This window comes from Cellulophaga algicola DSM 14237 (genome assembly GCF_000186265.1).
Classification (GTDB): Bacteria; Bacteroidota; Bacteroidia; order Flavobacteriales; family Flavobacteriaceae; genus Cellulophaga; species Cellulophaga algicola.
Window position 1 is genome coordinate 288,358 of record NC_014934.1, and the last position, 57,671, is coordinate 346,028.

The 57,671-nt window shown below is 32.8% G+C and carries 48 protein-coding genes and 1 tRNA gene; 32 read left to right on the forward strand and 17 right to left on the reverse strand.

Going from position 1 to position 57,671, the window contains the following annotated elements; all coding sequences use genetic code 11:
• Positions 1–71: 71 nt before the first annotated feature.
• The 6 genes from CELAL_RS01335 (at position 72) to CELAL_RS01360 (ending at position 4,428) form a co-directional block, all read left to right on the forward strand.
• Complete coding sequence (locus CELAL_RS01335) at positions 72–497, forward strand: hypothetical protein (RefSeq protein WP_013549108.1); 426 nt, start codon at positions 72–74, stop codon at positions 495–497.
• 75 nt (positions 498–572) lie between these two features.
• Complete coding sequence (locus tag CELAL_RS01340; protein ID WP_013549109.1) at positions 573–1,370, forward strand: BatD family protein; 798 nt, start codon at positions 573–575, stop codon at positions 1,368–1,370.
• 162 nt (positions 1,371–1,532) lie between these two features.
• Positions 1,533–2,087, forward strand: coding sequence for a hypothetical protein (locus tag CELAL_RS01345; RefSeq protein ID WP_013549110.1), 555 nt, complete (start codon positions 1,533–1,535; stop codon positions 2,085–2,087).
• Between the two features lie 105 nt (positions 2,088–2,192).
• A complete protein-coding gene (locus CELAL_RS01350; RefSeq protein ID WP_013549111.1) occupies positions 2,193–2,747 on the forward strand; it encodes an RBBP9/YdeN family alpha/beta hydrolase in 555 nt (184 codons plus the stop codon).
• Between the two features lie 650 nt (positions 2,748–3,397).
• On the forward strand, positions 3,398–3,958 hold the full coding sequence (locus tag CELAL_RS01355) for a hypothetical protein (protein WP_013549112.1): 561 nt from the start codon (positions 3,398–3,400) through the stop codon (positions 3,956–3,958).
• On the forward strand, positions 3,955–4,428 hold the full coding sequence (locus CELAL_RS01360) for a hypothetical protein (protein ID WP_013549113.1): 474 nt from the start codon (positions 3,955–3,957) through the stop codon (positions 4,426–4,428). Before CELAL_RS01355 ends, CELAL_RS01360 begins: the two co-directional genes overlap by 4 nt.
• A 669-nt stretch (positions 4,429–5,097) precedes the next feature.
• On the opposite strand, the gene CELAL_RS22260 is transcribed toward CELAL_RS01360, so the two are convergent.
• A complete protein-coding gene (locus CELAL_RS22260) occupies positions 5,098–5,268 on the reverse strand; it encodes a hypothetical protein (protein WP_013549115.1) in 171 nt (56 codons plus the stop codon).
• Between the two features lie 274 nt (positions 5,269–5,542).
• On the opposite strand from CELAL_RS22260, the gene CELAL_RS22265 reads away from it, so the two are divergent.
• The 17 genes from CELAL_RS22265 (at position 5,543) to CELAL_RS01440 (ending at position 28,708) form a co-directional block, all read left to right on the forward strand.
• A complete protein-coding gene (locus tag CELAL_RS22265) occupies positions 5,543–5,704 on the forward strand; it encodes a hypothetical protein (RefSeq protein WP_013549116.1) in 162 nt (53 codons plus the stop codon).
• A 560-nt stretch (positions 5,705–6,264) separates the two neighbouring features.
• The gene (locus CELAL_RS01365; protein WP_013549117.1) at positions 6,265–8,157 is read left to right on the forward strand and encodes a hypothetical protein; all 1,893 of its coding nucleotides are present in this window, start codon (positions 6,265–6,267) and stop codon (positions 8,155–8,157) included.
• Positions 8,158–8,548: 391 nt separating this feature from the next.
• Positions 8,549–10,009 carry a potassium/proton antiporter gene (locus tag CELAL_RS01370; protein WP_013549118.1) on the forward strand — a complete coding sequence of 487 codons (1,461 nt, stop codon included), beginning with the start codon at positions 8,549–8,551 and terminating at the stop codon, positions 10,007–10,009.
• A 1,570-nt stretch (positions 10,010–11,579) separates the two neighbouring features.
• Positions 11,580–11,972, forward strand: coding sequence for a PAS domain-containing protein (locus CELAL_RS01375; RefSeq protein ID WP_041557407.1), 393 nt, complete (start codon positions 11,580–11,582; stop codon positions 11,970–11,972).
• A 56-nt stretch (positions 11,973–12,028) separates the two neighbouring features.
• The gene (locus tag CELAL_RS21315) at positions 12,029–13,453 is read left to right on the forward strand and encodes a sensor histidine kinase (RefSeq protein WP_262481881.1); all 1,425 of its coding nucleotides are present in this window, start codon (positions 12,029–12,031) and stop codon (positions 13,451–13,453) included.
• A complete protein-coding gene (locus tag CELAL_RS01385; RefSeq protein WP_013549119.1) occupies positions 13,446–13,859 on the forward strand; it encodes a response regulator in 414 nt (137 codons plus the stop codon). The genes CELAL_RS21315 and CELAL_RS01385 overlap by 8 nt, the downstream gene beginning before the upstream one ends.
• A 606-nt stretch (positions 13,860–14,465) precedes the next feature.
• Positions 14,466–16,595 (forward strand): right-handed parallel beta-helix repeat-containing protein, encoded by a 2,130-nt coding sequence (locus CELAL_RS01390; RefSeq protein ID WP_013549120.1) that lies wholly within the window; start codon positions 14,466–14,468, stop codon positions 16,593–16,595.
• A 29-nt stretch (positions 16,596–16,624) separates the two neighbouring features.
• Complete coding sequence (locus CELAL_RS21320) at positions 16,625–17,416, forward strand: hypothetical protein (RefSeq protein ID WP_148229644.1); 792 nt, start codon at positions 16,625–16,627, stop codon at positions 17,414–17,416.
• 74 nt (positions 17,417–17,490) lie between these two features.
• Positions 17,491–18,012 (forward strand): hypothetical protein, encoded by a 522-nt coding sequence (locus CELAL_RS01400; protein WP_013549122.1) that lies wholly within the window; start codon positions 17,491–17,493, stop codon positions 18,010–18,012.
• A 147-nt stretch (positions 18,013–18,159) separates the two neighbouring features.
• Positions 18,160–19,443, forward strand: a complete 1,284-nt coding sequence (locus tag CELAL_RS01405; RefSeq protein ID WP_013549123.1) for an APC family permease — start codon at positions 18,160–18,162, stop codon at positions 19,441–19,443.
• 347 nt (positions 19,444–19,790) lie between these two features.
• Complete coding sequence (locus tag CELAL_RS01410; protein WP_013549124.1) at positions 19,791–20,303, forward strand: GNAT family N-acetyltransferase; 513 nt, start codon at positions 19,791–19,793, stop codon at positions 20,301–20,303.
• A gap of 257 nt (positions 20,304–20,560) precedes the next feature.
• Positions 20,561–21,586, forward strand: a complete 1,026-nt coding sequence (locus CELAL_RS01415) for an adenosine deaminase (protein ID WP_013549125.1) — start codon at positions 20,561–20,563, stop codon at positions 21,584–21,586.
• Between the two features lie 270 nt (positions 21,587–21,856).
• Positions 21,857–23,071 carry a bifunctional alpha/beta hydrolase/OsmC family protein gene (locus CELAL_RS01420; RefSeq protein ID WP_013549126.1) on the forward strand — a complete coding sequence of 405 codons (1,215 nt, stop codon included), beginning with the start codon at positions 21,857–21,859 and terminating at the stop codon, positions 23,069–23,071.
• Between the two features lie 102 nt (positions 23,072–23,173).
• Entirely contained in the window at positions 23,174–24,724 is a 1,551-nt protein-coding gene (locus tag CELAL_RS01425) for a phospholipase D family protein (RefSeq protein ID WP_013549127.1), read from the forward strand.
• Between the two features lie 673 nt (positions 24,725–25,397).
• Positions 25,398–25,760, forward strand: a complete 363-nt coding sequence (locus CELAL_RS01430) for a hypothetical protein (protein ID WP_013549128.1) — start codon at positions 25,398–25,400, stop codon at positions 25,758–25,760.
• Between the two features lie 139 nt (positions 25,761–25,899).
• Complete coding sequence (locus CELAL_RS01435; protein ID WP_013549129.1) at positions 25,900–26,541, forward strand: MCP four helix bundle domain-containing protein; 642 nt, start codon at positions 25,900–25,902, stop codon at positions 26,539–26,541.
• Between the two features lie 265 nt (positions 26,542–26,806).
• Positions 26,807–28,708 (forward strand): SulP family inorganic anion transporter, encoded by a 1,902-nt coding sequence (locus CELAL_RS01440; RefSeq protein ID WP_013549130.1) that lies wholly within the window; start codon positions 26,807–26,809, stop codon positions 28,706–28,708.
• Between the two features lie 116 nt (positions 28,709–28,824).
• On the opposite strand, the gene CELAL_RS01445 is transcribed toward CELAL_RS01440, so the two are convergent.
• The 10 genes from CELAL_RS01445 to CELAL_RS01490 form a co-directional block, all read right to left on the reverse strand.
• Positions 28,825–30,021 carry an endo-1,4-beta-xylanase gene (locus CELAL_RS01445; protein ID WP_013549131.1) on the reverse strand — a complete coding sequence of 399 codons (1,197 nt, stop codon included), beginning with the start codon at positions 30,019–30,021 and terminating at the stop codon, positions 28,825–28,827.
• Positions 30,022–30,107: 86 nt separating this feature from the next.
• Complete coding sequence (locus CELAL_RS01450) at positions 30,108–31,064, reverse strand: SMP-30/gluconolactonase/LRE family protein (protein ID WP_013549132.1); 957 nt, start codon at positions 31,062–31,064, stop codon at positions 30,108–30,110.
• Positions 31,051–32,220, reverse strand: a complete 1,170-nt coding sequence (locus tag CELAL_RS01455) for a hypothetical protein (RefSeq protein WP_013549133.1) — start codon at positions 32,218–32,220, stop codon at positions 31,051–31,053. The genes CELAL_RS01450 and CELAL_RS01455 overlap by 14 nt, the downstream gene beginning before the upstream one ends.
• A 418-nt stretch (positions 32,221–32,638) precedes the next feature.
• A complete protein-coding gene (locus CELAL_RS01460) occupies positions 32,639–35,053 on the reverse strand; it encodes a carbohydrate binding family 9 domain-containing protein (protein ID WP_013549135.1) in 2,415 nt (804 codons plus the stop codon).
• On the reverse strand, positions 35,022–35,723 hold the full coding sequence (locus tag CELAL_RS01465) for a ThuA domain-containing protein (protein ID WP_052303966.1): 702 nt from the start codon (positions 35,721–35,723) through the stop codon (positions 35,022–35,024). Before CELAL_RS01465 ends, CELAL_RS01460 begins: the two co-directional genes overlap by 32 nt.
• 483 nt (positions 35,724–36,206) lie before the next feature.
• Positions 36,207–37,337: an alkaline phosphatase gene (locus CELAL_RS01470; protein ID WP_013549137.1), complete on the reverse strand. Its 1,131-nt coding sequence runs from the start codon at positions 37,335–37,337 to the stop codon at positions 36,207–36,209.
• 313 nt (positions 37,338–37,650) lie between these two features.
• On the reverse strand, positions 37,651–38,640 hold the full coding sequence (locus CELAL_RS01475; protein ID WP_013549138.1) for a glycoside hydrolase family 26 protein: 990 nt from the start codon (positions 38,638–38,640) through the stop codon (positions 37,651–37,653).
• A gap of 107 nt (positions 38,641–38,747) precedes the next feature.
• Positions 38,748–40,427, reverse strand: a complete 1,680-nt coding sequence (locus tag CELAL_RS01480) for a glycoside hydrolase family 43 protein (RefSeq protein ID WP_013549139.1) — start codon at positions 40,425–40,427, stop codon at positions 38,748–38,750.
• Positions 40,428–40,429: 2 nt separating this feature from the next.
• The gene (locus tag CELAL_RS01485; RefSeq protein ID WP_205692182.1) at positions 40,430–41,476 is read right to left on the reverse strand and encodes an endo-1,4-beta-xylanase; all 1,047 of its coding nucleotides are present in this window, start codon (positions 41,474–41,476) and stop codon (positions 40,430–40,432) included.
• A gap of 1,900 nt (positions 41,477–43,376) precedes the next feature.
• Positions 43,377–43,453, reverse strand: a tRNA-Pro gene (locus CELAL_RS01490).
• A 157-nt stretch (positions 43,454–43,610) separates the two neighbouring features.
• Here CELAL_RS01490 and CELAL_RS01495 point away from each other — a divergent pair.
• Genes CELAL_RS01495 through CELAL_RS01505 form a run of 3 tightly spaced genes read left to right on the forward strand, consistent with a single transcriptional unit; the run spans position 43,611 to position 47,043 of the window.
• Positions 43,611–44,249: a GDSL-type esterase/lipase family protein gene (locus CELAL_RS01495; RefSeq protein ID WP_013549141.1), complete on the forward strand. Its 639-nt coding sequence runs from the start codon at positions 43,611–43,613 to the stop codon at positions 44,247–44,249.
• 19 nt (positions 44,250–44,268) lie between these two features.
• Positions 44,269–45,885, forward strand: a complete 1,617-nt coding sequence (locus tag CELAL_RS01500) for a family 20 glycosylhydrolase (protein WP_013549142.1) — start codon at positions 44,269–44,271, stop codon at positions 45,883–45,885.
• Between the two features lie 27 nt (positions 45,886–45,912).
• Complete coding sequence (locus CELAL_RS01505; RefSeq protein ID WP_013549143.1) at positions 45,913–47,043, forward strand: lactonase family protein; 1,131 nt, start codon at positions 45,913–45,915, stop codon at positions 47,041–47,043.
• Positions 47,044–47,062: 19 nt separating this feature from the next.
• Here the strand turns inward: CELAL_RS01505 and CELAL_RS01510 are convergent, their stop codons facing one another.
• From CELAL_RS01510 to ruvX, 5 genes are all read right to left on the reverse strand, one after another.
• The gene (locus CELAL_RS01510; RefSeq protein WP_013549144.1) at positions 47,063–47,455 is read right to left on the reverse strand and encodes a response regulator; all 393 of its coding nucleotides are present in this window, start codon (positions 47,453–47,455) and stop codon (positions 47,063–47,065) included.
• Positions 47,455–48,546, reverse strand: a complete 1,092-nt coding sequence (locus tag CELAL_RS01515; protein ID WP_013549145.1) for a PAS domain-containing sensor histidine kinase — start codon at positions 48,544–48,546, stop codon at positions 47,455–47,457. The genes CELAL_RS01510 and CELAL_RS01515 overlap by 1 nt, the downstream gene beginning before the upstream one ends.
• A 230-nt stretch (positions 48,547–48,776) precedes the next feature.
• Positions 48,777–49,223 carry a DUF5606 family protein gene (locus CELAL_RS01520; protein WP_013549146.1) on the reverse strand — a complete coding sequence of 149 codons (447 nt, stop codon included), beginning with the start codon at positions 49,221–49,223 and terminating at the stop codon, positions 48,777–48,779.
• 56 nt (positions 49,224–49,279) lie between these two features.
• Positions 49,280–49,870: a peptide deformylase gene (gene def / locus CELAL_RS01525; protein ID WP_013549147.1), complete on the reverse strand. Its 591-nt coding sequence runs from the start codon at positions 49,868–49,870 to the stop codon at positions 49,280–49,282.
• Between the two features lie 4 nt (positions 49,871–49,874).
• Positions 49,875–50,285 (reverse strand): Holliday junction resolvase RuvX, encoded by a 411-nt coding sequence (gene ruvX / locus CELAL_RS01530; RefSeq protein WP_013549148.1) that lies wholly within the window; start codon positions 50,283–50,285, stop codon positions 49,875–49,877.
• A gap of 103 nt (positions 50,286–50,388) precedes the next feature.
• On the opposite strand from ruvX, the gene CELAL_RS01535 reads away from it, so the two are divergent.
• From CELAL_RS01535 to CELAL_RS01550, 4 genes are all read left to right on the forward strand, one after another.
• Positions 50,389–51,204, forward strand: a complete 816-nt coding sequence (locus CELAL_RS01535) for a 2,3,4,5-tetrahydropyridine-2,6-dicarboxylate N-succinyltransferase (protein ID WP_013549149.1) — start codon at positions 50,389–50,391, stop codon at positions 51,202–51,204.
• A gap of 188 nt (positions 51,205–51,392) precedes the next feature.
• On the forward strand, positions 51,393–52,100 hold the full coding sequence (locus CELAL_RS01540; RefSeq protein ID WP_013549150.1) for a phosphocholine cytidylyltransferase family protein: 708 nt from the start codon (positions 51,393–51,395) through the stop codon (positions 52,098–52,100).
• Between the two features lie 285 nt (positions 52,101–52,385).
• A complete protein-coding gene (locus CELAL_RS01545; protein ID WP_013549151.1) occupies positions 52,386–53,471 on the forward strand; it encodes a CDP-glycerol glycerophosphotransferase family protein in 1,086 nt (361 codons plus the stop codon).
• Positions 53,472–53,475: 4 nt separating this feature from the next.
• Positions 53,476–54,240 carry a glycosyltransferase family 2 protein gene (locus tag CELAL_RS01550; protein WP_013549152.1) on the forward strand — a complete coding sequence of 255 codons (765 nt, stop codon included), beginning with the start codon at positions 53,476–53,478 and terminating at the stop codon, positions 54,238–54,240.
• A 7-nt stretch (positions 54,241–54,247) separates the two neighbouring features.
• Here the strand turns inward: CELAL_RS01550 and CELAL_RS01555 are convergent, their stop codons facing one another.
• Positions 54,248–55,018 carry a glycosyltransferase family 2 protein gene (locus CELAL_RS01555; protein WP_013549153.1) on the reverse strand — a complete coding sequence of 257 codons (771 nt, stop codon included), beginning with the start codon at positions 55,016–55,018 and terminating at the stop codon, positions 54,248–54,250.
• A 172-nt stretch (positions 55,019–55,190) separates the two neighbouring features.
• Between CELAL_RS01555 and CELAL_RS01560 the strand changes: the two genes are divergently transcribed.
• Positions 55,191–55,751, forward strand: coding sequence for an L-threonylcarbamoyladenylate synthase (locus CELAL_RS01560; RefSeq protein ID WP_041557889.1), 561 nt, complete (start codon positions 55,191–55,193; stop codon positions 55,749–55,751).
• Between the two features lies 1 nt (position 55,752).
• Positions 55,753–57,174 (forward strand): CCA tRNA nucleotidyltransferase, encoded by a 1,422-nt coding sequence (locus tag CELAL_RS01565; protein ID WP_013549155.1) that lies wholly within the window; start codon positions 55,753–55,755, stop codon positions 57,172–57,174.
• The last annotated feature ends 497 nt before the right edge of the window (positions 57,175–57,671 follow it).

Sequence of the window (57,671 nt, forward strand, 5' to 3'; positions counted from 1 at the left end):
ATTCTAGCATTTAGTTCTGATCCCAGAATATAATTTTATAAACATAAAACCCATAGTTTTAATCCATAAACATGATCAATTCTAAATGCATAGTACTCCTATTTAGTTTATTTCTCTTAACAAGTTGTGGGGTATCTAATAAATCCTCCGTAAAAAACAAAAAGTGGTTGGAAGGTAAATGGACTGGTATTGGGTATCAAACGGATCTACAAGAGGCTAGTCAATGGACTATTGCATTAGACATTGAAAAAGGAAATTACAACATCTCTTACCCTAGTTTATACTGTGCTGGAAAATGGAAACTAACCAAGTACTCAGAAGATCAAGCCACATTTACAGAGCTTATTGAAAATAATACGACTACATGCATAAAAAATGGCACCATAATCCTTACTAAAATTGACGAAACTAGAATTTTGTATAGTTATTTTTACAATGATGGAATTAATAATGACGGAAAAAAAGCTGCTGCATTCTCCACATTGGAAAAACAATGAACAGTACTTCTAAAACCATCTATAAACCCACAATAAAAGTGTGTTGTTTTTAAAATAAAAGTACCCAAAAAAAGCATGAAATATATTACCGTACTACTATTTATACTTGTTACTAGTATCGCTGGAGCACAAGTAAAATTTGTTACTAAAGTCAATAAAAAATCTTTAGGCATAGATCAGCATATACGTGTAGATTTTTTTATTAATACGGATATGGAATTAACTAGTTTTTGGCCTCCTGAGTTTAAAAATTTTAATATTGTTGCTGGACCTACCAAAAGGGCAGACGCTACTTATGTTGATGAGGGGCAGAGTTTGGAACTTATTTGCAGTTATATCATCAGCCCAAAATCTGTTGGCAATTTTGTCATAGATGCTGCACGTATGGAGCTTAAAGGTAAACGTTATAAGACCGTACCAATCCATATAGAAGTTAGTAAAGCGGTAAATAGCACTAGTGTACCAAGTGCTCCTAATGAAAATATTTATTTGGTAACAGAAGTTTCTAGAAATAGCATAACCCTAAAAGATTCACTTATTGTTTCGCACAGGATTTATGTGACCCCTGCTATAAAAGTTATCGATTGGAAGTTGGTAGACCAACCCGTTTATACAAATTGTTCTATTAGCGCTAATAAGATAAGGGATTTAAAGGTTGAAAATGTTATTTACAAAGAAAGTAAACATAGCTCTTTAATATGGCAAAAAGTAATATTAAAACCAAAAGGCAAAGGCGTTATAAGTATAGCTCCTGTAGAAATAGCATTTCAGATGAAATTTCTAAGTGGTAAAAGAGATGTTTATGGAGTACCTACTTACGAAACCAAATTAGTACAACTAAAGTCTAATGAGGTCATCATAGCGATACGATAAAAATTAAAACAAAGCATGCAAAAGGCTCGGTATCATTACTTAAATTACCCGTTTTAAATTGATCATTAAAAAAAAAGCTTTGGTTAAGTGTTAAACGGAATGAAAAGCATTGCTACACTACCCTATTTTTTTCTAAAAAAAACCTTTGTATGTTAACCGAAAATGAAACGATTAAAGAATAGTATAAAATATTTAGCCATTATAATTTTGCTCATCATTCCGTTTCGTGGATTTCTATTTAGAACTTCCGTGAACTATTCAGAAATTGATCACAGAAAAAATGTTGAGTTGACAGACAAAAAATTGATTGCAGAAATTAATAATCAAACAAAAGGAAAAGTATTAAACATTGAAGAAATCATTGAACTAAGTAATGAAATAACGAGCGATAACTTAGCTTTTTCTTTACATAGGGTTTCTAGCAATGCGAATGCAGTTTATACCTCCAAAAAGGCTAATTGTATAGGATATTCTTCGTTGTTTAACTCCATTGGCACTTATATGTTGCAGCAACAGCAACAGACAGATACATATGAATTTATTCACTTAGTTGGTGCTTTGGATGTTTTAGGGTTCAATATTCACAACTTATTTGATAACCCGTTTTTTAAAGACCATGATTACAATGAAATTATAAATAAAAAGACGCATACAAAGCTGTTTGTAGACCCGAGTTTAAGAGATTATTTAAGAATTGAATATGTATCGTCTCGATAACAACAGCTAAGATTAGCGCTAAAAAAGCAGGTATATAAGACCATACCTTAAATTTACACCTAGAACCTTAGTCTGCCAGATGCGCTCTATAAAAAAACATACTAAATGAAATATAAAGATACTCAGCTACTAATTATTCCAGGACTTGGAGGTTCTGGCGTAGACCATTGGCAATCGTTTTGGTTACAGAAATTTGACTCTTCAATTAGGGTAAATCAAGAAAACTGGAATAAGCCTCAACTAAAAGATTGGTTAACTAATTTAAACAAAGCTATTTTAAGAATAGATGGTCCCATTATTCTAGTTGCACATAGTCTTGCTGTATCATTAGTATTACACTGGGTTAACACCTATACCAATTCCAATATTAAAGGTGCTTTATTAGTCGCTCCTGCAGATGTTGACTCCCCAACACATACGCCTGAATCGGTAAGAGGTTTTGCTCCTATGCCACTAGCTAAACTTCCTTTTCCTTCAATAGTAGTCGCTAGTGAGAATGATGAATATATAAGCCTAGAGCGTGCGGAATATTTCGCAAAAAAATGGCAAAGTGAATTTATAAATATTGGTTTAAAAGGTCATATAAATTCCGATTCAACGTTGGCATTTTGGGAAGAAGGTCAAGCAATTTTAGCGCAATTAATAAACAAGATACCGTAAAAAAAAAGAATACAATAAGACACATTTCTATACGAGTTTCTGTGATTATAGTACTCCTAATTATTACCATCAATATTTTCTTAACTACATAAAAGCAAAAAAAAGATGTGCTAAGGGAGACGTTATCTTCCTTTTTCTTTGGCTTTGAGGAGGCTATACCTTTTGGTATTTTTACTGCTTTTTAAGTGTTATTTACAAAAAAGCAGCTTACAAAAAGGAACTGTAATTGGAGTATAGTCCTTTTACGTCCAAGTTCTCCATGTTACTTTCGATTTATTTTAAATTATTAAATTTTTGAAATATTCTCGACTACGAATAGATAGCATTCAAATCTCCAACATACTATAAAGGAGAATTACGCAACAAATACTACTGAGATTTTTTTAAAGAAAAAGTAAACTCATACTTACCGTAAAAGCATAAGCCTCAATACATTGTTTCAAATAGGATTACCCTGTGCTCCATCTGTACCTTTTAGTCTAATTTTAGCACCTACCAAATTTTTAATTTGACTCCAAATTTGTAAATTTGCCCAGACAAAAAAAGGAAAGAAGTGCCTCCCTCCTGCCCTTTATTTCTTTTATCACCTAGAAAAAAAATGTTTACAAAACCGAACGCAATACGATACAATTAATTACTAAAATTTGGTAATGAAGAAGCACAAAGCCATTCGGTTTTTTATGATCCTAAATGTTTTATGTATTCAAATTACATTTTTGACCATGATTATAAAGGAAAAATACGATTCTAACATTTATGTAGCCCTACTTTCCTTGTTATTGATTACGTTAACAATGTTTGGAAATAAATATTTGGATTTACACCATGATGAATATTCTTATGAAAAAATAGCTGTAGTCATTTGGGTTCCTATTGGAGCTATAGTTTGCTATATTTTAAATATTAATTTAGGCTTAGGCAGTGTATTATCCGCCAGTATCGTAGGGACTCTAGCCTCTTTTATTCCTAAATTAAAAAAACAATCTATTTACTTAAAAAATTTACCGCCTGCTATTTATTGTGGTGCATTTGTAGGGATGTCTAGTGTACAAATTACACCCTCCATTTATTTTGTAATAGCAGCAGGAATTATAGCTGGATTATTTTTTATGATCTCTAAAAGTCTATTTCTTGGTGTTGGTGGAAAACTTGGGACTATAGCTTTCACTGGCGTTATTATGGTATCCTTAATGTACTGGCTATCGTTATGAACACGTTGATCATTATTATAACAGGGATTGTAGGTACAATACTTACCTTTTACTTAAGTGAACATTTAAAACAAGGTCCTGTAAGAGCCTCAGCGCTACTAGCACTCATTGTTGCTTTATTTTTTCAGTTATTTCCTGAAGTATTCAATCCATACCTAACTAAACACATACCCATTGTATTTATAGGCGCATCATTTATTGGCATGATCTCTTCAGAGGCCAAAGGCAGTTACAGTATCTTGGTAATTGCTAGTATTCTATTCAGTGTTATATACATTAATAAGAGTCCATTTTTTAATGGCTACGGAGGTGCGTTAGGAGCATCAGCTTTTATAGCCCTATTAACCACTATGGGAATTTCCGTTATATTTTCTAAAAATAGGAAAATAGTAAAGCGTGTTATCCTACGTAGAAAAAAAGTTCAAATTCAGAAAAAACACAATAAAAATGATTTGAATACGCGAGTTTAGATTTTTCAAATCATCCATAATACTATACCTCAAACTGAAACAGGTCTCTTTTTGGACAAGCTTATTCCTCTTACTTAAAAAACACCTCTATAAAATCCTATTTAGAATCAACGGAAGATCTAATTCTATTTTTTTCTATAGGTATAAGGTCTAAATACTATTAACCCCTTAACATTAGTTGTTCTAATATCTAAAAACCAAAATAACCCTACTTGGCATAGCCACTGCACCTTTCATTTATGAAAAAATTAGTTCTCCTCATCTTTTTAGTACCCCCTTCTGCTTCTTTCGCAAAATGAAAATACCCAAATACAGCATGCTTTAAATCAAAACTTCAGTTTAATAGATCTGTTTTAGCAATTAGCACCCATGGCTATTAATCGATATATCACCACATTCTTGACCTCTTTGTGTTCAAAAATTGGTTTTCATAACGATTTTGTTCCTATAAATCCATTTTAAATAATTGGTTTGTTCTCATCCTTTTTGGAGTTTTATTTTTATCTACAGCGCTTGTTGGTACCGTTTTCAAAACTAATAAAGCAACTGCGCCCATTGGCTTAGCAGACAATTACCTATCTAATCATGCGGCATTAATTAGTAATGGTTTTGTCATGTTAGCACCAACATTTTTTTAGCAGATAGTCCTGACCAAAGTGAAATCGTATATCAAGCTAATTTCTTTTCTGTTAGTTTAAAAACATTTTTAATTTTAGCAGCCTCCATGTATTTTTTAGTCATTGTTATGACCTTTAGGTTTTTTATTGCTATTTTAATTTTCCTTTCACCAATTCCCTTCATTGATTCCGTTTTAGAAATTACTAAAATTATAGTATCCATCGTCTTTGTAATTATTAGTATTATAAGCCCTACCACCTCCGTAATATTTTCGGTAATTATGTTTTTAATTGTTCTCGTATTCTACCAAAAATCTTTACGGTTGCTCACTCGGATTAAATATCTACAGGTATATCTTAACTATTTTTAGAAAAAAAGAAACTATCCTATCTAATGGAAACTCATTATCCATTTTAGTTTTAATAATTAAGGAAACAAAAACATTTAAAAAAGGAAAAATAGTTAGGCTAGAAAAACGAGGAAATAAGGTTTTTTGATGAAAAAAACGATTCTTTTAGCGCATAAAGAAGAAGAAATAACGCTGGAGAATTGTTTTCTATCTCAGCCCCATTTAGACACGAATATTACGAATGATCTTGGAGATATGTCTTTAATTATTAACCAGTCTTACCATAAATTTATTGACAATTTATCTTAAGAATTAAGTAGTGAGATTAGAAAAAAAGCTAGTATTAAGGAGAATTTAAATACAAGTTTCTTATACCAGATTAAGAATATGTTTAACAAACGTGATATTAATGAATTAAAGTTTATATCTGAACCATAAAATTCCTACGCTACAATTAGAGTCTCTTTTACCTAAATCCCTAATGTTTATAATAATAATAATGCTAACACTCGCCTTTTACAGCTGCTTCTTAGGTTAAGTTAGAACGCAATTTAATATTAAAAAACTTTGCTGTTCGCTTTTTAGATAGTGTATTTACGCTTCCTAGTGCTATTTTTGGATTAAAATTTAAACGCCTAATCTATTTATAAAAGATAGCGGATAAGGGCCTCTAATTATTGGCCTATTTTAGACGTACTATCTTTTAGTTTATGAATTTCAAGGCAAACAACAGTATTTGTCTATTACACCAACAAAAGCAATGTATTAACAACAATTAAAATCTTGTTTTTACTAAAAATTCTAGTTTAGAGTAGTTTTAGAAAGTAATACCGCTTTTTAGAATCAAAATTCCCTAAATATAGCAGAGATTGAGGTACCTAACATCTATAAGATTATTACTAATTATTCCTATTACTTTCTTAATTACTTTATTAGAGCCTGATGCTGCTCACAATGCAACATTTTTTGAGAAGGAAAAACCCAAAGAGATAACAGACACAAACAAATACAAGCCTTTAGCAGAAATTGACACTGATGGCGATGGCCTTACTGATGATATTGATGAAGATGATGATAATGATGGTATTCCTGATTTATATGAGGATGGTTGTGAGGTGAATACTGCATTTGGCACGCCCCCTTCGAGTTTAACATCGACGAACTATGTCACTTCTATTTATACAAATTACAACAGTTTTTGGGCGTCATCTGTAGGATCTCTCAATCCAACCGGTTATGACAATGTTTCTGAACTTTTAGCATTTAAAGTAGGAAGCGAAACTTACGCTACAGGTGTTGGAGCAAGTGTAATGATAGATAGTGACGGTAATGGGCTGTATGATTCTATGGATACAGATGGGGATACCACAGGAGATGTTACTTTAGAAGAAACTACTTGGACCGCATTAAGGCCCGTGACAAAAATTAAATCTGGAATACGTTTGGAAGGAAGAGCTATAGATGGTAATACGTCAAATGCAGTGGGACCACAACTTACTTCTGGTGGCATTCCGTTCAATCCATATCTTTATGAAGGAGAAAGAGGACTCGATATGGGCTATGCTATTGCCAATATTGATAATGCTTGGTACTTTCGATTAGGAGGAGCTAATACAGCTGCCTATGGAGATGGAGAAATGGATATTTTATTAACACAGGGTGCACAATTAGGTAGTGGTTTAAACTATAACAGGTTGCATCTGCTTGATGAAGACGGCAATTATTTAGGAAATGGAGTTGAAGTAAATTGGAATAATACGCCAGTAGTAGGAAACTCCAATGTAGATCAATATAATGTAAATGATTCATCTAGTGGTAGAAATCAAAAAAAGAACATTCGTCTAGCAGCAGTAGAACTGTCTGAATTTGGACTTACTCCTGCAGAAAGAGCTATAGCGGTAATATTTCGTCTTGAAATTTCTGCTAATGCAGATCCTATATTTTTTGTAGTAAATGACAAGAGTTTTATTACGGCTTGTACACCGCAAGATACAGATGGAGATGGGATCGTAAACAGCTTAGACTTAGATAGTGATAATGATGGTATTTATGATGCTATAGAAGCTGGCCATGGTCAAGCGCTTGTAGATGGTAGATTAACCGGCCCTGTTGGCACCGATGGTATAGTTAATAGTATTCAGGCTACAGGACAATATGATAATGGCACTATAAACTATGAAATTAAGGATTCTAATAATGATAATATACTAGACTTTTTATCTTCTGATAGCGATGCAGATGGCTGTAACGATGTCTTAGAAGCGGGCTTTTTAGATGGTGATGATGATAATTACCTAGGAACTTCTCCTCTTATGACTAATTCTTGGGGAGTGGTTACTGGTCAAGGTGGCTATACAACTCCAAGAGATGGTAATGGCAATAATGTACCAGATTATCAAGAATTTAGTTCGGCTCCTAGTATTTTAACAGCCCCTCAGGATACCGTTATTTTTGATGGCAATTCTGGCTATATATCCATAACAGCAGCTAACACAACTCAGTACCAATGGCAGATAAGCACGGATGGAGGTACTAATTTTTCGGATATCGTAGATACCACCACCTATTCAGGAATAGAGACTGCTACTTTGGGTATTTATGACACTAATTTAAACTTTGATGGGTTGTTATACCGAGTTATAATATTAAATGAAGGGTATGTTTGCTCAACATATGTTACTTCCGAAATAGCACAATTATCAATTAGAGTAAAAAGTGTAATTACAAACAAGAGAATAACCTATAGGATTAAAAAAGAATAACCATATTTAGTTTACCCCTATAAGATTCTTATCTATTTAAACAAAAACAGCGGTAATCAAAACCCTTATAGGTAAGCTATCAACATACAAATCAGAGACATACACATCTAAACAACTAATACAACCAAAATTATGCGTGTTATCTTCTTAACGCCTTTATGACAGGTATTAAACACTTAGCACCAAATAGCTTACAGATTAAAAAATAAACCAACGTACTCTTAGAAAAAGAACTTAAAAATTTAAACCTTGGCTACTGTGTAGAAGTTTGTAACAGCATTATAAAACCTCAGAAAATATCGATTATCAAAGCAAAAACAACCTAATATACTTGCTCTCTTTTTAAAGGAGTAGCGGTATATTTGTACGGTGAGGTCTAAAAGAACAAAGAATGAATTTAACGATTGAGAATATACTATTAGTTGGCTCTTTATTACTTCTTGTAAGTATTTTTGCAGGTAAAACTTCTTATAAGTTTGGTGTTCCTACGCTACTGCTCTTTTTAGGAATTGGCATGTTGGCAGGTTCTGATGGTATTGGAGGTATCCGTTTTAATGACCCACAACTAGCTCAATTCATTGGTATAGTATCCTTAAATTTTATCCTATTTTCAGGTGGTCTTGATACCAACTGGACGGCTGTTAAACCAATTCTTAGGCAAGGAATACTATTATCAACATTAGGCGTTTTATTAACTGCAGTTTCTCTTGGTACTTTTGTATGGTTTGTTACAGACTTTACTATTTATGAAAGTTTGCTTTTAGGTTCTATTGTATCTTCTACAGATGCAGCTGCTGTATTTTCAATTTTACGTTCAAAAAGTCTTGCCCTAAAAACAAACTTAAGACCAACTTTAGAATTAGAAAGTGGAAGTAATGATCCAATGGCATACGTGCTAACAATTGCATTTTTAACATTAGTTATTAATCAAGATAAGAGTTTTGCTTCTATAGTTCCTTTGTTTTTACAACAAATGATTTTAGGAGGTATCGCAGGTATTGCCTTTGGCATGTCTAGTAAATATATTATCAATAAAATAAAACTTGATTTTGAAGGGCTCTATCCTGTTTTAGTAATAGCCCTAATGTTTATTACTTTTTCTGCTACCGATTTTGTAGGCGGTAATGGGTTTCTTGCCATTTATATATGCGCAGTTTATTTAGGTAATCAAGACCTGATACATAAAAAAACTATCCTGAAAATGTTTGATGGTTTGGCGTGGCTAATGCAAATTGTTCTATTCCTTACTTTAGGCTTACTTGTTTTTCCGTCTCAAATTATTCCATATATGGGTATTGGATTACTAATTTCAGTATTTCTTATAATTGTTGCCCGACCTATAGGAGTATTTATCAGCCTTATGTTTTTTAAAATGGAGCTAAAGAGAAGATTTTATATTTCTTGGGTTGGCTTGCGAGGTGCTGTCCCAATTGTATTTGCTACATACCCCCTTTTAGCTGGAATTGATAAAGCAAATATGATTTTTAATATTGTATTTTTCATTTCAGTGACCTCTATTTTAATTCAAGGAACAACACTTTCTTTAGTCGCAAAATGGCTAAAAGTGGGCTTGCCAGAAACACAGAAGAAATTAACCACAACAGATTTGCTAATGGCAGAAAATCCTAAAGCAGAAATGAAAGAACTCCTTATAACCTCTGACTGCTCTGCGGTAGGTAAAAAAATTGTGGAGTTAGGTTTTCCTAAACATGCAATAATAGCAATGATTAATAGAGATGATAGCTATATTATTCCAAACGGTCTTACTAAAATAGAAGCACAAGATACTCTTATCGTTCTTGCAGACAATCCTAAGGTTTTTGATGACGTTTATAAAACATTGAAAAAATAGGGAAAAACAAGGCTAAACACCTAGTTGTTATGAAGCGCTGGATTAAAGTTTACAATCAGTACCATCTTAAGCTACTGTTACCGATCTAGCTATGAGTAGTGCGGAAGCAAACTTGCACTTAACTTCCCTTTAATCACTTAGCCAAAGCATTTTATTTTGCCTGCCTGCCGGCGAGGCAGGTTTAATTTTCTTTCGTTCTAAATGTCGAATCAAACTGGTTTGGCGACATAGTAAATATACACAAATGATTTAATTAAACACCATACCTCCGCATTGCTTATAGGTTTTGTTACCACGCGTTTTTATGCTAACGTACGACTACATAACGCTTTTCCGCTTTTATTTAGGGTAAAGATTGGCGATTGCTATTTAGTTTTGAGTGTAAAATCTTTTGCGCATAAACAAGCTAAAATCCGCCCATAAGAGTTGCGTTTGAGTAAGAGTTTCGGATTCGTTAAACTAGCTAAATTCCTTTTGAAGTATAGGCTTAAATTCCGTAGAAATCTGCTAAAAATAGATGTTCAAATTAAGGGGTAGGGAGTAACTTGTTCATTCTGTGCTTAAACGCTTCTCGCTTGCACGACTTTCTCAAGGTACTCCTTTCCAAGGTAATATGAAAATAAATTTGTTGTAGTGTATTGATTATTAGTTTATTGCAATTTTTGGTAAGACTTGAATACTTGTTTATTCATTTTTTTCTTGATAAAAAACGAACCAAACCTGCCTGCCGGCAGGCGGGAAAATCAAGGCTTGACCCTTCGGATATAGTTCACATCCTTATTCGCTAAATCAAATGAACTCGCTATCGCTCAAACAGCATTTTATTCTTAACGCTCTTTTCGGTGGAAATATGAATCCTGCCAGGGATCTAGGTCGTAACCCGATGACTTTGCAATTTACCGTGCAGCTTAGACCTATTGTAGGCAATGTGTGGTAACTATAAGATCTTAATACTTTAAAAAGAAGGCATCTATACGATTTTAATAAATTAAATTATACCCAACTAAAGCTCCAATTCCGTAAAAATATACTGTAGTTAATACCACGAAAATTTAATACAAAAACTATTTTCCTTTTTATATAGTTGGAATTTAATAGTAAGAAAAGTAAATACACCGCTACATAAAATATAGATGGTGAATAAGACAAATTTAAAAACGGTTATACCTTAAACGAAAACCATTATAAATCTCTATATCTCATACAAATTGATAGTATTTCGTGTTTAATTTTAGGTTTTTTCTACATTCATAATGTCCGAAAAATCCTTATATTGAAAAGCGTTTCAATGAATTAAGCACTAAAAAAAAGAACTAAAATTACACCCTTATTTTATATAACTCTCTGTAAACAAAAAGGTTTCATAGTATTTTGCTTGAGTCTATGCCGTATATTTGAGAAAATAATTGGGACTACTAATTAAATATTAAAATTTTAGTAACACTTATTTAAGTCTTTTCTGCTTAATCAAATAACTATTCAGAAGGCTCAACTGATTCTTTAATTTACAAATACGAAATTTATCATAACCACCAAGTTTACAAAAAGCATGCTTAATTAAACCTACATTATGAACCCTAATTTAAATTCTGAAATTATAGCTGTAATAGCTATCACTAATGATGACATCATATCTCAGTTTAATGAGGGAGCAGAGACCTTATTAGGTTATTCTGCTTCTGAAATGATCGGTTTAAAAAAAACCGTTTCTTTTTTTCTAACGGAAGAATTTGAAAATTTCAAAAATGATATAAGATCTCGATATAAGGAAGAAAATTTAGATTTAAGCCCTTACAAAATATTAGCCCAGCATAACGGTAATGATTCTCGTGAATGGACTGTGGTTAAAAAAGATGGTACAACGTTTATTGCACATTCCACGCTAACACCATTAAAGAATAAAAATGATGAAGACAATGGGTATATTAGAATACTACGTAATATAACCAATCAAAAAAAATAGAGCGTGATCTTTTACGAAAAAATCATATTTTAAATAAAGCCGAAAAGCTAACAAAAATAGGGAGTTGGCAATGGAATACCACTAACGATGATGTTACATTTTCTAATAACCTATATACTATTTTCGAGATAGACCTTAATGAAACCCTAACTTTTGACACCTATTTAAGTTTTGTACATCCAGAGGATAAAGAGATAGTAGATATATCTATTGCTAAATCCATGACTGATAACCTTTTTCATGATTTGCTACATAGAATTATAACTACAAGTGGTAAAATTAAAACAGTTCAAATATTTGGAGAAGTAATTTCAGATAATGGAGGTCAAGTAATTGAATTCATGGGAACTTGTCAAGACGTAACTGAGCAAAGAATGGCCGAAATTAAATTTAAAGGCCTATTAGAATCTGCTCCAGATGCCATGGTAATTGTAACTGATCAAGGAAAAATACAATTAATAAATAAGCAAGCAGAAAAATTATTCGGCTATCCATCTGCAGAATTAGTAGATAAACCTGTAGAGTTATTGTTACCCAAAAGATATACCAATAGCCACAGCACCCACCGTGAACTCTTTTTTAAGTTACCCAAGACAAGAAAAATGGGCGAGGGAAAAGAATTGTACGCTATTACTAAAAAAGGAATAGAAATACCCATACAAATAAGTTTAAGTCCACTTAAAACTGAAGAAGGTTTACTCGTTTCTGCTGCGATAAGAGATATTACCATTCAGAAAAAAGCGGAAAAAAAGATACTTGAAGCTAATGGTGGTTTAGAAGTATTAGCTCATAAGTTAACTACAAAAAACATACAACTAGCCGATTTTGTACATATTACCTCCCATAATTTACGTGCTCCTGTAAGTAATTTAAATTCTTTATTAGATTTCTATAAAGATGCTGAAACAGAAGATGAAAAAATTATTTTATTTGAAAAATTTGAAAAAGTTATAAATCACCTTACCACAACCTTAAACACCCTAATTGAAGCGCTAAAAACAAAAGAGGAAAGCTCTAAAAAAGTTGAAATACTTACATTTAGCGAGATTCTAAACAAAACAAAAGAAATTCTTTCTTGTCAAATTTTAAATACCAACACAAAAATTACAAGCGATTTTACTGAAATACCGAATATTACGTATAATAGTGTTTATTTAGAGAGCATTTTTCTTAATTTAGTCAGTAATGCTATTAAATATAAATCTGAAGATAGGGCACCAGAAATTTTTATTAAAACAACGATAGAAAATGGCGTTCAAAAACTCAAGTTTAAAGATAATGGCTTAGGCATTAATTTAGAGCGTCATGGTCATAAAATATTTGGTTTAAATAAAGTATTTCATAGGCACCCTGATGCTAAAGGAGTTGGTTTGTTTATGACAAAAGTACAGATTGAATCTATGGGAGGAAAAATATCTGTAAAAAGTAAAGTTGATGTAGGATCGACATTCAGTATTAATTTTAATCAAAAAAATGAATAGAAATTTTAACTTTTGTATTGTCGATGACGATGATATTTATCAATTTACTATAAAAAAAACTATAAAATCTCTCAATCTAGCAAAAGATATAATAGCTTTTTCTGATGGCGAAGAGGCTTTAAACTTCATGATAGAGAATCTTAACAAGGATGATGAACTTCCTGATATTATTTTACTCGATATAAATATGCCTATAATGGATGGGTTCCAATTTATGGAAGAATATGTAAAAATTAAACCCAAACTAGGAAAAAAAATAACCATATATATGGTATCTTCTTCTGTTGATGTGGCAGATATTGAAAGAGCAAAAAAGATAAGTGAAATTTCTGACTATATTATTAAACCTATTAAAAAAGGGAAATTAAAAGCTATTGTCGAAAAATTACTAGAAGAAGACTACTAAAAAAAAATACCTTAAAGAATAGACACTTCGGACTTATCTACGCTACTCTCAAAAGGCTTTCATTTTGGAGTCCGAAGCTAAAAATAATGCTGTAAATACTCCTCTACCTTCATCTCCCTAATTGCTTGCGCCTACGGAATTAAACGCACCTAGTTCATTAGCATAAAGGCTTGCTATAAGATTGGTGATGATCCCAAAATAAAGTACTTTTATATACCTTAGGTTTTATTCACTAACTGTTCCCTAATATGAAACAATTTGATTCAAATAATTTCTGTACTATATGTAATCGTGAAAATAACTAGCGTAATTTCTGTACTACTCGTAATGACTGAATTTATTGTTCCCCTATATGATAGTTATCATCTACTTAAAAATAGTTTCTTCATAGGAATCCTGCTTTTTATCATTATTCTAATTTGCCTTCTATTTTTACCTATTTTTAAAAAAATTGAAGTAAAAAAAACCGTAAATAAGTTTGTAGTGATCTTCAATAGTATAGGCATAAACTCCTATTGCTCATACCTGTTACTGGGCAAAAATAGGGATGCAATATCTCCTAAAAAAAAAGGTAGATTATTCATATAAGAAACTCAGAAAAATAAAATGAAACTATACTTTAAACTCATCTGCCTATTAGTCTTTTTTAGTCAAATTGGCCTCAATGCCAACAACAGGACTAAGCGTTCATCTAACAAAATCACTATAAAAAAAGAAACTAACCAACAATCTCAACCAGTCTATTTTGCTGCTAATTTAAAGGAATTTTTAGACGCTTTAGGAGCTAATAGAACAATCATCATTACCAATGATATTTATATTAAAGAAGAATTAAACCAAGTAGTTACCGACACTAGTAAATTCTTTATGAAACAACCTAACGCAAATGGAATTGGAGGGCAGCCAAAATACAACAACGAATTTTATGCTATAGAAGGCGCCTATTGGTCAAGCGTAGCGACTAAAGAAAGTTTAACCAAAAACAATTTTTCTGAATTTATTAAAGACGAGATAAAATTAGTAGTAAAAAAGGCTCATAATTTAACGATTATGACCAATAACTCGTCTAGTATTATTATGACCCAATCTGAAGACGAGGTCATTAGCTTTGAAGAACTAACAAATTTCACGCTGTTAAATCTAAGTATTTTTCATGAAATTGAAACCGATGGAGGTTGTGGTGAATTTGCCCCTGTTATTGCATTTAAGAACGCTACTCATATTACAGTAGATAATTGCAAGCTTAATGGAAGTGGCACAGAAGGTATTCATACAAATAATGTAAATGGCCTAACTGTGGTACATACGGATGTTTTTAATTGCAATAAAAGAGGGTTTAGTTTTGAAAAAAGCAAAGGTATAATCATTAGTAATTGTACTATTTATTCAAACACCTTAACTAATAGTCCTTCTATATTTTACCTAATTGAAAGCGAGGTACAAATTCTTAAAACATCCATTACATCAAACACAAGCGACACTAGTGCTCCTATGGTTTATAAGGATGACAAAAGTACTATTACCTTTAAAGAATGTTATATCGCAGAGAATACCAATTTTACAATTACCCCAGAAATAATGGCGGGCACCATAAAAAACCCCGTTGAGATCTCAGAAAAAGAAGGCATTTACACACCATATAAAAACTACTTTGTAAACGCCAAGTCTGGCTTAAATTATAGAGCTACTCCTAAAGGAAAAATAGTAGGTAAGTTTCCCATAAATACAAAAGTCACTGTAATTAAATACACTAAAGTTTTCGACGAAATAACAGATGGTGGTAAAGTTCTAAAAGGAGAATGGGTTGGTATTCAGCAAAAAACAGATACTGTTTATGTCTTTAATAGTTTTTTATCTTCGTCTCCTACAGACTTAGAGTTAAAAATATATGAGCTAAGCCCTTATTATAAAGAAGAAAATGGAGATACAAGAACAGCATTTGTCAATTTGTCTGATACATATTTCAGTTCTATTAAGTATGATAACATGCTGCTTAACCAAGAAATTACAAGCGATACTATAGTCTTAAATTTAAAACAAAGAGCCTTATTCTTAAAGAAGATTAATATTTCTGATGCAGATACTATTTTTATTTATGAGATAGAGAATGACACGGTTTATTCCTATAACGTTAAAAACTTACCTCTAATAGCCTGTGTAAACATTTATGTAGGCGCAAGTGAAAATGAATCTGATTTTGAGTTTGGTTTTGATCTAGGGAAGCTAACCATAAACTATTCTAATTTTGTATATGTAGGAAAAGAGAATCCTTTTCAAACAAAACAATTAAAACCTATGGTATGGAAAACTATAGCTAACAAAGATTTCCCTATTAAATTTGATGCTAAAGTGGTAAACAAAGACATAAGATCCTGGTTTGACGGTGTTATTCCTGAAAAATCATATATATTCAAAGATAATAATTACAATTATTTCATTCAAAATTTAGAACGAGATGGTAGTGTAAACTATAGGTATATGGTCGTCTTAAATGCTACTTCTAACGAGCTAATTTTTAGTGATGTGCTCATAGACTCTGAGGGCAGTTATCTAATTCCTTTAAACACAGAAGATAATGAGAATGCATACAATGAGATACAATGGTCAGGAGCATTATTCATAGACAAACCAGTGGTTACCTTTGGCTACGAAGGTTATAGCTTTGGTTGTCCTTCTATAACTTTAATAAGTAAAACAGCCCCGCCTATTTCTATTTTGTGCGATAATAGACATTAAATAAAGTATCTTAAATGAGATTTTACCACATGCAAAGACTTTTAATTATTTTTATTTTGACATTCCTATTTTTTAAGGCTTTCGGTCAAAAAAATAAAACTAAAGTACTTAACGTTACTAAGGAACAAAGAGATTCTCCTCATTGCGTAACAACTGTTAAAGGAGATAAAACCAATGACAGTATTCTACTTCATTTCATGCATGAAATAGAAGTCATCATGCAGTCAAAAAATATTGCAAACAACACCAGTATAGCATTGAAAAACAAAAGTGATTCCCTCTCTTTCCAGTTTAACAGCTATCAATCAGAAAATAAAAAAGTAAGCCTTTATCATTTTGCAAAAGAGTTCTACCATTTAAATTACATCACTAAAAAAATAAAAGGTCAAGAGAATAAGATTATCCTTAAAGACCATAAAATGCATCGCTATTTTACTGAAGTACATACGCTTAACCCTAAAGAATTTCTACTATTAGAAAGGCAAGATGACATGTCTTTCTCTTGTAATTATGCCACTGTATATGAAGTAAAAGAAGATACGATATTCAAAAAAAATACATTTAAACAAGGAGAAGAATTAAGCGTTTGTTCTTGGACACATATAGATGAATCTTACCCTGTTCATGAAAACGGTTCCGTAATCATGAAAGGTGAACTAAAATCTTACAGGCCTGTAAAAATTGTATATAATTTTAAAACAAAAGTTATAGTTTATTCCTTCTATAAAAATAACGATGGAACGCTAATCAAGAGAAAATCGAAATATGAAAATGGAAAATTCTTTATAGAGGATTATGACGTAAGAAGCTTTCTAGACTAAAAATTGATATAAAAACTAATTAAACACCCAAATACGTGTTGCTTTTCGATATTTAAATCATAATTCAAGAGAAAATGATGAAAAAAAAATTAATCGTAATTCTGCTTTTTATAGGGGTTACAATATGGGCACAAGAAACTCCAAAAGATAGTATAGCAATTTATAGAAACAATTATCAGTTTAGTTCAGAAAAACAAATATCTATCCGCGTTGGAGGCGGAATACAAAAATCTTTTTATACCGAACTAGGCTTAGCTCTCCATGCATGTAATTATGGCGATACCGGTTTTTTTTCTAATGCTATTTACACTGCCTTTGAATGGACTCCAAATAAAGAAAAAGAAATCTATGGGTTAAAAATAGGCTATGAAGTAAATTTTTTTCTTTTAAATCTAGGTTTAGAGGCCAAATACCTAACAGACTTTAAGGAACGAGATTTTGTATTTACTCCAAAAATAGGTTTAGGCTTGTATGGAGATGTAAATATATTTTATGGCTACACAATCGTTACAAACAATAACCCTTTTTCTGAAAAAATAGGCCGCCATCAACTATCCATCATATTAAACCTCAATAAACACTTCTTGAGATCTTAAGCCTGTATTAATAGATAATCTTAGTTCATTAATAAGGCCAAATATATTTTTTTGATTGAACTTTACCTTGAAGAAGGTTTTGCTATTAAATAGTAACCGGTAATTAATAGTACTTACTACTACTTGTAATATTAGATACACTAGAAAATGAAATCTAAAATAAGCTTAAAAGAGGCCATTTCAATCGGAATAGGTGGAATGGTTGGAGGTGGTATTTTTGCTGTACTTGGCTTGGCAGTTTCTCTAGCGAAAGGTGGCACTCCAATTTCTTTTTTAATTGCTGGTCTAATTGCCTTAGTAACTTCATACAGTTACGTAAAATTATCGCTAAAATATCCGGATCGTGGTGGTACGGTTAAATTTATTAATAAAGGTTTTGGGATTGGGGTTTTTAGTGGCGGAATTAACAACTTACTTTGGGTAAGCTATATAATTATGCTTGCTTTATATGCGTCTGCTTTTGGCTCTTATGCTCCAAACTTGTTACAACTAACAAATAATAACGTTTTAGATACCCATATTTATGCCTCTTCCATAGTCGTACTCGCTACAGCAATTAATTACTATAGTATTTCGGTAGTTGGTAAAATAGAATCTTACGCAGTTATTATAAAGTTAATTATCTTATTAGCATTTGCAGGATTTGGTATTTATGGCTTATTTGGCAATCCGCATGTAGCTCAATTATCTCCCGTTAATTGGGAATCCCCGTTTAAACTACTTACCGCAGGGATGGTCATTTTTGTAGCGTATGAGGGCTTTGAATTAATTGCTAATGCAGCTCCTGATATTGAGAATCCAAAAGTAAATATTCCTAAAGCTTATTATTGGTCCGTACTTTTTGTACTAGTACTCTATATCATAATAGCAACAATTACGGTGGGTTCCTTAGAATTTAAAGAAATTGCTAAAGCCCAAGATTATGTATTGGCAGAAGCTGCTAAACCCATGTTAGGAAAAGTAGGGTTTACCATAATAACTATTGCTGCATTAATTTCTACATTCTCTGCTATAAACGCCTCACTTTACGGAGGAAGCAGCGTAAATTACGAGCTTGCAGAAGACGATGAACTACCCAAAGAATTTCTTCACAAATTATGGAAGCAGCCTATTGGTTTATGTATTACCGCAATAGCTACATTAATACTTGTAAACACACTTAAACTAGAAAGTATATCAACCGCAGGTAGTGTTGGCTTTTTATTCATATTTGCTGTGGTAAATTATACCGGATTTAAATTATCTAAAGAAATAGAAGGTAAAAAAAGCATTCCTCTTTTAGGTGCCATTTCGTGTTTTTGTGCTATGATTGCATTACTGGTCCAGCATTTTACAGTAAGTAAATTAGATGTATTCATTGCTCTTAGTATTATTACTTTTTGTTTTTTAGTAGAATACCTGTATAAAAAAACAGAGCATAAAAACCGTTAATCCACAAATTAAATTAAGAACCAAAATCTTAATCTAAAATAATAGGAAGTATTTACACCTATGGTTTTTAAGCACTTTGCTCTTAGATGTAATTCTTAGGCTAATACCCTAGCGAAAAACCAGAATAAAGAAATTCTTTAAGCAGAAATAAAGCGTATGAATTAAAAGATACCTAAGTGCACGCTATTGATGGATTAACAGGTAAACTCCTAAGAACCTTTACCACAAGTACTAATTTCTAAAAATATAGGTGCTAATTAACTTTTGATAATTCCAACTAATTATACAAAACAATAGTGTTGTGAATTTTATAATTTAGAGGTGTTACTTGAATAAATACAAAAAAAATGCATAAAGAATTTGAAACTGAACGCTTATTAATAAAACCGACTTTAGAACAGGATGCTGAATTGATTTATCAATTAATGAACACCCCTAAATTTATACAATATGTAGGAGATAGAGGTATTGACACTATAGCGGAGGCACAAAAATATATTCAGCGTATAATGCTTCCCCAACTAAACGCACTTGGTTATTCTAGTTATACCATTACGACTAAGATTGATGGTGTAAAAATTGGCACATGCGGACTTTACAACAGAGATGGTCTTGACGGAATAGACATAGGCTTTGGGCTTTTACCAGGGAATGAAGGGCTAGGCTACGCTTATGAAGCAACTCATAGGGTTTTAAAAGCTGCTTTTGAAGAATTTGAAATTAAAGAACTAAAAGCAATTACATCAAAAGAAAACTTCTCTTCTCAAAAACTTTTAGGAAAATTAGGCTTAAAAAAGATTGGCGTAACAAAACTTCCTAATGATAATAAAGAGTTACTACTTTATACTATTGAAAAGTAAATAGTTTACCTAATATCGCAACACAATATCAAGTGTAGAACATATTAAATTCTATAAAGTTTACTATAGCATTTTACTCAGAAAGACCACCTAATTTTAAAGGAACCTTAGTGCTATATTTAAAACTGAACTAAAACAGCGTGAAATTTATGGTTATATTTAAAGATGAATTAAAATTCTTTTACTAATTACATCCTAGAAAATACTATAATTTACTGAAGGCTTCACTAGCTTGGGTACGATAAAAAAAATATTATATGGAATCATCTGAACTAAAAAAAATTATTCAAGGCATCCCCAAAGCAGAACTACATTTACATATTGAAGGTAGTTTTGAACCTGAGCTGATGTTTGAAATAGCTAAAAGAAACAAAATTACGCTAGCGTATGATTCCATAGCTTCCTTAAAGGAAGCCTATAAGTTTAATAATCTTCAAGAATTTCTAGACTTATATTACATTGGTGCACAAGTTCTCATTCATGAACAAGATTTTTATGATTTAACTTGGGCATATCTTACTAAGATCCACAGTCAAAACGTAGTGCATGTTGAAGTCTTTTTTGACCCACAAACACATACTGATAGAGGGATTGCTTTTGATGTGGTCATCAAAGGAATTTATAAAGCACTAGAAAAAGCCAAAGCAGAATTAAATATCTCCTACCAACTTATTATGTCTTATTTAAGGCATTTAAGTGAAGAAGAAGCCTTTAAAACATTGGAATCTTCTTTACCATTTAAAGATTGGATAGATGGTGTTGGATTAGATTCTTCTGAGATGGGCAACCCTCCAAGTAAGTTTACCAAAGTTTTTGAAGCTTCTGCTAATCAGGGCTACAAATTAGTAGCACATGCAGGAGAAGAAGGGCCTGTAGATTATATATGGGAAGCGCTTGATCATTTAAAGGTGGTACGGATAGATCACGGAAACCGTTGTTTAGATGATGACACGTTAGTACAACGCTTAATTGAACAGGAAATTCCTTTGACCTTATGTCCGCTTAGTAATGTTGAACTCAAAGTTATTCAAAAAATGGAGGAGCATCCAGTTTTAAAAATGCTTGATAAAGGGCTCCTAGCAACCATTCATTCAGACGATCCTGCCTATTTTGGAGGCTATATGAATGAAAATTATTATGAAACCGCTAAAGCGCTAAATTTAAATAAAGAGCATCTTATGCAATTAGCGGTCAATGCTTTTGAAGCAAGCTGGTTAAACTCTGAAACTAAAGAAAAACACATCAATCAAGTAAGGGAATATTTTAGGTCACTTGAACTTTAAAAAACGTATAGTATAGGTTACCTAAGTACCTTGTCTTTTGTCGGTGCTACTGTTGGTGGCCCAATTAGCCTATATCTAAATACAACAAATAAAATAGAGGTTTTCAAATCTCATCAAAATCAAGAAATATAGGTGTTGTAGTCTATAAATATTTTGAGCTAACTATTAAAAAATTACAGCCGATTCTTATGAATTAGTTCCTAAAATTGTAAAAAAAGATGCAAGAACACCCAGAACAAATACTAGAGGCTGTTAAAACGAATACCGTACATGAAAAATAAAACAATATCATTCAAGAACTCAAAAGGAGTTCTACTTTCTGGTAAACTTGAAGTACCTGCAAACCAGCATCCTATTGCTTATGCCCTATTTGCACATTGCTTTACGTGTAATAAGAACTTAACTCCTGTCAGAAATATATCAAGAGCACTAACACTTCAAGGGTTTGGTGTTATTCGTTTTGATTTTACCGGACTTGGACAAAGTGAAGGTGAATTTGTAGACACAAATTTCTCTTCTAATATTCAAGATCTAGAAGATGTCGCTAATTATATGGCGCTTGAATTAGAAGCTCCTAAATTAATCATTGGTCATTCTTTAGGTGGCGCCGCAGCAATATACGCTGCTACAAAAATACATTCTGTTGATGCTGTAGCAACAATTGGTGCCCCATCATCTCCTCAACATGTGCAACATCTTTTTAAAAGTGGCTTGGAAGAGATTGAAGCAAATGGAAAAGCAATGGTAGACATAGGAGGAAGACCATTCGCTATTGCAAAACAATTTATTGAAGATCTTTCGAGTAAAAATATGAGTGCTATTGTAAAATCATTACGAAAACCACTTTTGATTCTACATTCCCCACAAGATACTACTGTTGGCATAAAAAATGCTGCCGAGATATATGCTGAAGCCATGCATCCAAAAAGCTTTGTTTCTTTAGATGGTGCAGATCACTTATTATCGGATAAAGAAGATTCTGCCTACGTGGGTAATCTAATTGCACAATGGGCATCAAGATATATTAAAAAAGAGGACAAAAAGAAGCTTTCAACCTCAAAACAAGTTGTCGTGCAAATTGGCAATGAAAGTCTTACGACCTCTATTTTAGCTGCAGGCCACCCCTTAATTGCCGATGAACCAGAAAGCGTTGGTGGCAATAATTTTGGACCAGCCCCTTATGACCTTTTGCTCTCTTCTTTAGGCGCCTGTACGGCAATGACCTTACGATTATATGCCGATCTAAAAAAATGGGATTTAAAAGAAGTAATCGTGCATCTTACTCATGGCAAAGATTATAGAAAAGATTGTATGGAATGTGATGAAAAAAAATCAAAAATTGACCACATCACAAAAAATATAGAACTTATAGGTGATTTGGATGAGGCTCAAAAAAAGCGTCTTTTGGAGATTGCAGATAAATGCCCTGTACACAAAACACTTCATCAATCTGTTGTAGTAACTTCTAATTTAGTTGTTTCCTAAAAACACATGCTTATGGTAGCTATCTTTTTCTAATAGATTAGGATCACCATATAAGCTAAAGACTATAAATGCGTTTATGAATCATACCATTAACAACAACCAATGATAAGTGCAATTAAATTGATTCTGAACTATAAATACTCTTTTATTGTTTTTTTGCTAGTATTAGCTTCTTGTAATGAGGAACAGAAAATAACCCCACAAACAGATTTCTGCGCTACCATTCACAAAAATGATAGTGTAACACTAACCAAAGAGTTAGCTGGTGTAAAAGAATTAATGGCTACGAAAACCGGTGTATATGTTTTAGAAGACGGTAGTGGTTCTATGGTGGCCAGAGCATGGCTAAGCGAATATGCTGAAAAGACGATAGACATTCAATATTTTATTTTTTCTACTGATAATGTAGGTCTAATTGCTTGTGATTATTTGATTAGAGCAGCAGATCGTGGTGTTAAAGTAAGAATTATTGTAGATGATATTATGGTTGACGCAGATATCCAAGATATTTTAACCTTTGCTTCTCACAAAAACATTGAAGTCAAAATTTACAATCCAGGAGTAAATCTAGGAAAAAATATTTTTGGGAAAATACAAAAATTTACAACAGATTTTAGAACTGCCAATCAACGTATGCATAACAAAACCTTCATAGTAGATGGTAAAGTGGTCATTACTGGAGGTAGGAATATTGCTGATGAGTACTTTGATTATGACCATGAGTATAATTTCAGGGATAGAGATATTCTTTTATTAGGAAAAGTAGCTAAGACGGTAAATACTTCTTTTGACCAATTTTGGAATAGCGCCTTAACAAAAGAAGTATCCAAAGTTGTTGAAGAGCTACCTGAAAATATAACATCAGAAGATAGATTTGACAAGCTCCATGAATATGCCTGTAATCCTTATAATTTTTGGCCACAGGTACGAAAGCGTATAGCCGACTTACCTACAACATTTCAGAAAATTAATGCATCAGGAGATTTAGTTTGGCTAGATGATGTACATTTTATTTCTGATGATCCAGGCAAAAATGATGGCAAAAGTGGTTTAGGAGGTGGTGGAATTTCTACAAGTGCCTTGATCAACCTAGTTAAAAATGCAGAAGCAACTATAGACATTCAAACGCCCTATTTAATTACATCAGCATTAGCGCAAAATTTGTTTAAAGATGCCGTAGACCGCGGTGTAAAAATTAGAATATTAACAAATAGTCTAGCATCAACAGATAATGTGGAAGCTTTTAGTAGTTACCAAACAGATAGAAAAAAATTGCTACAAACAGGGGTAAGAATCTTTGAATTTAGGCCTGATGCTGCAGAACGCAAAAAAATTATGACAGGAGAGTTACAAGAAAAATTAGACTACACTCCCATTTTTGGATTGCATGCTAAATCTATGGTTGTAGACCATAAAACCACAGTTATTGGCACCTTTAATCTAGACCCTAGAAGCGCTAATTTAAATACAGAGTGTGTGGTTATTGTTTCTTCTGAAAAAATTTCGAAAGGTGTTTTAAGCGGAATGGAAGAAGAGTTTAAACCCGAAAATTCATGGGAAACTACAGTAGACTTCAATCCAGATGCTGAAGTAAATAACTATAAGCGATTAAAAACCTGGACCAGAAAATTGATTCCAAAAGAAATCCTGTAGTTATTACAATAGATAAGAGTACTCCACAACTGTTCTAGAACGGAATATAAGTAATTACTCATCTGGTTTAAAAAGGTAGCGGTAATACAGAAAAGAATGTTTTAAGAAGTCCCCTACCTTTGATTCAAAATATAATACGCTTTAAAATACGATACACTAAAAAATCCATTACTAGATACTTTTAAAAAGCAGTGAGAAACGAAGCTACAAACGTTAAGGAAACAACCTCATTTTAAAACTTTAAACTGACTTTCTTAAAGGCGGTTTACCCTCTTGACTAAAGAATAGAAAAAAAAATCACTAACTATTTTTTCCATTCCTAGAACACCAAATTATAGCCACGGAATTTTTTTTACTAGCTCCAAAAACCGGAAGTATAAACTGAATTAACCACCAGGGTAGAATTTCCTCTACCGGGGAGATTTTACCCACCTCACTGGAGCAACATTTTTTTATTACCAAAGTTAATTATCTTACAATCAATTACTTACAACTAATTCATCGCCTTTATAGCATTTAAGGCATGCCCTTTGCATTTTCTGCAACAAACGCAACAGGCTTTAATGTTTTTTTCTATAATCGATTTAAATTATGAGGAAAGTATTGAAAAAATACCAAGTACATATACCTCTTAAAACAAGATAATTTTTTTTTTAACCTTAATTATATAAAAATGATAAAATACATATTAGTCCTACTCTTTTCAACAAGCATACTGCATGCGCAAAATAATTCTGAGAGAATAGTTACCGATGTAGAAGTAGGTGATGTTTTTGAAATAGGCAAACCCGAAACCAATAGGTACAAACACATTGATTTTCCACGTGCCAATTTCATTATAAAAAGAGGTGGCATCGCAAATTATAAACATCCAGAAGGTAAAATTGTCGTAGTGACTGCTGTAAAAGAGAAAAAAGATGGTAGTATACACGTTAAAATAAAACGTAAGGACAGTGGCCGTTTTTTTGGTAGTCATACCGTGGTGTCTGCAGATATTAAGAAAGCAGTAGCCGCTGGTGAGCTCCAGACTAGATAAAAATTTTAGTTAGATAGTTAGTTAGTAGCGTAATCCACCTGGTTCTCTCTGATTTTATATGACATAAAATAGCCTGTAATCTGGTGGATTTATATTACATGAAATAGTTTCCTATAAGAATAAAAACAAAAAAAATATAATGTTTAAAAAACTTAAAACATCGCAACGCATACAAATATGTTTGGTTCTTGCCATGGCATTTTTATTGGTACTTGGTTCCAATAGGCTAAACCAAAGATATTTTTCTACCGTAAAGACCTCTGTTAATTCTGTATATAAAGACCGAGTAGTTGTACAGAATTTTATTTATCAGTTGACCCGTATTATTCATGATAAGGAATTACATATTCTTATCAAAGACAACGTAAAACCCAATGTGTCTAACAACGAGCAAATAACAGCCTTATTATCAGATTTTGGTACCACAAAACTAACCCCTAAAGAATCCAATTTATTGAACGAGCTGAACCATCAATTTTCAAGCTTACAGGAACTCGAACATAAATTTACAGCTTCAAATAAGACCCTATCGGAAAATTACAATATAGCCGCGATTAAAAAACTTGATGAAATAACCATAAGCTTAGATGGATTGGCCAACATCCAATTAGAGCAAAGTGAATTATTGACCCAACTTTCAAACAAATCATTAGGCATGAACAATTTACTTTCAAAACTTGAAATGGCCTTTTTAGTCATTATCGGAATTGCCATGCTAGCTTTAATATTTAACCCAATGAAATTAATGCAGGCCTATCCTGGCAAACCCTCTCATAACTAGTTCACAAGAGAACTGATCAGTTATACCCCGAGTAAATCATTAATTCAACAAGGGATTGGTTTTGATCCGTACAAATTGAACATGATGAACATGTCTTCTTTAGGATTAAAACCCTAGTAGCGCTATATCCACAATGCTACAGAAAACAATAGAGACTTAACTCACAACTTAAAAGTTAAATACAGTCCTCAAGTTAAAGGTAAACAATTAAAAGTATGGCTGTTTGACCGTACATTTTTTTAATAAAACAAATAACCAATTTATAATGAAGCATATTTTTTCAAATCTAAAAGGCGATCTCTTTGGCGGTATAACAGCAGGCATTGTTGCCCTTCCCCTAGCCTTGGCTTTTGGAGTAAGTTCTGGTATGGGGCCAAGTGCTGGTCTTTATGGAGCAATATTTATAAGTTTTTTCGCTGCCCTGTTTGGGGGTACTAATACCCAAATATCAGGGCCAACAGCACCAATGACTGCTGTAAGTATGGTGGTCATTTCAGGAATTGTTGCGCTCAACGACGGCAGCCTTGAAAAAGCGCTACCAGCGATATTATTAGTATTTCTTTTGGCTGGTTGCATGCAGATTGTCCTTGGTCTTATCGGTGTAGGTAAATATATAAGATACATACCTTACCCCGTAGTTTCGGGCTTTATGACCGCTATTGGGGTTATTATATTGGTTACACAACTTTTACCGTCTGTAGGATACTATCCAAAAGAAGATGTCGCTTTTGTAGAAAACTTTAAGCCCCAAGCTGAAGAGCTAATTCTGAGCAGTATATTGAGTGAGGAAAGAGGGGAAGGTATATTAGTTCTCGACAATATTCAAGAAACTGTACGTAGAGCCCATGAAGTTACAGATGAAAGTATTCTTAAAGAAGCCAAAACATTGGCTAATTCAGATGCTTCAGGAGTTTTTGGAACGATTAAAGTTTTACCAAGAGCCCTTCAAAATATTAATTGGTTAGAATTGATGTTGGCACTATCCACGATATTAATCATCTACGGCTTTAAAAAAATCACAAAGACCATACCCAGTGCATTGGTCGCATTAATAGTCGTATCAAGCGTAGCTTATGGTTTCAATCTAGATTACCGTCCTATTGAACAGATTCCTGGTGGATTTCCTATCCCTAATCTAAAAATGTTTACCCAATTTGAACTAAACTCAATCACACCCTATGTATTTACTGCATTAACTTTAGCGCTTTTAGGAGCTATAGATTCACTATTAACCTCTGTAGTTGCGGATAATATGACCAAAACAAAACACCAACCAAATAAAGAGTTAATTGGGCAAGGAGTAGGTAATAGCATAGCAGCAATTTTCGGAGGTCTTCCAGGAGCTGGTGCCACCATACGGACGGTAGTTAATATCAATGCTGGAGGTAAAACAAAATTATCTGGTATGTTTGCAGGCGTTCTTCTATTGCTAATTCTTTTGGCTTTAGGTCCTATAGCCTCTCAAATTCCCGCAGCAGTACTTGCGGGTATATTAGTTACCGTTGGTATTGGTGTGATGGATTATAAAGGCCTAAAAGCAATTCCTTTTATGCCTAAAGATGCAAAAATAGGTCCTTTTAAATTTAGTTCAGAAGTAACTATTATGCTTGTTGTAATGGTATTATCGTCGGTATGGAATCTTGTATACGCCGTTGGTGTAGGATTAATAATAGCTTCGCTGATGTTTATGAAAAAAATGGGGGATCTTACCGCAGAGCGTTCAGACGTTAAATCTCTCGAAAAAGAGAAAGGTTGGGCAGATGAAGCTAATTTTCCGCAAAACCTTAAAGAAGAAGTATTCATTAAACACCTTAAAGGTCCTTTGTTTTTTGGATCTACAAGTGAATTCCTGAATCTATCCAAACAAATTCCAAAAAATGCCTCCACAGTAATCATACGAATGGGGCGTATGCAATATATGGATCAATCAGGACTCTATACCCTAGAAGATGTACTTATAGACCTCAAAAAAGAAAATATAAATATCCTTTTTGTCAATGTTTTGAAACAACCTCGTTATATGATGGAAAGGGTTAATATTATCCCCCATTTAATACCAGAGAAACACATCTTTACTAATTTTACAGCTTGTATACTATGGGTAAAGAATAATGTAAAAAACCAATCAGAAATAAGTAGTAGTTCTAAAAATTCTAAAATTATTTAAATTTTCTTTTAAAAAAAAATTATGCCTTTCAGTAGTTAAGAATTAGTACAACCCCATCAACATGTGTAAGGTTGTACTAATTTCATAAATAGTAGCATTAGAATTACAATAAAATATTATTTCACTATTTCTAAAATACTCTTTTTAGCTAATTTTGGTTGGAAATCTCTATTGTACAAAAGTGGATAATTAGTTCTGTTTGGTACTGGATAATCATTCTTCCACGACATACCATCGTGAATTCCCCAAAATGTTACTCTATCAATTTTATCTTTATTTTTAACAAAAATCTCAAACAACTCTTTATATCTATTAGCCAATTCAATTTCTATAGATTTGGGTAATCCTTTTTTATAGGGGTCTAAAAAGGTTTCAAATTCTTCTAATTGAAATTGAGGTTCCATCATACTGCGACCAATAATCTGTCCTTCTTTAGTAAGAGGTAACACATCAATATCCAACTCGGTAATCATAACTTTTACCCCTAAAGCAGCATAAGCATCAATAGCTTCTTGGATGTATTCATTTTTAGGAAAATTGAGACCCCAATGTGCTTGAATACCAATACCATCTATACGAATACCTTCCGCTTGAAGCATTTTCACCATACGTACAATACCATCTCTTTTTTCTGGTCGCCAAGCATTGAAATCATTATAATACAATTCTGTATTTGGCGCATATTCACTAGCATATTTGAAGGCCAACTTTACCATCTCATCGCCATCACCAATACTGTTTACCCATGTTGTAGGTCTATAAGAACCGTCATTATCAAAAACTTCATTTACTACGTCCCATGCTTGTACCTTTCCTGCATACCTTCCTGCAACCGCTTTTATATGAGTGCGCAATTGTTCTTTTTGCTCTTCTGGAGAGTTTGGTTCTCCTTTATCGTTCGTAAAAAACCATGCAGGCGTTTGATTGTGCCATATTAGCGTGTGCCCCATAATAAACATCTTGTTTTCTTCAGCAAAAGCAACATATGCATCAGCCAATTTAAAATCATAAACTCCTGGTGACGGACATACTACTTCTGCTTTCATACAGTTTTCAGGAGTAACGGTATTAAATTCCTTTTTTACAATTGCATTAGAAGCAACATCCTTGCCTGAAACGATATCATCATTTATGGCACTACCCAATAAAAAATAGTTTTTAAACGCATCTTTTAATGCTATATTTTCAGTGGTTGTTACTGTTTTAGAAACAGTATTAGTTTTCACTTTTTGAGCATTACAAACTGAAAATGATAATGACAAAACGCCCATAATTGAGGCCATTTTGTGTACTGTAAACTTTGTTTTTTTCATGGTATTTTATTTATTAATAGAAAATGTACTTTAAACTGTTATGCTATAAATGCATTAAATTTTAGACTTGTTAACTTTAATTCTAATTATCGGACTCCATGTACCGCCATCTCTAAGGTGTATACAGAATCCATGGCTGTAATAAAAAGTGTTGTTTGATTTAATCCGCCAAAGGTGACATTGGCAGTCCAATCTCCAGGCACAGCAATATGCTGTATTTGTTCCCCTTTTTTATTGAAAACAGTAATACCTTTTCCTGTGAGGTAAACATTCCCTAAGTTGTCTATAGTCATCCCATCCGAACCCATATCTGTAAATAACTTTCTATTCGTTAAATTTCCATTTTCTTCAATAGTAAAGACATATGTTTTTTCTCCAGCTTGGTCTGCAACATAAAGTGTTTTACCATCAGGAGTTCCTATGATACCATTAGGCTGTACGTAGTTATCATTTGATACAACTCGTGGTGTACTTGTATTTGGTGCTAAATAATAAACTCTTTTTTCATGTTGCTGAGGCTCTTTATGTTCCCACCAAGAGCGTTGATAATAGGGGTCTGTAAAATAGATACCGCCTTTAGCATCTACCCACAAATCATTAGGTCCGTTAAGTTTTTTACCATCATAGTTATCTACAAGTACGGTTACCTCTTTATTTGGGTTAATACGCCATAATTCATTTTTTTCATCTGCAGCAGATAATAGGTTACCATTATTATCAAAATAAAGCCCATTAGAACGACCAGAAGGTTTCATATACTCAGATACCAAATTGGTTTTTGCCTCCCATTTTAAAATCCTGTCGTTTGGCTGATCGGTAAAAAAAACATTCCCGTCTTTATCTGTTGCTGGCCCTTCAGTAAATTCATAATTATTTGAAATTAAGACCAACTCTGCACTATTGCCTATAATTTGATTACTCTTTTTATTTTGAGCATTACATGAGGTACATAATATTATAAACAAAATGATATTTTTAAAACTTGAAAAGGTTTTAAAAAATTTTCCTTTTATGTTCATTTTAATGAATTTACTTTCTTTCATAGTCTAAGAATTTATTAATTTCAAACTCACCATCTAAAATTCTTGCTTTAAAAACATATTTACCCGCTTGGGGCATAAAAATACGTGGTGTTGTAGTATTGGGATTATTATTTTCGAACACAGAATTGGCAGGGCCTTCCACTTGCTCCCACATTATTTCCGGACTAATGGCATCTTTATCCTCGTCAGTAATCACTGCCGTAATTGCAAGACTGTTATCCGTTTTTGAGTACGTATAATCAATAGTAATAGTTGGAGGTGTATTTATTGCAGAAACTAGAGCATTGGTGTCATTTGCAAAGCGTTGTTCATCCTCAATACCTGCTGCCCAAAGTACAATACGTTGTGCAAATACGCTATTATCGGAATGACTTAAACGGGTACCAGCCCCCGCATTCCAAAACAAATTACGATCAAAAACACCTATTACTCTACCTTTACCTATTTCTGCTATTGCTAAAGCTACATCTGTATTCTCATTAAATTCACCATCATTTGAATTTACAACTAACCTACCGCCTAATCCGCCTTCTTGCGCTTTAGCTAAAATTACTGCCGGTTTAGAAACACGAACAAAACTTACGCCTTCTCCCCTAAAAGCAACGCCTTTATGTTTATTGTTTTTATTAATAAAATGATCTTGTGTATACTCATTCACCAAATAGTTTCCAGCACCATTGTCAGTCAAAAAATACATACCGAATTGCTCCATTAAAACATTGTCAGAAATTCGCCCCACCTCATTATCCACACCTACAATGCTATACTCTCCACCAAATCCACTATCAGACCAGGTAATTACTCCGCCTCCATTTTTCACCCAACGTTTTAAGGCTTTAGCTTCTGCTTCGACAAAAACTCGCTGATTAGAGCCTAAAATTAAAACATCAATCGATTTTAAAAATTCGACATTAATTACGATTTCTTGATCGTAAACTTCGCTTACAGTACACTCAACAGCTTCCAATGCTTTTTTAAAACCGCTCATCCCTAAATCTCCTTCATCATTCAAACGCATTTGGTGAAATGGTTCTTTATTTCCGGAGGGTAACGTACCATCTGCAGCAACATCTCCATATACATAAACTATATTTTGTGCATCTACAGCAAGAGAACAAATTAAACTTATAGCTAATAAAATTATTTTTCTTTTCATATATTTATTTTTAGTGATCCATTATTAATCGTTTATTTTATTTTTTTCATTAAAAGAGAGTATTCAGATTACGCAACTCAACAACTAAAATGCGAGTAAGTACCCTTCGACTTATTCTTAAATTTTTTTCCATAATAGGGTATAGATCATAGGTTGGTAATATCTCTGATTTAAAAGCTTTCCTCGCTGTTCTTTCAATCGCCAGATTTACAGCTGATAATTTCGAAGCTGTGAGTGATAATTTGACCATAGAATATTATTACTTTTTTCATTCTATTAATTGAATGAATTTTTATTAGAATTTCATCTAAAATGATTCATTTACAGATGATTAAGCACTATTAAAATACTTAAAGCATTGTTATAGAAATATCGGACGTATAAACTTTTAATACTTTGCAAACATTCAAAGCACCAATTAGAACCTATACGTATAAATTGCTTTTACCACTCCAACTTCTTGTAAGGTTGTAAGCCTTCTAGCTAAAGTTTCACTATTTAACCAATTATGGTTGTAAACAAAAAAGATATCTGTACCAGGTGTAATAATCCATCTAAATCTCGTATTTGTTCCAAGAACCTCGCTTACATCATCAAACTGAATGTTTGAGGAAATTGAAATATCAGGTGTAAAATCAAGACCAAGATCTAACTGGAATAAATTGGTATTAAACCCACTATTCATTGCAGATACTTTGGTATGCGTATACCCACTGCTTAGATTAATACCAGGTGCTGGACGAATGGTTAAACCCAATACTAAACTGGAAATATCACCAGTCCAAAAACCCCCAGCTTCATAAGCAATTGAGCCCGATATCTTACGAAAGGATGCAGAAGATGCCTCAATTTCGTAACCCCAATTTACATATTCCCCTAAAGGCACGACAACAGAACTATCATTGAGTATGTCAAAATCTTCGTTAAGGTATTCAAAGCTCCTAGATACTTGAACACCTAATTTATCACCAGATTCAAACCGGATAGTTCCCAAATTAAACCCTAAATATTCGGTAAGAGGTTTGTTTCCCAATGAAGTCAGATATTCATATTCAATACCCCATTCTATTTCTCTAATTAATTTGCTCTTATCAAACAGCGGAGCGTATTTTATTCCTGGTTGTAACCTTTTAAAACCATTACGTTGGTTGAACCCAACGGCTGGATCATACTCATCGCCAAATTCCCTATACGAAACATTTCCAGACCACGGTTTGTTGGGAAAATTAAGACGAAACCCCCTAACTGATCTATCTGATATAGAAGTGAAATTATCTGAGGGGGAAGCGGGATTGTGGGCAACAAAAAAGGCGGAAAGTTGCAGCCTCTTATTGCCCAAGAATTCTGAAGTACTTAAGTTTAGATCAGCACCCCATGTCTTCCTATCTTGAACCGGGTTACTTAATACGATATCGTCTTCGGTACTTCTATGAGTATATATTACGCCGATAGAGCTTTCCTTCCAGAAATTTCGCCTATACCTACCTATCGTAAAATTTTCTGGATTTAGTTCTCCCATCTTACCAGTACGTACGTGTAATAGTGCTATGTTATTCTTACCAACATTTCCTATAATACGACCTCCGTACTTAATAGGTACACGCATCCCATTCACCAGTCCGATCCTACGACTAAAATAGGGATCAACACCACTTGATGGTGCGAATTGTAAAATTGAAGATCCCTCTAGAAAAAAATCTCTTTGTTCAGGAAAACGCAACGAAAAACGAGTAAGATTTATTTGTCGATTGTCTACCTCGGCCTGTGCGAAATCTGTATTATATGTAAAAGAGGCTTTCAATTGAGAAGTAATATTGTAATTAATATCAAATCCAAGGTCGGCGGAAGTACTACTGGTAGCCGCATCGTTATCCTTATCATATTCTTTGCTAGACTGGGTAATGGCATAGGGGATTATTTCTAAACCTAATCCCTGCGATGGATCTGCAAGACCAGTAAGAATACCAGCATTCTGTGGCCTAAACAATCCTTGATTACGACGGTGGCCTGCCCATAATAGCTCTTCATTTTTGCGACGTATAGTTCTTCGAAAATTAATTCCCCAGGCATCATTTTTAGAATCGAAGTTTATACTGCGAAAGGGAATTCTGATTTCTGCCGACCACCCAAAATCACCAATATGGGTCCATGCTTTCCAAATGCCATCCCAGTCTTTGTTAAAGGTTCCACTCTGACCAGGAGAAATGAGGGCATCACCCCGTAATCCAAATGGATTAATTTCAAAAAAATAGGCACTTCGCTTGTCCATAAATGTATCAAAAATAAATCCGAAATTATCGTCTGTCTCGAGGGATGCGTCCCTCTTCTTTTGAAAAGCCTTTATATCTGACGGATTACTATCATAACAAACTACTGCGATATAAATATTTTGGTCATCGAAGGCGATTCTTACTTTTGTTTGCTCTGTTGGTTGACCTCCTTCTTTAGGTTCTTGCATTAGAAAATCGTCATTGCCTGGAATAGATAACCAAAACTCTTCATCTACAATACCATCCAAATGGAGCTCGATATCATTGAGTGGATGTGCTATTAGTTCCTTTGAATCATTTTCATTAGTACCGTCCTGACCAAATCCTAGAATAGGAAGCATACATATAGGTATTAAATTAATAGTACCTATCAGAATTTTTGTAAAGCGGTTTTCAAATTTTTGTGCATTTCTATTTATTTTAAAGGCCAAATTATTGTGCTGGTGCATAATTAATTTAAGAGTTTGATTGAATACTACAGGACTAACAATAGATGAAAAATATTTTTTATTTCCTTTATTCTCAATTGAATTAATCTCCTTTAAGCCAATAAATAGCTCCAAAAATGTGGTCTAAAAAGTTTTTGTCTTTAAATGATTCTGGTTTATGCCCCAAAGCGGTATAAAACGATCTTCCTCCTTCATACTCTTGATACCATGAAATGGGATGTTTCTCTCCCATTCCTTTTAAAGGAATGTCATCATAACCAGCAGTAAAATCATAAGAAGCTTCATCAACTGTCATTAGAATAGTAAGTTTATCTAAATTCATGTTTTCGAAGTTATACCACTCATCACTACGAAGCCATTTCTTTGGTAGATGCCATGTTGCCGAAAAATCTTTATCCTCTACGTTTACAATTGCGGCTTGTAATTTTGGGTGATTCACAAATTTCGCTCCAACAAGACCGTCAAACCAAGTATTATCGTTTTCGCCATCTGCTGTTCCGTGTATACCTAAAAAACCTCCCCCACGCTTCATAAATGCTTTTAAAGCGATCATGTGTTTTGGCATTAAATAATTTGCATTGGCGTTCATAAAAATTACCACATCATATGCTGGTAATTTCTCAATAAGATCATTGGGTCTTTGTGTCCAATCAAAAATAAACTGATTTTCTGTTGCCATTTCTTCAAAAGCTTGAACAGCAACAGGAATGCTATTGTAATGCCAATCATCATGTTGGGTGAACAATAAAACACTAAACTGATCTTGAGCACTCGTTTTAATCATTGTAAAAAATATTATAGTTAATAACAGATACTTTATTGTTAAGAATTTCATCGTAAAACATTTATTTTCATAATTCATATTTTCCCAGACTAAGCCAATGCTTGTCATTGTTACCTAGCTGTAATCTTAATAGTTCTTCAATCACCTATTATAAAGCTGCCTTTTAATGATCTGAAATTGTTTTATGCCACCAATCTTCAATTTCTTTTTCACTTTTATCAATTGAATAGTAAAAGTCATAGCATTAAAAAAACGCATGCCATTTTTTTCTACTAAACCTTTAACTAAAACCAACTTAATATCAATGTATTTTGATAATTCTTTTAACTGGTTCTCTTATCTATATGGTGCATTTACCAACAGGCTTTGAGAAATAAAAATGCTTAAAAGTGGACTTGATACTATTTTAGAGTGCAACATTATTTTGAAATTAAAAGCTATAACCATAGGTATAAACTACGATACATGAATAAAAAAAATGTATTACTTGGTATTCTTCCAATTTGTTAGTTCAAATATTTTATGAAAAATACCGGTGTTTTCATATATCCCATTAAATGCCTCAGAACCTGGACCAAAAGCAAACACCGGAATTAAAGTGGCAGAATGTCCTTTGGTTGAAAACGTACCTGTAATCTCCTTATAATCGTCATAAGTGGTACCATCTTCTTTTTCCTTTGGGGTAGAGGCTAATGTAAAACCTCCTGTTTCATGATCTGCAGTTACAATAACCAAAGTATTGCCATCTTTCTCTGCAAAATCTAGCGCTTTACCTACAGCGTCATCAAAATCAATTAATTCAGATATCAAATAATCAGCATCATTAGAATGACCTCCCCAATCTACTTGCGAACCTTCTATCATCATAAAAAAACCAGATTTAGCAGCATCTTTATTCAAAAATTCTATACCTAATTCTGTTGCTTTAGGTAAAAAATCTCCTCGTCCTTTTGCCACCGCATTCATATGCTCTTCGGCTAATAAATAAGCCATTTTAGAATGTTTTTTAATTTCTGAAAAACTTCCCAAAGCAGTTGTATCTACCTCAAATCCATTTACTTTTAATTCTGCTAATAAATTTTTCCCATCTTTTCTTTTAGTAAGAAATTGTCTTCCACCACCGGCTAAAAAGTCTACATCAGAAGTAACTAAATCTAAAGCAATATCTTCATATTGGCTTCTATGTAAAACATGCGCATAAAAACTAGCTGGAGTGGCATGTTGTATTGACGAGGTTGCAATTAATCCGGTTTTAACATGTTGTGGAGCTAAAATCTCTACCAAAGTTTTTAAATGCGAGGAGTCTACAGCAACACCAACAGCACCATTGTACGTCTTTTCTCCTGTTGAAAAAGCTGTTGCTCCAGCAGCAGAATCTGTAACATCTTCTGTTGCAGAAGAGGTCTTAATAAGTCCGATTGACTTAAACCTTGCGTAATTTGGTTTGGTCTTTTTAAAATAAAATGCAGAGGATACTTGAGACAAACCGGTACCATCTGCTATTAAAAGAATAACATTCTTAGCTTTTGGTCTTAACTCTTCTTTAATAACTGCAGATTTGCAGGAAATTAATGTTACTAAAAGGGCTATAAAAATACTATTTCTATAAATCATAAATTCTGTTTTCAGAGTTATTAATATTAAATTATGTTCTTGTTTTTAAACCAATAATAAACGGCTTTGTTTGTCCTTTTTTTTAACTGATAAAGTTGTGTACATCCCATAAATTACACCTACAAAACCGTGAACTTTTAAGTACTTAAAAAAGTAGCGTCTACTTTTTTATTTATCAATTGTCAATCTTCATTATTTATCCGCGCACCGGACTACTATCTTAATCTATCTTCTTAAGAAAAAAACCTATTTTTTCTTTAAGTAGCAGCAACAAATCACTAAAAATCTAGACCTAGATATAGTTTATCTCTACTTATTTATTTTCCAGGTGAATAAATATTGGGTTCTCCATTTTCATTTTATAAGCCTTCAATACAAACGTATTTTTTTCTATACGGGCATCTTTCCAATCATGCCATTGAAAACCAATTTTATTAGACCAATAGATCCAATCCCAATTGATGTAGCAAAATGCTTTTATTCCTGGGTTATCATATAACATTTCAAAAAAAGGATTGAACCATTTATCCCAAGAAATTTCACCATCTAAGACTCCAACATAGCGTGGGGTGGATTCGCCAATCATCACTGGTTTTTCATGAATATGGGCACTATCAAAAAAGTTTTGTAAACCAATATGATCAAATTCTTCAGGGCTAAAAATATCAATACCCCACCAATCTACATATTGGTCACCAGGATAATATGCCATTAGCTTTTCAAGACTCATAAAATTTGCAGAGCCACCTCCAGAACACCAAACTGTAGCCGATTTTATATTCTTTTCTTTAAATGCCTTTGAAATAATTAGGAATACTTTTTTAAAACTTTCAGGAGAATATCCATTCCAATCGCCCTCAAACTCGTACCCTATTCTGGTAAAGGAAGGTCTGTCTAAATCCAAAAGTACTTTATAGAATGCTTGTAATTGTTTGTCATATTTTCCATCAGCTACGTCTGTATCTAAACCTGCCCCAGTATCCTTACCTCCTGTAAATCCTAAACCAATTTGAGGCATTATCCCTTTGGGCAAACTATCTAAAACATGTTTTAAATCTTTTCCCCAAGATTCAATCTTTTTTACTGGTGCGGTTATATTAACATAAGTCATATATATAGCAGGCATCTTGCTTTGACCAACGGCATTTACATAATCCTGAAACCCATTTTTATCCTGACCAGCACCGTGATAAATTCCTATTTCTGGTTCGTATTTAGCATTATAATTAAAACGGGGGATAACCTCTTGGCTAAATCCATTTTGCAAAAACAACAACAGAACAATTAAACTTATTTTATGCATAACTGATAAACCTCTTAATTATATAATTTTTTAAATTTGTTTTCAATACGATTTGAAAAACAACATAACACACCAATTTGTAAGCATTTTAAACACTAGCTTACAGCTTACAATTTGTTTAAATTCTCTGTTTCAAACCAATCATACTCAGCCGTATTTTCACATGTAACCCCTAATGAAGTTGAATACATTCCGTAAATGGTTCCTACAAATCCGCCAGCTACCTTAGTGCTTAAAAAGCGTGCATCAACAGTATCCTTTAATAGTTGCCAATTGTTCTCTCCTTCAGCAAACAAAAAACTGTATGTAGCTCCTTTTGCCTCTATTTTTAATTTAATTGAAGTATTTAATTGAAGCGGTTTTTCAATTAGTAACTCCAAAGTATCTTCCTTAGATTTTAATAATTGAATTACAGGTTTATTATCTTTTAAACTCTTACATAAATAGTAATAATGTTGTTCATTTTGAAAAGCAATTAAGCCCGCTTTTTCATTTTCAGAAACTGGTTTAAAAGTTAGGTTTGTAGTTACATTCCCAAATAAATGTTTTTGTCTATACCCTATAAAACTTGGGTTTGAAGCACCCGAAGTAGTTTCTGGACGTGTATGTATCTTTAATTTTCCATTTAAAATTGAATACCATTTTTCTTTTGGAGTTCTTAAAAAAATCCAGTCAAAAGCTAATGAATTCGAATTAAATTCATCTTTAAAATCAACATTTCTAGATGTCGTTTTAGTTGCTAATTTAGCTAAGGATATTTTATAATTATCTTTTACAATATCTCCTTCTAAATCAAAAATAGGCCAATCATTTTTCCATTTTACAGGAACCATAAATGTTTCTCTTCCTGTATTAAAATGCCCCTCATTATCGTAAGGTCTACAACCTAGAAAAACGCCCCACCAATTTCCATTATTGTCTTCAATAATATCTGCATGACCTGTTGATGTAACTGGATTTTCTCTATTCGCATCCAAATGTCTTTGGGTTAAAATAGGATTATCTTTATAACTTACATAAGGCCCTTTTACATTTTTACTTCTAAAAACAACTTCGGAATGCTCATCAGAGGTTCCGCCTTCTGCTGCCATTAAATAGTAATATCCGTTTTCTTGATAAATATGAGGTCCTTCAATCCATATGGGCTTATCTTCTGGTTTCGCTCCTTTATTAATAACTATTTGGGCACTGCCGACCACTTTTAAAGTTTCTAAATCGAATTCGTAAATTTTTATAGTACGATGACCATCATATTCTGGTTTATTATCTGGTGATTCGCTGTTGTAAACGATATATGATTTTCCATCTTTATCAAAAAAAAGTGATGGGTCTATACCCGAAAGTTCTGGAATCCAATTAGGATTAGACCATGGACCCTCAGGATTTTTAGCGGTAACCACAAAATTATTTTCACCTCCAACTAAGGTACAAACCAAGTAATATAAACCTTTGTGATAGTTAATTGCAGGAGCAAAAATACCACTTGAAACATCTAAACCATCTAAATTTAATTGCTCTGGTCTGTCTAATACGTTTCCTATTTGTTTCCAATTCACTAAATCTGAACTTTTAAATATAGGAATACCAGGAAAATAAGCAAACGTAGAATTAACCATGTAAAAATCTCCATTAACCTTACAGATACTCGGGTCTGGATAAAAACCTTGTAGAATAGGATTGGAGTATGTACTTGTCTGAGATTTTATTTGTTGTTTTTCATGACTTTCATTTTTACAATAGGTCATTAAAAATACAGAAACAAATAATAGAAAAACAACCCTTTTCATATTTATAATTTTTCATTTAAACCTTCTAAAACACTAAAATATGCAGGTTTTGGTTCTAAGTTTTCATCATAAATTGTTGGCCAATCTTTCATTTTAAAAAAACCACTAATCCAGCTATCTCTATCTGTAAAATCCCAAAAAGTAATACCATATTGTTGCTTTTCAGGAACTATAGAACGGTACATTTTAATAAGGTTTTTATACTTTTCTGCTTGTTTATTTTTCATCTCATCGGTAAGCTCATCATACAATTGAATACCTCCACCTCTAGTATCATTATGTGTATTAAAAATAATATCAACTTCTGATAGATGAATTTGCAAGCCTGTTTTTACTGCTTCTTTTAGCGCATGGGCAATAATATCGTCTGGAATATCCATTCGAGTATGCATTTGAAAACCTATTCCCGAAATCGGAACGTTTTGGCTTCTTAATTCCTTAATTAGTTTAAGTGTCGCATTAAGTTTTACCGTATCTCTTTCAATATTAAAATCGTTATAAAACAAAACGGCGTTAGGATCTGCCTCATGCGCATATGTAAATGCCTTGGCAATGTAATCTTTACCAATAGCATTATACCACATGGTTTTCCGAATGGCTCCTCCTGCAGATTCAAGCCCCTCATTTACTACATCCCATGCTGCTACTTTACCTTTGTAACGCCCCACATAGGTTTTAATATAATCTTCCATAAATTTAGACATCCATAAACTATCTTTAGATGCTTTTTCTTCTACCCATTTTGGTGTTGAACTATGCCAAATTAAATTGTGTCCAAATAGCCGTTGATTATTGGCTTTAGCATACTTAACAATACTATCTACTCCACCCCAATAATATACACCTTCACTAGGCATAACCTTGTTCATCTTCATATCACTTGCTGATGTAATACTATTGAAATTGTTGATTTGTAAGGCTTGTAATTCTGAATCGCTTAATAATGTTTTAATTTTTATTGCGGTTCCTATAGGAAAGGCTGCATTATTTTTAAGGCTTGTTTTAATTGGTAATACCTTCTTCCCGCAAGAAAAAAACAGTGAAAGCATTAGGCATGTGCACAAAGAGTAAAACAAGTGTTTTTTAGAAATCATTTTATTAGTTTCGGAAATTAATTAAAGCACTAAAACTATTCAACTTTAGGAATTTCAACTAGCACTATTAGGTCAATACTTATAACTAATGTTGCTTATTTCTAATAAAACTTTGGTATTAATTAAATTTTAAGAAAGATCTTTAAAATAAAGGTTTTTTCTTATCTATAGTATTATTGTATCCATCACTTTTTACGGTAAGATTCATTATATATTCTCAAGCATTACTCTATTTTACCTCCTCTACTCCTGCACCAGTACCCAATTCATAATCACAAACACTCGACATCATTAGAAGGTAGAGCTAAAGCCATATCGCTTTCTACAACTTCAATCGCATCAATTACAAATTCTCCTTATACTTTACTCATATCCAAAGCCAAATATGTAGAAGAAGAACTTGTAGCAGATATCCAAGAGTACAGGACCTATTTAGGAGCAGTCGTATAACGAACAGCATATTGACCAACGTAAACACTTGGATTTGTAAGTTTTATTTGAAACCCTTTTTGTCGGGGTGATAGTACTTTTAGAAGTCCTAACAAACACTCAGTGCAAATGAAAAAGTGAAAGCTTAGGCCTTCTCCTTTTTTGTTTCCAAATGCTTACACAAACAATAGCTGGATTTGCAGAATCCTAATAAACCCTCATTGCAAATACTAAAATGAAGGCTAATGCCTTCTCTTTTTTTGTGTCCAAACGCTTACACAAACAATAGCCGGATTTGCAAAATCCTAATAAACCCTCAGTGCAAATATCAAAATGAAGGCTTAGGCCTTTTCTTTTTTTGTTTCCAAACGCTTACACAAACAATAGCTGGATTTGCAGAATCCTAATAAACCCTCATTGCAAATACTAAAATGAAGGCTAATGCCTTCTCATTTTTTGTGTCCAAACGCTTACACAAACAATAGCTGGATTTGCAGAATCCTAATAAACCCTCATTGCAAATACTAAAATGAAGGCTAATGCCTTCTCATTTTTTGTGTCCAAACGCTTACACAAACAATAGCTGGATTTGCAGAATCCTAATAAACCCTTATTGAAAATAACAAAATGAAGGCTTAGGCCTTCTCTTTTTTTGTTTCCAAACGCTTACACAAACAATAGCTGGATTTGCAGAATCCTAAGAAACACTCATTGCAAATATCAAAATGAAGGCTTAGGCCTTCTCTTTTTTTGTTTCCAAACGCTTACACAAACAATAGCTGGATTTGCAGAATCCTAAGAAACACTCATTGCAAATATCAAAATGAAGGCTTAGGCCTTCTCTTTTTTTTGATTCCAATCGTTTACAAAAACAATAGCTGGATTTGCAGAATCCTAATAAACCCTCAGTGCAAATATCAAAATGAAGGCTTAGGCCTTTTCTTTTTTGTTTCCAAACGCTTACACAAACAATAGCTGGATTTGCAGAATCCTAATAAACCCTCAGTGCAAATGACAAAGTGAAGGCTATCGCCTTCTCACTTTTTTGATTCCAATCGTTTACAAAAACTACATCTGGATTTGCAGAATCCTAATAAACCCTCAGTGCAAATATCAAAATGAAGGCTTAGGCCTTCTCTTTTTTTGTTTCCAAACGCTTACACAAACAATAGCTGGATTTGCAGAATCCTAATAAACCCTCAGTGCAAATATCAAAATGAAGGCTATCGCCTTCTCACTTTTTTGATTCCAATCGTTTACAAAAACAATAGCTGGATTTGCAGAATCCTAATAAACCCTCAGTGCAAATGACAAAGTGAAGGCTATCGCCTTCTCACTTTTTTGATTCCAATCGTTTACAAAAACTATGTTTTTGACACTTTTGTAATCAAAAAAGTGAACCATTCACATGGTTCACTTTATCGCTTGGTCGGGATGACAGGATTTGAACCTGCGACCACACGGCCCCCAGCCGTGTACGCTACCGGACTGCGCTACATCCCGAATTTAATACATACCAAATATACAATTAAGGCGGTTAAATAGGCAAATTTTATCGCGGCATTAATAAAAGTAAACCACTAACAATCAGTTTTTAAATACTATTTTAAAGGGGTGAATTAGCATATAAAAACTATCTTAGAAGCTTAAAGCATTTAAAGTGAAATTTTTACTGTTATTTATAGTGCCCTTTTATTGTTTAGCACAACCTAATGAATTTTTTAAGGATGAAGTAGCTGCAATTACTGAAAAATATGATTCTATATGGGATTCCTCCAAGGAAACCATCATATTTACAGGTAGTTCAAGTGTACGCATGTGGAAATCATTAGAACGCAATTTTCCAGAACATCAAATACTAAATACAGGTTTTGGAGGATCACAAACTATTGATTTATTAGGCTATACGGAAGAGCTTATTTTAATGTATCAACCTAAAAAAGTATTCATTTACGAGGGAGACAACGATATATCGTCTAAAAAAAAACATAAAGAAATACTCCGTAATTTTTCAAAAATCATTAAACAAATAAAAAAGAATGACAGTACTACAAAGGTGGTTATCATCTCTCCGAAACCAAGTATTTCTCGTTGGAAATTAAAAGGTAAATACAGAAAATTAAATAGAAAATTAAGGCGATTTTGCGATGAAAATGAGAATTTAGAGTTCGCAAACGTATGGGATATCATGCTCCACAGAAAAAAAATAAAGTCAGATCTTTTTATAAGTGATGGCTTACACATGAATGAAAAAGGATACCAACTCTGGCATTCTATTATTAAAAAATATATAGATTAACAACGTAAATTAACCACTTATGAAAAAAAAGATACTCGCAATAAAAATAGCCTTGTTTGCACTGGCAATTATCTCACTTTCTTGTGCTGAAAAAAAGAAAAAAATCAACCTTGTATTTCCTGAAACAAATTTAGCTTCCGAAAATATAATTCCGAAACCCTCTAAAATTATAGCTACAAATTCGGCTTTTGGCTTGGATAAAAACACGGTAATCTATACCTCACAAGCTTCTAATGAATTTGAAGCAGTAGGGCAATTCTTATCTGACAAGATTGAAGAACTTACGGCATTAAAGATTCCTGTAAATTCTACGGAGCTAGAAACTGTAGATCGGGTTATTTACATCAACCAATCAGACAGTCTTGATTTACAGGTAAAAGAATCTTATCAGTTATATATCTCTAAAGATTCTATCATCATTAATTCTATGACTGCAGAAGGCGCTTTTAGAGGTGTCCAAACACTTAGACAGATAATCCCAGAAAAGAGTAATGATACCATCACGGATCACGCTATGTGGTTAGTTCCTTCAGGCAAAATCATAGATAGTCCTAATTTTGAATATAGAGGAGCTATGTTAGATGTTGCTAGACACTTTTTTAGTGTTTCTGAAATAAAAAAATATATTGATCTACTGGCTTACTACAAAATTAATCAATTACACCTGCACCTTACAGATGATCAAGGTTGGCGCATTGAAATAAAATCATGGCCAAAACTTACCTCGGTTTCGGGTAATACAGAAGTTGGTGGTGGTAAAGGCGGTTTTTACACGCAAGAAGAGTATAGTGAAATTGTTGCGTATGCTACTGAACATCATATGACCATTATTCCTGAAGTAGATATGCCAGGGCATACCAATGCTGCTTCTGTTGCATATCCAATTCTTAACGGAAATGGTAAAACCCTAAAACCTTATACGGGTACTCATGTGGGCTTTAGTACATTTGATGCCCACAAGGATACCGTTTATGCTTTTATTGATGATGTAGTTAGAGAAATAGCAGCACTTACTCCTGGACCTTATTTTCATATAGGAGGAGATGAAAGTCATGTAACAAAAAAGAAAGATTATATCCTTTTTGTAAATCGTGTAGAAAAAATTGTTCAAAAACATGGCAAGCAAATGATTGGCTGGGATGAAATTATGCAAGCGGATGTAGATAGCAGCAGTATTGCACAACATTGGAACACGAAAAAAAATGCAACGGATGCAGCAGCAAGAGGATCAAAAATAATTATGTCTCCCGCTACGAGAGCTTATCTGGATATGAAATATGATGACGCCTCTATTCATGGCTTAGATTGGGCAGCACTTATTCCTGTAGATACCGCTTACAATTGGTCTCCTACCACCTACATTAAAGAGCTAAAAAAAGAAGATATCTTAGGAATAGAAGCACCACTTTGGTCTGAAACAATAGCAAACATGGCTGAACTTGAATACTTGGCATTCCCAAGAATGATAGGATACGCAGAACTTGGTTGGTCTACCGATGAAAATAGAAATTGGGAAGATTTTAAAATAAGATTAGCGAACCAAACACCCTACTTAAACAGAATGAATGTAAACTACTACCCTTCTGAATTAATAGATTGGAAAAAGGATACTACAAACGATACACTTAAAAATTAGACGAGCTCTAAAAAAGACCCCTACGCAATGAAATATTACACAATTTTTTTAGTCCTTATTATGCTTGCAAGCTGTAAACCTGAGCCAAAGAATGTTGAAGAAGCTTCTGATAACAATAATGAAGTACCCGTTACTTCTTTTTATGTAGGTACCTATACAAATAAAGAAAGTAAAGGAATTTATAGCTACAGCCTTACGACTGAAGGAAAAATGAACAAAATTGGATTAGCTGCAGAAGCAACAAACCCATCCTATTTAGCACTAAGCCCTAATAAAAAATACCTATTAGCGGTGAACGAAGAAAATCAAGACAATAATGGTTTTGTAAGTGCTTATGAGATTAAAAATGATAGCTTACTATTTAAAAATAAGGTATTGTCTGGTGGTGCACATCCTTGCCACATCAGTATAAATAAAGACAACTACTTGGTAGTTTCTAATTATACAGGAGGTTCTGTTGGCTTATTACAACTAAACTTAGAAGGATACGTATCAGATGTACTAGATCTACAGCAACATACAGGAAAAGGTACTACAAAAAGACAAGAAGCCCCACATGCACATTCTTCTTGGTTTGATAATGATACTTTTATATCGGCAGATCTAGGAACAAATGAGCTTTGGTTTTCTAAAATTGACACTTTAAATAATAAACTAGAAGCAATTAAACCTTACAAATTGGCTATGGAAGAAGGTGCTGGTCCAAGACACTTGACTGTACACCCAAGTAAAAATTACAGCTATGTTTTTAATGAGCTAGACAATACAATTACTAGTCTTTTAAAGTCTGGGAATGGCACTTATGAAAAAGTGCAAACTATTTCTACTATTCCTGAAGGTTTTACAGGCGCAACAAAAGGCGCTGATATACATATTTCTGATGATGGAAAATTTGTATACGCCTCTAACCGAGGTCACGACAGTATTGCCATTTTTAGTGTAAATGAAAGTGATGGTCGTTTAAATTTAGTAGGATACGAATCTTGCCATGGAGAGAATCCAAGAAATTTTTCGTTATCACCAGATAACAATTTTCTAATCGTTGCTAATCAGGATACTAATAATTTGGTATCGTTTAAAAGAAATTCTCAAACAGGCCTATTAACTTTCGTAGCAGAAATAGAAGCTCCTACTCCTGTTTGTATTCTTTTTAACTAAGTCCCTAAACAGTCGTGATTTATAACTTATTTATTGTTGAAAATATGTTTTGAATTTTTTCATAATTTAATGGTTTTTCTAAATATCCGATGACATTTTCATAATTTGATGCAACTTCTTTATCCTTAGGCCTACCTGAAGATGTTAGCATTACTATAGGAATATCTGAATATAAAGATTTAACAGCTTTAGAATCTAAAAACTCAAACCCATCCATTACAGGCATATTAACATCTAGAAAAATTAAATTTGGTTGGTTAGCAGAAAGGTATTCTATTGCTAGTTCACCATTTAACACAGCATCCACATTTTCAAAACCTAAATTTTTCAGTTTTGTAGTTGTAATGTAATTGGTAATCTCATCATCCTCCACTAGTAATATTCTGAAAACGCTGTTTGATTGATTGTTCATTAAAATATAATTTTAAATTCGGTTCCTTTATTTAATTCACTTTTCACACTAATTTCTCCTCCATTATTGGTAATCATAGAATGCGTCACATAAAGCCCTACTCCTAAACCTTCTACGTGAGTATGCATTCTTTTAAACAGTCCGAATATTTTTTCTGGAGGGGTAGTTTTATCAAACCCAAGTCCATTGTCTTTAACGGTTAAAACTAGTTTACCTTGAACTAAACTTGTCTTAATAAAAATAACAGATTTTCTATTTGGATTTCTATATTTAATAGCATTAGAGATCAAATTTTGCAAGATACTTTCCATTTGTTTCAAATTATAATCAATGGTAGGAGCATGTACAAAATCTTCTTTTATGATAGTTCTAGTCTGCACTATTTCTTCAATATGAATACTCTTTACTTTACTTACAATAGCAGAGAAATTAATAATTTCAATTTTATCATCTAAAGTTGTCTTTAAAGCAATTACGGAGTTTAAAGCTCTTAACTTATCGCACATTTGCTTTGCTACTTGTTGCACTTTCTCAAAGACAGGCATCCCTTTCTCAGAAATTGAATTATCACTTTGTAACATGTCTAATAAACTATGAATATTAGTCAGCGGTGATCTTAAATCGTGTGCCGCTACATATGAAAACTCTTCTAATTCTTGATTTTTGCGCTTCAGATTATCGTTTACGGTTTGTAAATTTATTTTTGCAGCCTTTAGCTGATCAATAGTATTGGTTAAACTCGTGACATCCAGAGTACTCATACCTAAATAATCACCGATTTTAAATGCTTTGATCATGAATTTAAGTACGCCGTTATCGGTATGAAAAGAAACTTCATCAAAACCAATAGACTTACCTGTTACCAAGACATTTTTATATAATTGATACCTCTCATTCTCTTTTAAATAAGGAAAAAAATCTAATAAATTTCTTCCAATAAAATCTTCTCTTTTAATTTTAATGGTATTTAGAGCAGCTTGATTAATATCGACAAAATTTAAATCTTTATTCAGAATAACGAAGGGTGAGTATGCCATATTGAAAAAGGCTCCTCTTAGCTCCTTATCGTATTCCCCATCTATTTTTGCCATAATATTGTTTTTTTGGTTTAGAGTAAATCATTTCTATGCCACAAAATTGATGTTTTAAATGGAAAACTAAGAGGAAGAATCTTTAGCTGTAATTAAGCTATAGACGAATACCCACAAACTGTAGGTGAAAGACAGGTAGCCCTATGTTTTTAAAAGAAAAAGAGGCAAAAAAATATGAATTTTCATATTTTTTTGCCTCTTTCAAGCAATTGATACTAAGGATATTAAATCTAGTTTTTCTCCTCTTCTTTTATTTCTTCCTTTGCTTCTTCTTTTACTTCTTCTTTTGCTTCAAAGTCTGATATTCCTTGTTCTTGAAGCATGTTATACCATTGAATAACTTTCTTTATATCACTGGCATATACTCTATCTTCATCATAGTTAGGAAGTATCTCAAAGAAATACTCTTCTAACTTTAACTTATCATCTTTATGAGAAACTGGTGTTTTCTCCCCATTTTCTTTTTCTTGAATTTTTAAGAACACTTCTCGAAGCGGAATTTCTGCATCTAGTGTGTAAATAGCGATTTCAGAAAGAACACTTACATTGTTCTTGAAACCAACTGTTATTTTTTTACCATCTAATAATGATTCTGCTACAAAACCAGCTCTAGTTTGTGTTAATAATTTAAACAAACCTGGTTTTCCTCCTATGGATAAAATTTTATCTAAACTCATGTATTATTTTAATTTCTGGACAAATATTAAACTTTTACGCGTATAAAAAAACTAGTTTACCTACCTTTTTTTATATCTGGAAAACGCATGCGATAATCTGCACTAATTTTTCCTTTTGAAATATTACTCAACTTTCCTTTTAATAAACGTTTTTTTAAGCTGGATAGTTTATCGGTAAACAATATTCCTTCAATATGATCATATTCATGTTGAATCACTCGGGCTAATAAACCACCGTAGCTCTCACTTTTTTCATTAAAATTCTCATCTAAATAAGTAATTTTAATGGTTTCTTTTCTATTCACATCTTCACGAACATCAGGAATACTTAAACATCCTTCGTTAAAATTCCACTCCTCTCCAGTTTCTTCTTCTATCTTAGCATTTACGAAAACTTTTTTAAAGCCATCTAATGCTTTTTGATCTTCTGGAGATAAGTCTTCATCTTCTGAAAATGGAGTCGTATCAATAACAAATAAGCGAATAGGCAAACCAATTTGTGGTGCTGCCAAACCAACGCCACTTGCATTATACATAGTTTCCCACATATTTTCGACTAAGGTTTCTAGTTTAGGGTAGTCCTTTGCTATATCAGTTCCTACTTTTCGTAAAACTGGATCTCCGTAAGCGATAATTGGTAATATCATTTTATTAAATTCTGTTTAAATATGCTTGTAAAATAATTGTAGCACTAATTTCATCAACCAATGCTTTGTCTCTTCGTTGTTTCTTTTTTAAACCACTATCAATCATGGTTTGGAATGCCATCTTAGAAGTAAACCTCTCGTCTTGGCGTTCTATTTTAATCGTTGGAAAACTAGCTTTCAACTTTTCTATAAAAGGGAGAATCAAAGCTTCAGATTCTGAAACCTGATTATTCATTTGTTTTGGTTCTCCAACAACTAGCAACTCTACCTTCTCCGTTGCCACGTAGTTCTTTAAAAAATCTATTAATTCTTTCGTAGCTACAGTTGTTAATCCTGATGCAATAAGCTGTAACTCATCCGTAACAGCAATTCCTGTTCGAACTTTACCATAATCAAGTGCAACAATCCGTGCCATTCATTTTATTTTTTTGCAAAAATAAAGGATAAATTGTTATAACTATAAATTAGCACGAATAATTACCGTTTAGGACTTATATTTGGGAAAATTTTAGCGTAAAATGACTGAATTAAGAGAACAAATAGAAAAAGCTTGGGATAACCGAGATTTATTGAAAGAAGAAAATACACAAACTGCAATACGCTCAGTAATAGATTTATTAGATGAAGGTAAATTGCGTTGTGCTGAACCAACTACAGACGGTTGGCAAATAAATGAATGGGTTAAAAAAGCAGTAGTATTATATTTCCCTATTCAGAAAATGGAAACTCTTGAAGCTGGTATTTTTGAATACCACGATAAAATGCCTTTAAAAAGAGGTTATAAAGAAAAAGGAATTCGTGTAGTACCAGGGGCTACGGCAAGACACGGAGCTTATATTTCTGCTGGCACTATTTTAATGCCGAGTTACGTAAATATAGGTGCTTATGTAGACGAAGGTACTATGGTAGATACTTGGGCAACAGTAGGTAGCTGTGCTCAAATTGGTAAAAATGTACACCTTAGTGGTGGTGTTGGTATTGGCGGCGTTTTAGAGCCATTACAAGCGGCTCCTGTAATTATTGAAGATAATGTATTCGTAGGCTCTAGATGTATCGTTGTAGAAGGCGTACGTGTAGAAAGAGAAGCTGTTTTAGGTGCAAATGTTGTTCTTACTGCATCTACTAAAATTATTGACGTTACCGGAGATACTCCTGTTGAACGTAAAGGATTAGTACCTGCTAGATCGGTAGTAATTCCTGGTAGCTATACTAAAAAATTCCCTGCAGGAGAATACAACGTTCCATGTGCATTAATTATTGGTACACGTAAGGAAAGTACCAATAAAAAGACCTCTCTAAATGACGCACTTAGAGAATATGATGTAGCGGTATAAAACAGACCCTAAATAATATAACGTAGTCTTCCATGGTTTTATAAATCATGGAAGACTTTTTTTTTGAAATGGTTTTCATATAAATACCTTAAAATATTATTTATACAGGCCATTTTTTTTTAGGTTTGCCGCCGCATAAAAACAAATGTTCTTGTTTAAATTTTACAAGTTTTAATAGATACTTTGATATGAAGATAGTGATACTGGCCGCAGGAATAGGTTCAAGATTGGGAAACCCGTTTCCTAAACCTTTAACGCCATTGGTAAACGGAAAAAGTATCATGCAAATGCAGCTTGATAACATCAATACTTATTACTCCGTAGAAGATATCAATGTGGTCGTTGGCTTTAAAAAAGACTTAATCATGGAACGTTTTCCTAATTTAAGCTATACTTACAACCCTTCTTTCAATAAAACAAACACGTCAAAAAGCTTATTAAAAGTTTTAACAAAGTTTAGAGATACATCTGTACTTTGGATGAATGGCGATGTTGTATTTGATGAAAAACTATTCGATGTTTTAAATCCATTTATTCAGAAAAAACAATCCTTTATAGCGGTTAACACTAGTAAAGTAGCAGATGAAGAAGTAAAATACACCCTAGAAAACGGATTTGTCAAGGAACTATCAAAAACAGTTAAAGGCGGACTTGGAGAAGCTGTTGGGATTAATTATATAGCCTCAAAAGACATCAATAGTTTTATTACTAGACTAGAAGAATGTGATCAAAATGATTATTTTGAACGTGGACTTGAAATTTCCATCGAAAAAGATGATTTAAAAATGTGTGCAGTAGACATTTCTGAATACAATTGCATAGAAATAGATTTTCAAGAAGATTTAGATACCGCCAATAAACTACATAAAGAAGTTGCTTTTACTGTAGGATTATGATCTATTGGAGTGGGTCTTATTATTAAACACAAACCAGATCCTTACTGCATCAACAAAAATTATCATTAGTACAGGAGATAATTCCTTGGACTATAAACATTGGCGTAGGAAAAGAAAATACCTGCAAAAAGTAGTCTTTAAATGTCGTAACATAAAGTAGGTTTCCATTACAAATAAGTTTAAATCTCCGAGCTAATTTTCTTGGAGATTTTTATTTTATGGCATTACAATTTTTGGTAATAGTTCCTTTTAAAGTCTATTTTTGTAAAATCTAATACCATTAGAATGAAACAAAAATTTTTGTTATACATAACTTACGCATACAGTATTCCTATTTGCAAACCCCTTGAAAAAGAAATAAAAGCTAGAGGAATGGAGGTAAAATGGTTTGTAGAAGATGAAAAAACTAAAGCATACTTTAAAAATCAAGAAGATATTCTAACTATTGAAGAAGCAATTCATTACGAACCTCATATTGTACTTACCGCAACAGATTATGTTGCAGATTTTATTCCCGGTATAAAAGTTCAAGTCTTCCATGGTTTTCCTGCAAATAAAAGAAAAGGAACAGATCAATTTATTATCCGGAATTTCTTTGACCTCTATTGTACACAAGGAGCAACTTCTACCCCGAATTTTAAACATAAAAGCGAAAAATTAAAACATTTTGAAGTCATTGAAACTGGATGGCCTAAGATGGATGCTTTATTCCCTTTAAAAAACAAGCCTCATAATGAGAAGCCTATTATATTGGTTTCTTCTACATTTACTAAAAAATATAGTTTAGCCTTAAATGTTTCCTTGCAAGAAGAATTAAAAAGGTTATCAAAAATAGGAAAATGGCATTTTGATATTGTTTTACATCCATTAATAGCAGAAGAAACCGTAGCTAAGTTTAAGTCTTTTCAGAATGAAAACCTTACCTACCACGATACAACCAATTTGATCCCGCTATTTGAAAAATCGGATATAATGCTATGCGACACATCATCTGCATTAATAGAGTACTTATTACAACTAAAACCCGTGGTTACCTTTAGAAATAATATGCCTTTAGCCAGCTATATAAATGTTGATGAAGTGAGTGAAATTGAAGAAGCCATCCAGTATGCCTTATCACAACCTAAAGATATTATTTCAGAAATTAAAAAATATGCAGATGAATCGCACACCTTTAAGGACGGAAAATCTTCAAAAAGGGTAATTGATGCTACCTTAGATTTTCTATATAAAGATAAATCCTATTTAAAACCCAAACCTTTAAGTTTAGTAAGAAAATATAAAATAAGAAAAAAATTAAACTATTTTACTTGGAAATCATACCAAAAGCCATTGACCATAGCGGCAGACCAATTCGATAGAAAATTCTAGCATATTGAAAAACAAGATAAAAATTACGAGTCTTCTTATTACTTACAACGAAGAAAAATTTATAAAAAAATTCATAGAATCTATGAGTTTTGCTGATGAGTTAATTATTATCGATTCATTTAGTTCTGATCAAACTGTTGCTATAATTAAAGAATATCCTAATGTGAAGCTCTACCAAAGAGTATTTGACGATTTTTCGAGTCAGAAAAATTATGCCATTGAAAAAGCAAGCAATGATTGGATCATTTTTTTTGATGCCGACGAAGAAATTACTCCCCTCCTAAAGGAAGAAATAATGAACACCATTGAACTAGCTCCTAATGAGGTTGCTTTTTGGGTGTATAGGACTACCTATTACATGGGGAAACTAATAAAGCATAGTGGTTTACAAAATGATAAAGTAATTAGATTATTTAAGAAAGAAGAGTGTAGGTACAACGGTAATCTAGTACACGAAGAAATTAAAGCTAACGGTACCGTTGGCAAACTAAAAAATAAAATAAATCATTACTCCTATAAAGGAATAGATGATATTTTTAGAAAGCGGAATAAATACGCTAATCTACAAGCTATTAAATTATTTGAAAAAGGAAAAAAACCCAATTTATTCCACTTTATAATAAAACCTGCATTCCGTTTTTTTAGTCATTATATCCTAAAAAAAGGTTTCTTAGATGGTTTTCAAGGCTTTATGATTGCTTACGTCTATGGCTATACTGTATTTATGCGCTATGTAAAGTTGTGGCTATTACGTAATAATTTAAACTAAAACCGCCTTAAAACATTAACTGTTTCTTTACCTGCTTATATTGTTCGTTGGTTTTCATGCATTTAATCCCCATATAATACGCTGCTAAATAAGACCAATAAAATCCTTCTTTACCATTTAAGAAATTAAGTTCCAAGAAATATTTTTTAAAAAATTCTAATTTTACTTTTATAAAAATATATCCAATTCCATATTTTTTATTTTTAAGGTATTCTCCTTCTGAAAAGATAGAAGCATAGTTCGATAGCTTTTCTATATAATGGTCTAATGAACGCGTTGTAAAATGGAGGAAATTATTTTTCAGCTTACCGGACGGACCTTCCAAAATTACATTTTCATGTACTTTTTTTCCGTCAAACTTACCCCTATTCTTTTTAAAGAAACGCAAAATATACTCCTTACTCTCAGGACCGTACTCAAAAACTTTACCTAAAAAAACATGCTTTCTTTTTAAATAATACCCATTGTTAGAGGTACCAGAATCAAGCACTCCTTGTAGTTCGGCTATTAATTCTTCGGTTAAAATTTCATCCGCATCGATGCTAAGTACCCAATTATGGGTCGTTTGCTCCAAAGCAAATTGCTTTTGAACACCAAAACCTTCAAAATCTTTGTGAACTAATTTTACATGGTACTTTTTACAAATTTCTAAAGTAGCATCTGTACTGCCAGAGTCTACAACAACAATTTCATCTACCCAAGAAAGCTTATTCAAACATTTATCTAAAATTCGTTCTTCATTATAGGTAATAATAAAAACTGACAATTTCTCCTTCATAGTACTCTTTTAAAATAGTCGTATTTGCATTTAAAATACAAATTACAGGAATATAACATTCCTATAACAGCTTTTCTACCCTCATTATTACTCCATTTGCATAAAAACATCTGTAAAAAGATTTATTTTAATCGTTATTAAAAGGTTATTTTTGATGCCTAAAAAATTTATCATGCAGGAAGAAATAAATAAATGCATCGAAATTCTTTCTAAAGGCGGTTTAATTCTATACCCAACAGACACTGTTTGGGGTATTGGTTGTGATGCTACTAATGAGGAAGCTGTTGCTAAAATATACGCATTAAAAAAGCGTGAGAATACCAAGACAATGATTTGTTTGGTTGCTAATGATTTCATGTTAGAAAAGCATGTAAGCGCAGTACCAGAGGTAGCTTATGACATCATAGATTTAGCCACAAAACCCACTACAATTGTTTATGACAACCCAAAAGGTGTAGCAAAAAATTTAGTCGCAGAAGATAATACCTTAGCTATTCGAGTAGCGTCAGATAAATTTTGCCAATACTTAATTAGTAATTTTAAAAAACCTATAGTTTCTACTTCTGCAAATATTGCTGGAGAAACTACACCTCAAACTTTTCAAGAAATTTCCATTGCAATTTTAAAAGGTGTAGACTATGTGGTAAATTTGCACCAAGATCAAAATTCAGGAACACCTTCATCTATAATTAAACTCGGGAATGATGGAGTTGTAAAAATAATCCGAGAATAGCATGACGCATACAAATCACGAGCAAGCTCTACTAAATCCGATTTTCAAGATAATTTCTACTGCAGCTAAAGAATTAAACCTAGACTGCTACGTTATTGGTGGTTTTGTACGTGACTATCTATTAGCAAGAGGTACCGCAAAAGATATTGATATTGTAGCCATTGGTAGCGGTATAGAATTAGCTAAAAAAGTAGCTAGTAAACTTAAAGGCAAACCAGAAGTTTCTGTTTTTAAGAATTTTGGTACTGCCATGATTAAATATGAAGATATTGAATTAGAATTTGTGGGTGCCAGAAAAGAGAGCTATCATGAAGATAGTAGAAAACCGGTCGTAGAAGACGGTTCTCTTGAAGACGATCAAAAAAGAAGAGATTTCACCATCAATGCATTGGCAATTTCTTTAAATGAGCCTACTTACGGCACACTATTAGATCCTTTTAATGGTATTCAAGATCTAGAAGATAAAATAATAAAAACACCATTAGCACCTGGGATTACCTACTCTGATGATCCTTTGCGAATGATGCGTGCCATCCGATTCGCTACGCAACTAGATTTTAAAATTGAAGACATATCTTTAAACGCTATAACAGAACATAAAGACCGAATAAAAATAATTTCTAAGGAACGTATAGTAGACGAACTACATAAAATATTAGCGAGTAAAATACCTTCGTTAGGGTTTTCTTTACTTCATAAAACAGAATTATTAGGCTATATTCTTCCTGAACTTACCGCCTTACAGGGTATTGAAGAAATAGAAGGGCAACGCCACAAAGATAATTTTTGGCATACCTTAGAGGTTGTAGATAATATTGCCCTAAATACAGATAATGTATGGCTACGTTGGGCTGCCCTACTCCATGATATTGGAAAAGCTCCTACGAAACGTTTTGATAAAAAAATTGGGTGGACCTTCCATAGCCATGAATTTATAGGCTCTAAGATGGTCTATAAGTTATTTAAAAGATTACGCATGCCTTTGAATGATAAAATGAAATTCGTTCAAAAAATGGTTTTATTGAGTTCTAGACCTATTATCTTATCGGAAGATTTTGCAACAGACTCTGCCGTACGTCGGTTAATTTTTGATGCAGGTGAGAATATAGAAGATTTAATGACTTTATGTGAAGCAGACATCACCACCAAAAATCCTAAAAAACAAAAACGCTATCAAAATAATTTCAAATTGGTCCGCCAAAAAATAGTTGAAGTAGAAGAACGTGATCATGTGCGTAATTTTCAACCTCCTATTAGTGGCGAACAAATAATGGAAACCTTCAACCTAAAACCTTCTAAAGAAATAGGCATTATTAAGGAAGCAATCAAAGAAGCAATCCTTGAAGGTGAAATCCCTAACGAGTATGATGCGGCTTACCAATTTATGCTTAAAAAGGGTGAAAAAATTGGTCTTACAAAGTAACACGCTTTACTTCCTTTTTTTTTAAGAGACTAAACAGAAATCTTAGCTCCATTTATTTTATACATTTTTTTTTATTGCGGTGATAACATAGAGTCTTCAATAAACGCATATGAAGCTAATAGCAACACCACAAATTCTATAAAGCAAAAACGCTGCCAAAATAGCTACAAAGTTGTAAGACAAAAAAATGTTGCAGTAGAAAAACGTAATCATGTAAGAAATTTTCAGCCACTTATTAGTGGTAAAGAAATAACGGAGCCGTTTTATATAAACCCGTCTAAAGAAATCAGAATTATAAAATAAATATTTCTTGAAGGCGAAATAAAACGATATAGCTTATCAATGTGTACTTCAAAAAGACAGTGAAATAGGGACAGCATCGACCAAATAACAAGTTCACAACTACCTGGGAATTTTTCATTTATTGTAATATGGCACTAATTTAATAACCGTTCACCTACACTTATTTGTATTTCACATACACTTCACTACAATCA

Bases quoted from the DNA above. Each gene is read 5' to 3' on its own strand.
- CELAL_RS01415 (WP_013549125.1), top strand. From the start codon at position 20,561: ATGGAATCATCTGAACTAAAAAAAATTATTCAAGGCATCCCCAAAGCA.
- CELAL_RS01440 (WP_013549130.1), top strand. From the start codon at position 26,807: ATGAAGCATATTTTTTCAAATCTAAAAGGCGATCTCTTTGGCGGTATA.
- CELAL_RS01335 (WP_013549108.1), top strand. From the start codon at position 72: ATGATCAATTCTAAATGCATAGTACTCCTATTTAGTTTATTTCTCTTA.
- CELAL_RS01470 (WP_013549137.1), bottom strand. From the start codon at position 37,337: ATGATTTATAGAAATAGTATTTTTATAGCCCTTTTAGTAACATTAATT.
- CELAL_RS21320 (WP_148229644.1), top strand. From the start codon at position 16,625: ATGCAAAGACTTTTAATTATTTTTATTTTGACATTCCTATTTTTTAAG.
- CELAL_RS01475 (WP_013549138.1), bottom strand. From the start codon at position 38,640: ATGCATAAAATAAGTTTAATTGTTCTGTTGTTGTTTTTGCAAAATGGA.
- CELAL_RS01465 (WP_052303966.1), bottom strand. From the start codon at position 35,723: ATGATTAAAACGAGTGCTCAAGATCAGTTTAGTGTTTTATTGTTCACC.
- CELAL_RS01545 (WP_013549151.1), top strand. From the start codon at position 52,386: ATGAAACAAAAATTTTTGTTATACATAACTTACGCATACAGTATTCCT.
- CELAL_RS01565 (WP_013549155.1), top strand. From the start codon at position 55,753: ATGACGCATACAAATCACGAGCAAGCTCTACTAAATCCGATTTTCAAG.
- CELAL_RS01400 (WP_013549122.1), top strand. From the start codon at position 17,491: ATGATGAAAAAAAAATTAATCGTAATTCTGCTTTTTATAGGGGTTACA.
- CELAL_RS01430 (WP_013549128.1), top strand. From the start codon at position 25,398: ATGATAAAATACATATTAGTCCTACTCTTTTCAACAAGCATACTGCAT.
- CELAL_RS01350 (WP_013549111.1), top strand. From the start codon at position 2,193: ATGAAATATAAAGATACTCAGCTACTAATTATTCCAGGACTTGGAGGT.
- CELAL_RS01345 (WP_013549110.1), top strand. From the start codon at position 1,533: ATGAAACGATTAAAGAATAGTATAAAATATTTAGCCATTATAATTTTG.
- CELAL_RS01520 (WP_013549146.1), bottom strand. From the start codon at position 49,223: ATGAGTTTAGATAAAATTTTATCCATAGGAGGAAAACCAGGTTTGTTT.
- CELAL_RS01435 (WP_013549129.1), top strand. From the start codon at position 25,900: ATGTTTAAAAAACTTAAAACATCGCAACGCATACAAATATGTTTGGTT.
- CELAL_RS01390 (WP_013549120.1), top strand. From the start codon at position 14,466: ATGAAACTATACTTTAAACTCATCTGCCTATTAGTCTTTTTTAGTCAA.
- CELAL_RS01560 (WP_041557889.1), top strand. From the start codon at position 55,191: ATGCAGGAAGAAATAAATAAATGCATCGAAATTCTTTCTAAAGGCGGT.
- ruvX (WP_013549148.1), bottom strand. From the start codon at position 50,285: ATGGCACGGATTGTTGCACTTGATTATGGTAAAGTTCGAACAGGAATT.
- CELAL_RS01425 (WP_013549127.1), top strand. From the start codon at position 23,174: ATGATAAGTGCAATTAAATTGATTCTGAACTATAAATACTCTTTTATT.
- CELAL_RS01510 (WP_013549144.1), bottom strand. From the start codon at position 47,455: ATGAACAATCAATCAAACAGCGTTTTCAGAATATTACTAGTGGAGGAT.
- CELAL_RS01540 (WP_013549150.1), top strand. From the start codon at position 51,393: ATGAAGATAGTGATACTGGCCGCAGGAATAGGTTCAAGATTGGGAAAC.
- CELAL_RS01410 (WP_013549124.1), top strand. From the start codon at position 19,791: ATGCATAAAGAATTTGAAACTGAACGCTTATTAATAAAACCGACTTTA.
- CELAL_RS01355 (WP_013549112.1), top strand. From the start codon at position 3,398: ATGAAGAAGCACAAAGCCATTCGGTTTTTTATGATCCTAAATGTTTTA.
- CELAL_RS01340 (WP_013549109.1), top strand. From the start codon at position 573: ATGAAATATATTACCGTACTACTATTTATACTTGTTACTAGTATCGCT.
- CELAL_RS01360 (WP_013549113.1), top strand. From the start codon at position 3,955: ATGAACACGTTGATCATTATTATAACAGGGATTGTAGGTACAATACTT.
- CELAL_RS01370 (WP_013549118.1), top strand. From the start codon at position 8,549: ATGAATTTAACGATTGAGAATATACTATTAGTTGGCTCTTTATTACTT.
- CELAL_RS01420 (WP_013549126.1), top strand. From the start codon at position 21,857: ATGAAAAATAAAACAATATCATTCAAGAACTCAAAAGGAGTTCTACTT.
- CELAL_RS22265 (WP_013549116.1), top strand. From the start codon at position 5,543: ATGAAAAAAACGATTCTTTTAGCGCATAAAGAAGAAGAAATAACGCTG.
- CELAL_RS01450 (WP_013549132.1), bottom strand. From the start codon at position 31,064: ATGAAAGAAAGTAAATTCATTAAAATGAACATAAAAGGAAAATTTTTT.
- CELAL_RS22260 (WP_013549115.1), bottom strand. From the start codon at position 5,268: ATGGATACTATAATTTTAGTAATTTCTAAAACGGAATCAATGAAGGGA.
- CELAL_RS01500 (WP_013549142.1), top strand. From the start codon at position 44,269: ATGAAAAAAAAGATACTCGCAATAAAAATAGCCTTGTTTGCACTGGCA.
- CELAL_RS01555 (WP_013549153.1), bottom strand. From the start codon at position 55,018: ATGAAGGAGAAATTGTCAGTTTTTATTATTACCTATAATGAAGAACGA.
- CELAL_RS01515 (WP_013549145.1), bottom strand. From the start codon at position 48,546: ATGGCAAAAATAGATGGGGAATACGATAAGGAGCTAAGAGGAGCCTTT.
- CELAL_RS01480 (WP_013549139.1), bottom strand. From the start codon at position 40,427: ATGAAAAGGGTTGTTTTTCTATTATTTGTTTCTGTATTTTTAATGACC.
- def (WP_013549147.1), bottom strand. From the start codon at position 49,870: ATGATATTACCAATTATCGCTTACGGAGATCCAGTTTTACGAAAAGTA.
- CELAL_RS01375 (WP_041557407.1), top strand. From the start codon at position 11,580: ATGAACCCTAATTTAAATTCTGAAATTATAGCTGTAATAGCTATCACT.
- CELAL_RS01445 (WP_013549131.1), bottom strand. From the start codon at position 30,021: ATGAAAAAAACAAAGTTTACAGTACACAAAATGGCCTCAATTATGGGC.
- CELAL_RS01535 (WP_013549149.1), top strand. From the start codon at position 50,389: ATGACTGAATTAAGAGAACAAATAGAAAAAGCTTGGGATAACCGAGAT.
- CELAL_RS01485 (WP_205692182.1), bottom strand. From the start codon at position 41,476: ATGCTTTCACTGTTTTTTTCTTGCGGGAAGAAGGTATTACCAATTAAA.
- CELAL_RS01505 (WP_013549143.1), top strand. From the start codon at position 45,913: ATGAAATATTACACAATTTTTTTAGTCCTTATTATGCTTGCAAGCTGT.
- CELAL_RS01405 (WP_013549123.1), top strand. From the start codon at position 18,160: ATGAAATCTAAAATAAGCTTAAAAGAGGCCATTTCAATCGGAATAGGT.
- CELAL_RS01385 (WP_013549119.1), top strand. From the start codon at position 13,446: ATGAATAGAAATTTTAACTTTTGTATTGTCGATGACGATGATATTTAT.
- CELAL_RS01455 (WP_013549133.1), bottom strand. From the start codon at position 32,220: ATGAAAAGAAAAATAATTTTATTAGCTATAAGTTTAATTTGTTCTCTT.